This is a genomic window from Rhizobium sp. BK176 (assembly GCF_024808055.1).
Genome location: NZ_JANUBV010000034.1, coordinates 1 through 48,908, shown reverse-complemented (window position 1 = coordinate 48,908; position 48,908 = coordinate 1). Strand labels below are relative to the sequence as shown.

49 protein-coding genes and 2 pseudogenes are annotated in these 48,908 nt (G+C 57.9%); 26 read left to right on the top strand and 25 right to left on the bottom strand.

Annotation, left to right across the window (positions count from 1 at the left end; all coding sequences use genetic code 11):
- The first annotated feature begins 140 nt into the window (after window positions 1-140).
- From FHT76_RS38550 to FHT76_RS38530, 5 genes are all read left to right on the top strand, one after another.
- Window positions 141-869 carry a cation transporting ATPase C-terminal domain-containing protein gene (locus FHT76_RS38550; RefSeq protein WP_310503308.1) on the top strand — a complete coding sequence of 243 codons (729 nt, stop codon included), beginning with the start codon at window positions 141-143 and terminating at the stop codon, window positions 867-869.
- A gap of 7 nt (window positions 870-876) precedes the next feature.
- On the top strand, window positions 877-1,731 hold the full coding sequence (locus tag FHT76_RS38545; protein ID WP_310503157.1) for a CBS domain-containing protein: 855 nt from the start codon (window positions 877-879) through the stop codon (window positions 1,729-1,731).
- Window positions 1,732-2,346: 615 nt separating this feature from the next.
- Window positions 2,347-2,637 (top strand): hypothetical protein, encoded by a 291-nt coding sequence (locus FHT76_RS38540; protein ID WP_183864927.1) that lies wholly within the window; start codon window positions 2,347-2,349, stop codon window positions 2,635-2,637.
- A gap of 24 nt (window positions 2,638-2,661) precedes the next feature.
- Window positions 2,662-3,843, top strand: a complete 1,182-nt coding sequence (locus tag FHT76_RS38535) for an acetate/propionate family kinase (protein WP_183864928.1) — start codon at window positions 2,662-2,664, stop codon at window positions 3,841-3,843.
- An 11-nt stretch (window positions 3,844-3,854) separates the two neighbouring features.
- A complete protein-coding gene (locus FHT76_RS38530; RefSeq protein WP_183864929.1) occupies window positions 3,855-6,236 on the top strand; it encodes a phosphoketolase in 2,382 nt (793 codons plus the stop codon).
- Window positions 6,237-6,679: 443 nt separating this feature from the next.
- Here FHT76_RS38530 and FHT76_RS38525 read toward each other — a convergent pair whose 3' ends face one another.
- The 8 genes from FHT76_RS38525 to FHT76_RS38490 are packed head-to-tail and all read right to left on the bottom strand — an operon-like array spanning window position 6,680 to window position 14,363.
- Complete coding sequence (locus FHT76_RS38525) at window positions 6,680-8,404, bottom strand: dihydroxyacetone kinase family protein (protein ID WP_259131403.1); 1,725 nt, start codon at window positions 8,402-8,404, stop codon at window positions 6,680-6,682.
- 58 nt (window positions 8,405-8,462) lie between these two features.
- Window positions 8,463-9,182: an amino acid ABC transporter permease gene (locus FHT76_RS38520; protein WP_183759211.1), complete on the bottom strand. Its 720-nt coding sequence runs from the start codon at window positions 9,180-9,182 to the stop codon at window positions 8,463-8,465.
- The gene (locus tag FHT76_RS38515) at window positions 9,179-9,829 is read right to left on the bottom strand and encodes an amino acid ABC transporter permease (protein WP_183759210.1); all 651 of its coding nucleotides are present in this window, start codon (window positions 9,827-9,829) and stop codon (window positions 9,179-9,181) included. The genes FHT76_RS38520 and FHT76_RS38515 overlap by 4 nt, the downstream gene beginning before the upstream one ends.
- Complete coding sequence (locus FHT76_RS38510; protein ID WP_259131406.1) at window positions 9,822-10,601, bottom strand: amino acid ABC transporter ATP-binding protein; 780 nt, start codon at window positions 10,599-10,601, stop codon at window positions 9,822-9,824. Before FHT76_RS38510 ends, FHT76_RS38515 begins: the two co-directional genes overlap by 8 nt.
- Before the next feature lie 49 nt (window positions 10,602-10,650).
- A complete protein-coding gene (locus FHT76_RS38505) occupies window positions 10,651-11,532 on the bottom strand; it encodes an ABC transporter substrate-binding protein (protein WP_259131408.1) in 882 nt (293 codons plus the stop codon).
- Window positions 11,533-11,557: 25 nt separating this feature from the next.
- Complete coding sequence (locus FHT76_RS38500; RefSeq protein WP_259131410.1) at window positions 11,558-12,694, bottom strand: FAD-binding oxidoreductase; 1,137 nt, start codon at window positions 12,692-12,694, stop codon at window positions 11,558-11,560.
- Window positions 12,691-14,061, bottom strand: coding sequence for an NAD(P)/FAD-dependent oxidoreductase (locus FHT76_RS38495; protein ID WP_183759207.1), 1,371 nt, complete (start codon window positions 14,059-14,061; stop codon window positions 12,691-12,693). Before FHT76_RS38495 ends, FHT76_RS38500 begins: the two co-directional genes overlap by 4 nt.
- Window positions 14,058-14,363: a (2Fe-2S)-binding protein gene (locus tag FHT76_RS38490; RefSeq protein WP_183759206.1), complete on the bottom strand. Its 306-nt coding sequence runs from the start codon at window positions 14,361-14,363 to the stop codon at window positions 14,058-14,060. Before FHT76_RS38490 ends, FHT76_RS38495 begins: the two co-directional genes overlap by 4 nt.
- A 197-nt stretch (window positions 14,364-14,560) precedes the next feature.
- Between FHT76_RS38490 and FHT76_RS38485 the strand changes: the two genes are divergently transcribed.
- The 3 genes from FHT76_RS38485 (at window position 14,561) to FHT76_RS38475 (ending at window position 17,674) form a co-directional block, all read left to right on the top strand.
- The gene (locus FHT76_RS38485; RefSeq protein WP_259131413.1) at window positions 14,561-15,883 is read left to right on the top strand and encodes an MmgE/PrpD family protein; all 1,323 of its coding nucleotides are present in this window, start codon (window positions 14,561-14,563) and stop codon (window positions 15,881-15,883) included.
- Between the two features lie 239 nt (window positions 15,884-16,122).
- A complete protein-coding gene (locus FHT76_RS38480) occupies window positions 16,123-16,653 on the top strand; it encodes an NUDIX hydrolase (protein WP_259131416.1) in 531 nt (176 codons plus the stop codon).
- A 235-nt stretch (window positions 16,654-16,888) separates the two neighbouring features.
- Window positions 16,889-17,674: an IclR family transcriptional regulator gene (locus FHT76_RS38475; RefSeq protein ID WP_183864937.1), complete on the top strand. Its 786-nt coding sequence runs from the start codon at window positions 16,889-16,891 to the stop codon at window positions 17,672-17,674.
- Window positions 17,675-17,715: 41 nt separating this feature from the next.
- Here FHT76_RS38475 and FHT76_RS38470 read toward each other — a convergent pair whose 3' ends face one another.
- From FHT76_RS38470 to alr, 3 genes are read right to left on the bottom strand one after another with little or no spacing between them, the layout of a single operon-like run.
- Window positions 17,716-18,615: a TIGR01459 family HAD-type hydrolase gene (locus tag FHT76_RS38470; RefSeq protein WP_183864938.1), complete on the bottom strand. Its 900-nt coding sequence runs from the start codon at window positions 18,613-18,615 to the stop codon at window positions 17,716-17,718.
- 9 nt (window positions 18,616-18,624) lie between these two features.
- Window positions 18,625-19,473: a DMT family transporter gene (locus tag FHT76_RS38465; protein WP_183864939.1), complete on the bottom strand. Its 849-nt coding sequence runs from the start codon at window positions 19,471-19,473 to the stop codon at window positions 18,625-18,627.
- Window positions 19,470-20,555, bottom strand: coding sequence for an alanine racemase (gene alr / locus FHT76_RS38460; protein ID WP_259131420.1), 1,086 nt, complete (start codon window positions 20,553-20,555; stop codon window positions 19,470-19,472). Before alr ends, FHT76_RS38465 begins: the two co-directional genes overlap by 4 nt.
- Window positions 20,556-20,683: 128 nt before the next feature.
- Here alr and FHT76_RS38455 point away from each other — a divergent pair, with 128 nt between their 5' ends.
- Window positions 20,684-21,847 carry a hypothetical protein gene (locus FHT76_RS38455; protein WP_246712832.1) on the top strand — a complete coding sequence of 388 codons (1,164 nt, stop codon included), beginning with the start codon at window positions 20,684-20,686 and terminating at the stop codon, window positions 21,845-21,847.
- On the opposite strand, the gene FHT76_RS38450 is transcribed toward FHT76_RS38455, so the two are convergent.
- Entirely contained in the window at window positions 21,844-22,863 is a 1,020-nt protein-coding gene (locus FHT76_RS38450; protein ID WP_259131423.1) for a C45 family peptidase, read from the bottom strand. The two genes, FHT76_RS38455 and FHT76_RS38450, sit on opposite strands and share 4 nt — an antisense overlap.
- 147 nt (window positions 22,864-23,010) lie before the next feature.
- On the opposite strand from FHT76_RS38450, the gene FHT76_RS38445 reads away from it, so the two are divergent.
- On the top strand, window positions 23,011-23,928 hold the full coding sequence (locus FHT76_RS38445; RefSeq protein WP_405049535.1) for a HEPN domain-containing protein: 918 nt from the start codon (window positions 23,011-23,013) through the stop codon (window positions 23,926-23,928).
- Window positions 23,929-24,292: 364 nt separating this feature from the next.
- On the opposite strand, the gene FHT76_RS38440 is transcribed toward FHT76_RS38445, so the two are convergent.
- The 3 genes and pseudogenes from FHT76_RS38440 to FHT76_RS38430 form a co-directional block, all read right to left on the bottom strand.
- Complete coding sequence (locus FHT76_RS38440) at window positions 24,293-24,709, bottom strand: hypothetical protein (protein ID WP_259186688.1); 417 nt, start codon at window positions 24,707-24,709, stop codon at window positions 24,293-24,295.
- A 437-nt stretch (window positions 24,710-25,146) separates the two neighbouring features.
- Window positions 25,147-25,379 (bottom strand): annotated as a pseudogene (locus FHT76_RS38435) (hypothetical protein).
- Between the two features lie 64 nt (window positions 25,380-25,443).
- Window positions 25,444-25,626: a DUF3606 domain-containing protein gene (locus FHT76_RS38430; protein WP_183759196.1), complete on the bottom strand. Its 183-nt coding sequence runs from the start codon at window positions 25,624-25,626 to the stop codon at window positions 25,444-25,446.
- 138 nt (window positions 25,627-25,764) lie between these two features.
- On the opposite strand from FHT76_RS38430, the gene FHT76_RS38425 reads away from it, so the two are divergent.
- From FHT76_RS38425 to FHT76_RS41565, 5 genes are all read left to right on the top strand, one after another.
- The gene (locus FHT76_RS38425; protein WP_259131432.1) at window positions 25,765-25,989 is read left to right on the top strand and encodes a hypothetical protein; all 225 of its coding nucleotides are present in this window, start codon (window positions 25,765-25,767) and stop codon (window positions 25,987-25,989) included.
- 148 nt (window positions 25,990-26,137) lie between these two features.
- Complete coding sequence (locus FHT76_RS38420; RefSeq protein ID WP_183864963.1) at window positions 26,138-26,425, top strand: hypothetical protein; 288 nt, start codon at window positions 26,138-26,140, stop codon at window positions 26,423-26,425.
- Window positions 26,426-26,712: 287 nt separating this feature from the next.
- On the top strand, window positions 26,713-27,108 hold the full coding sequence (locus tag FHT76_RS38415) for a DUF2382 domain-containing protein (protein ID WP_183758707.1): 396 nt from the start codon (window positions 26,713-26,715) through the stop codon (window positions 27,106-27,108).
- Window positions 27,101-28,108 carry a YsnF/AvaK domain-containing protein gene (locus FHT76_RS38410; protein WP_259186687.1) on the top strand — a complete coding sequence of 336 codons (1,008 nt, stop codon included), beginning with the start codon at window positions 27,101-27,103 and terminating at the stop codon, window positions 28,106-28,108. Before FHT76_RS38415 ends, FHT76_RS38410 begins: the two co-directional genes overlap by 8 nt.
- Window positions 28,109-28,414: 306 nt before the next feature.
- A complete protein-coding gene (locus FHT76_RS41565) occupies window positions 28,415-28,717 on the top strand; it encodes a metalloregulator ArsR/SmtB family transcription factor (protein ID WP_210296803.1) in 303 nt (100 codons plus the stop codon).
- A 131-nt stretch (window positions 28,718-28,848) separates the two neighbouring features.
- Here the strand turns inward: FHT76_RS41565 and FHT76_RS38405 are convergent, their stop codons facing one another.
- The 3 genes and pseudogenes from FHT76_RS38405 to FHT76_RS38400 all read right to left on the bottom strand — a co-directional run.
- A complete protein-coding gene (locus tag FHT76_RS38405) occupies window positions 28,849-29,127 on the bottom strand; it encodes a hypothetical protein (RefSeq protein ID WP_183864946.1) in 279 nt (92 codons plus the stop codon).
- Between the two features lie 567 nt (window positions 29,128-29,694).
- A complete protein-coding gene (locus FHT76_RS41560; protein WP_348649655.1) occupies window positions 29,695-29,865 on the bottom strand; it encodes an NUDIX domain-containing protein in 171 nt (56 codons plus the stop codon).
- 63 nt (window positions 29,866-29,928) lie between these two features.
- Window positions 29,929-30,138 (bottom strand): annotated as a pseudogene (locus FHT76_RS38400) (DUF1236 domain-containing protein); the annotation flags it as partial.
- A gap of 313 nt (window positions 30,139-30,451) precedes the next feature.
- On the opposite strand from FHT76_RS38400, the gene FHT76_RS38395 reads away from it, so the two are divergent.
- The 6 genes from FHT76_RS38395 (at window position 30,452) to FHT76_RS38370 (ending at window position 33,991) form a co-directional block, all read left to right on the top strand.
- Window positions 30,452-30,739 (top strand): BON domain-containing protein, encoded by a 288-nt coding sequence (locus FHT76_RS38395; RefSeq protein ID WP_259186685.1) that lies wholly within the window; start codon window positions 30,452-30,454, stop codon window positions 30,737-30,739.
- A gap of 56 nt (window positions 30,740-30,795) precedes the next feature.
- Complete coding sequence (locus FHT76_RS38390) at window positions 30,796-31,065, top strand: hypothetical protein (RefSeq protein WP_183864949.1); 270 nt, start codon at window positions 30,796-30,798, stop codon at window positions 31,063-31,065.
- A 569-nt stretch (window positions 31,066-31,634) separates the two neighbouring features.
- On the top strand, window positions 31,635-32,363 hold the full coding sequence (locus FHT76_RS38385; protein ID WP_183864950.1) for a LuxR family transcriptional regulator: 729 nt from the start codon (window positions 31,635-31,637) through the stop codon (window positions 32,361-32,363).
- 74 nt (window positions 32,364-32,437) lie between these two features.
- The gene (locus FHT76_RS38380) at window positions 32,438-33,055 is read left to right on the top strand and encodes an acyl-homoserine-lactone synthase (RefSeq protein ID WP_183864951.1); all 618 of its coding nucleotides are present in this window, start codon (window positions 32,438-32,440) and stop codon (window positions 33,053-33,055) included.
- A gap of 13 nt (window positions 33,056-33,068) precedes the next feature.
- A complete protein-coding gene (locus FHT76_RS38375) occupies window positions 33,069-33,272 on the top strand; it encodes a hypothetical protein (RefSeq protein ID WP_183864952.1) in 204 nt (67 codons plus the stop codon).
- Window positions 33,273-33,544: 272 nt separating this feature from the next.
- On the top strand, window positions 33,545-33,991 hold the full coding sequence (locus FHT76_RS38370; protein ID WP_183864953.1) for a helix-turn-helix domain-containing protein: 447 nt from the start codon (window positions 33,545-33,547) through the stop codon (window positions 33,989-33,991).
- Window positions 33,992-34,154: 163 nt separating this feature from the next.
- Here FHT76_RS38370 and FHT76_RS38365 read toward each other — a convergent pair whose 3' ends face one another.
- Window positions 34,155-34,616, bottom strand: coding sequence for a helix-turn-helix domain-containing protein (locus FHT76_RS38365; protein ID WP_183758726.1), 462 nt, complete (start codon window positions 34,614-34,616; stop codon window positions 34,155-34,157).
- 130 nt (window positions 34,617-34,746) lie between these two features.
- On the opposite strand from FHT76_RS38365, the gene FHT76_RS38360 reads away from it, so the two are divergent.
- The 3 genes from FHT76_RS38360 to FHT76_RS38350 all read left to right on the top strand — a co-directional run bounded on the left by FHT76_RS38360 (window position 34,747) and on the right by FHT76_RS38350 (window position 43,586).
- Window positions 34,747-35,232, top strand: a complete 486-nt coding sequence (locus tag FHT76_RS38360) for a hypothetical protein (protein WP_183864954.1) — start codon at window positions 34,747-34,749, stop codon at window positions 35,230-35,232.
- Window positions 35,233-35,648: 416 nt separating this feature from the next.
- The gene (locus FHT76_RS38355) at window positions 35,649-35,933 is read left to right on the top strand and encodes a hypothetical protein (protein WP_183864955.1); all 285 of its coding nucleotides are present in this window, start codon (window positions 35,649-35,651) and stop codon (window positions 35,931-35,933) included.
- 915 nt (window positions 35,934-36,848) lie between these two features.
- Window positions 36,849-43,586, top strand: coding sequence for a peroxidase family protein (locus FHT76_RS38350; protein ID WP_259186676.1), 6,738 nt, complete (start codon window positions 36,849-36,851; stop codon window positions 43,584-43,586).
- Window positions 43,587-44,421: 835 nt separating this feature from the next.
- Here the strand turns inward: FHT76_RS38350 and FHT76_RS38345 are convergent.
- The gene (locus FHT76_RS38345; RefSeq protein ID WP_183865187.1) at window positions 44,422-44,574 is read right to left on the bottom strand and encodes a hypothetical protein; all 153 of its coding nucleotides are present in this window, start codon (window positions 44,572-44,574) and stop codon (window positions 44,422-44,424) included.
- Between the two features lie 271 nt (window positions 44,575-44,845).
- Between FHT76_RS38345 and FHT76_RS38340 the strand changes: the two genes are divergently transcribed.
- The gene (locus FHT76_RS38340; protein WP_259186674.1) at window positions 44,846-45,031 is read left to right on the top strand and encodes a hypothetical protein; all 186 of its coding nucleotides are present in this window, start codon (window positions 44,846-44,848) and stop codon (window positions 45,029-45,031) included.
- 79 nt (window positions 45,032-45,110) lie between these two features.
- Here the strand turns inward: FHT76_RS38340 and FHT76_RS38335 are convergent, their stop codons facing one another.
- The 5 genes from FHT76_RS38335 to FHT76_RS38315 all read right to left on the bottom strand — a co-directional run bounded on the left by FHT76_RS38335 (window position 45,111) and on the right by FHT76_RS38315 (window position 46,933).
- Window positions 45,111-45,386 carry a hypothetical protein gene (locus tag FHT76_RS38335; protein ID WP_183758734.1) on the bottom strand — a complete coding sequence of 92 codons (276 nt, stop codon included), beginning with the start codon at window positions 45,384-45,386 and terminating at the stop codon, window positions 45,111-45,113.
- Window positions 45,387-45,481: 95 nt separating this feature from the next.
- On the bottom strand, window positions 45,482-45,862 hold the full coding sequence (locus FHT76_RS38330; RefSeq protein ID WP_183865189.1) for a DUF6481 family protein: 381 nt from the start codon (window positions 45,860-45,862) through the stop codon (window positions 45,482-45,484).
- Window positions 45,863-45,891: 29 nt separating this feature from the next.
- A complete protein-coding gene (locus FHT76_RS38325) occupies window positions 45,892-46,095 on the bottom strand; it encodes a hypothetical protein (protein ID WP_183758737.1) in 204 nt (67 codons plus the stop codon).
- Between the two features lie 123 nt (window positions 46,096-46,218).
- Window positions 46,219-46,428, bottom strand: coding sequence for a cold-shock protein (locus tag FHT76_RS38320; protein WP_183758739.1), 210 nt, complete (start codon window positions 46,426-46,428; stop codon window positions 46,219-46,221).
- Between the two features lie 352 nt (window positions 46,429-46,780).
- Window positions 46,781-46,933 (bottom strand): HWE histidine kinase domain-containing protein, encoded by a 153-nt coding sequence (locus FHT76_RS38315; protein WP_246712866.1) that lies wholly within the window; start codon window positions 46,931-46,933, stop codon window positions 46,781-46,783.
- 667 nt (window positions 46,934-47,600) lie between these two features.
- Between FHT76_RS38315 and FHT76_RS38310 the strand changes: the two genes are divergently transcribed.
- Window positions 47,601-48,575, top strand: coding sequence for a lysylphosphatidylglycerol synthase domain-containing protein (locus FHT76_RS38310; RefSeq protein ID WP_183865191.1), 975 nt, complete (start codon window positions 47,601-47,603; stop codon window positions 48,573-48,575).
- The last annotated feature ends 333 nt before the right edge of the window (window positions 48,576-48,908 follow it).

The window sequence follows — 48,908 nt, the reverse complement described above, 5'->3', positions numbered from 1 at the left end:
ATACTCGACCTCTTTGCACGACCTCCACCCCGACGATGTCCTCACTGTGACATGCTCCTTGCCGATATCGCTCGGTCTAAAGTGCCAAAGTAGTGTTAGGGGATGGAATCAATGATGGACCTGCGCTGAAGCGGGCGGATGTGGGGGTTTCCGTCGATAGCGCCGTCGACATCGCCCGTGAGTCGGCCGACATCATCTTGCTTGAGAAGAGCTTGCTGGTGTTGCGCGACGGCGTACTGGAGGGGCGAAGAGTATTTTCGAACATCACCAAGTACATCAGGATGAGCGCAAGCTCAAACTTCGGTAATATGTTCAGCGTCCTTGGGGCAAGTATTTTTCTGCCATTCATGCCCCTGACGGCAATTCAGGTCCTGACTAACAATCTGCTTTATGACATCTCTCAAACGGCCATACCTACGGACAGGGTGGACGAGGATTATGTATCCTTGCCAAGGCGATGGGACATCACCGGTGTTTTCAGATTCATGATACTGCTCGGACCGGTCAGCTCGATCTTCGACTATCTGACCTTCGCCGTCATGCTGATTTCGTTCGGAGCGTGGACCAATCCGGCACTATTCCAGACGGGGTGGTTCGTAGAATCGTTGCTCACTCAGACCTTGATCATTCATATCATCCGAACCGCGCGCATACCATTCCTTGAGAGCGTTGCCAGTCCAGCCCTTATCGTTACAAGTCTTCTCATAGCAGTGGTGGGTATTGCCTTGCCTTTCACAGGCCTCGGCGCGGCTCTCGGTTTCGTATACCTTCCGCTTCTTTACTGGCCATTGCTCGCAGTTATCCTTCTCCTCTACGCACTCCTTGCCCAATTGGTGAAGGTCTACTTTGTCCGCAGATGGGGCCCTTAAGACAGGAATGATCGTTGAAAACGCAATGACACCGTCGCCGATAACGATAGGCGAGTCCGCCACGGTCTTCGTTGCAGCGAGCCTCATGCTCCCAAATCGGATTAGCGGCCTTCCTATCGTGGACGATGACGGTGTGCTGATCGGTATGATCAGCGGAAGCGACTTCCTGAGGCGCCACGAACTCAAGACCGACCGCAGAAGATCATGGTTGCAGATTTTTCTGACAAGCCCAGGCAAAATGGCCGATGAATACGTTCGCACCCACGGCCGCCTTGTAAAGGAGGTGATGAACCCGCACCTGCTCGTCACAACTCCCACGGCAGCTCTTTCTGACGCTGTGCTCCTAATGGAGCGAAACTGCGTCAAACGGTTGCCAGTTGTTTCGGAGGGCAGACTGGTTGGCATCATTTCGCGATCCGACCTGTTGCGCGCGCTAGCGAGAACGCAAAACCCCTCCGTGCCGTCGGTCGAAGACACGAAGATCCAGGATGCCGTCGAGGCCGAGCTTGCGAAGCAAACCTGGAGCAGAAACGGACTCATCCGCTGTCAGGCGAGAAATGGGATAGCCGAACTTGCCGGTACCATCTTTGACGAACGCGAGAGGCTCGCTGCCAAGGTCGCCGCCGAGAACGTACCAGGCGTGAAATCGACAACAGATCACCTGATCTGGCTCGACCCCACTACGGCGTCGCCCTGCCACCACCGGCAGGCAACGAGGAACGGATTTAATGGTTGCTGTCGAGCGGGGCGCGAGGAGCCACGACTAAAAACGAACCAGGCTCCTCGCAAATGTCTCGGTATCTCATCCCCGCGACAGCGAGACTCTAGCAAAGGCGTGGTAAACAAACTCCTACTGCGCTGAGAAATCGGCGACACGGGCTGGAGCTTGGGAAAATTGCAGGGTCGCTCCGACCAGCAGCTGATTGGGCGAGGCGAGGTCGTCATCTCCACGAAATCAGCGCCCGACACATTCGGATCCGAAGCTGATCCTATGGTTACATTAGCAAAACACGATCTGCGAAATTACAAACGTTTGCTGTAAATGATATCCCAGATTGATCTCCATCAAGGAAGCCTTCGTTCCCTCCCCTAAACTTCCGCAGCTAGTATCGGTGAACCATTCAGGACCTGAGATCGTCTCTCCACGTCGATGCTGGTCCTGCTTTCGAGGCGGATTTTGCGAATGCTCATTGGCTGCAGCATGTTTGAGAGAACAAGGCGCGATAAGGAATTGAGCGATCGGCCTTTCGCGCATGGACTTGCGGCAGTGTTGTCGACCCATGAGCAAGCCGGTCAATCCGGTGTCCTTTTTAAAGCTAGCTACGGGACGCTTTGGATACGCAACCCACGACCCCGACCGTATTCATTGGCTCGAAGTCAAAAAGCTCGACTGCTGCAGCCGGATCGTCTTCCTTCGGAAAGGTGAGACGGTCGCTCGATCAAGAAGAAGAGCGATAAAGAGGGAAGGAGACAGACAATGCTGTCCACTGATCGGGATTCCAAACCGGGCGGCGAGCATTTCGCCGTTCCAACCCAAGGGGAAGTCGAAGGAAAGCTCATGGTGTCAGAATTGGTCGCTGTCGCCTGTCTCCAGGAACTCTTGAGGAAGGAACGTGCGCCAGTCATCGAAAGGGTTCGGCGTCGGATCCTGCGTGATCTGAAGCACCGCTGCCGCACGCTGCAACTCACCGCGGATGACGAAAAGACGACCGGTGACTATGCACTGCAGATTCTGGCTGCAGCTGTGGATGAAGCGAGATCCAGATAGAGTTACGGACAAGCGGGGATCCCCATGAGCAAGGACGTGGGCGTTGCTTTCAATGTCGGTTCATCGAGCGTGAAGATTGGCATGTTCGACATTGGCTCCGGGTGCGCGGAGCGTATTGGTCGCGCGACGTTACTCTTGGGTCAGCATCCACGGCTTAGATACCAGGTAGCCGACGAGGTCGAAGATATCGCACTACCTGCGGCGGAAAGCAGCTTCGGCACCAGGGCAACTTCAACCGTTCTTGATCGATTGTTGAACGGTGATTTTCACATTGGATTTGTCGGCCACCGTGTCGTGCACGGCGGGTTGGCCTTCAAAGGACCTGTGCTTCTGAACGGCAGCGTCATATCGCAAATCCAAAACTTGGCCCCCATGGCACCCCTTCACCAGAAACAGGCGCTGGATCTCATCGACGCTGTCTTTTCCCTATACCCCCGTGTGGTGCAGACAGCCTCGTTCGACACGGCCTTCCATGCCTCTCAATGCAGCCTCGCGAGCCGGTTGGCCATTCCCAACGCTATGCACGAAGCTGGCATACGGCGATACGGATTTCATGGTCTCTCGTATAAATATGTCGCAGGGTTCCTCAAGAAATTTGCGCCTTACGCCGGCGGCGGCAGAGTTGTGTGCGCCCATCTCGGATACGGCGCCAGTCTTTGCGGCATGGTCGATGGGGTCAGTATTGATACCAGCATGGGCTTTTCCGCTCTCGACGGCATCCCGATGGCAACGCGCCCAGGAGCGCTCGATCCAGGCGTGTTGATCCATCTGCTCAGATCGCAATTTCCCGATGCCGACAAACTCGAAGATTTTCTTTATCACCGGTGCGGCCTTCTTGGCGTCTCGGGAATAAGCGGTGATACCCAGGTCCTGCTAGAGGACTTCCGGCCGAGCGCCAGGGAAGCACTTGATCTGTTTTGTTTCAGAATTGCCGGAGAGATCGGTCGGCTTGCCGTATCGATCGGGGGCATTGACGCGCTGGTCTTTACAGGCGGCATCGGCGAACACCAGCCCGAGATCCGCAAAGGCATCGAAAGACACCTGTCATGGATGGGGCTTACGCTGAACGAAGCGGCCAACAGAACAAACGCACCCGTCCTTAACGCCAGGGACAGTGCTGTTGCAGCGTTCGTCGTCCACACAGACGAGGAGCAGGTCATCGCCGACGAAGCACTTGCTGTCATCAATCAACACCGACTTCGTTGAAGGAGTTCGAAATGGGAGACAACATCGCAATGCTCGACCAGGAGCTCGGGCTCATTGACCGCTATTGGCGCGCCGCAAACTATCTTTCGGTCGGTCAGATCTATCTCATGGACAACCCGCTTCTTAACGAACCACTGAGGCCCGAGCAGATCAAGCCACGGCTCCTTGGGCATTGGGGAACGACGCCGGGCCTGAACTTCATTTACGCTCACCTTAACCGCATCATCAAACACCGCGGCGCAGATATCCTTTACATATGCGGCCCGGGTCACGGCGGACCGGGAATGGTCGCAAATACCTATCTGGAAGGGACCTACAGCGAGGTGTATCCGGAGGTAACGGAAGATGCCGACGGCCTACGCAGGCTCTTCAAGCAATTCTCGTTTCCTGGCGGGATTCCGAGCCATGTGGCGCCAGAAACGCCCGGTTCGATCCACGAAGGCGGCGAGCTTGGCTATGCTCTCGTTCATGCTTTTGGGGCCGTCTTTGACAATCCGGGCCTGGTCGTAGCCTGCGTCGTTGGCGACGGAGAAGCCGAAACCGGCCCTCTGGCTGCCGCCTGGCATTCCACCAAGTTTCTCAATCCAGTCCGCGACGGGGCGGTCCTACCGATCCTGCATCTCAACGGTTACAAAATAGCCAATCCGACAGTCCTCGCCCGCACACGCGATGGCGACCTCGAAAGCCTGTTCTGGGGCTATGGCTACCAGCCGATATTTGTCGAGGGACATGACCCGGCAGAGATGCATCGGAAAATGGCAAAGGCCCTCGATGAAGTTTTTGATCTCATCGAAGCCCTCCAAAGGGATGCCCGCTCGGCCAGTGAGTATGAAGGCGTCCCACGATGGCCAATGATCGTCTTACGCAGCCCAAAAGGCTGGACCGGTCCGAAAGAGGTCGATGGCAAGAAGGTGGAGGATTTCTGGAGAGCCCATCAGGTTCCCGTTTCAAACTGCCGCGCCGACGAAGGCCATCGCAAGATCCTCGAAGACTGGATGCGAAGCTATAAGCCAGAGGAATTGTTTGACTCCCGCGGCCGCCTGAAGGAGGAGCTGCGCGAGCTAGCACCCAAAGGCGAAAAGAGAATGGGTGCGATAACATTTGCAAATGGCGGGCGACTGCGAACGGAACTCATCCTCCCGGAAATTGCGCAACACGCAGTCGAGCTCGGCGATCGCGGGTCGAACCTGATGCAGTCGACGGAGGTTCTGGGACGGTATTTGCGTGACGTCCTTCGCCTCAACGCCGCCCACAGCAACTTTCGTATCTTCGGACCTGACGAAACCGAGTCCAATCGTCTCGGGAGCGTTTTTGAGGAAACGGACCGGGTCTGGATGCAAAAGATCGAGGACTACGACGTTCATCTTGGCCGCGATGGAAGGGTCATGGAGGTCCTCAGCGAGCATCTCTGCCAGGGTTGGCTCGAGGGCTACCTTCTCACCGGACGCCACGGATTCTTTTCGTGCTACGAAGCGTTCATCCATATCGTTGACTCGATGTTCAACCAGCATGCAAAATGGCTAAAGGTATCTCGCGAACTGCCGTGGCGAAAACCGATCTCATCACTGAACTACCTTCTTACGTCGCATGTCTGGCGGCAGGACCACAATGGCTTCTCCCACCAGGACCCCGGCTTCGTGGATCTCGTCGCAAACAAGAAATCTGACATCGTTCGAATTTACCTTCCTCCTGACGCCAACACCCTCTTATGGACCGGTGATCACTGCCTTCGCACCTTTAATCGCATCAATGTGATCGTGGCTGGAAAACAACTGCAAGCACAGTACTTGTCGATGGATGAAGCCATCTTGCACTGCGAGGCTGGCCTTGGCGTCTGGGACTGGGCGAGCTTCGAAAACGATACCCTGACCCCTGACGTCGTGATGGCATGCGCCGGCGACGTGCCAACGATGGAAACGCTTGCGGCGGTCATGCTTCTCCATGAAGCGATTCCTGAACTGAAGATCAGGACCGTCAATGTCGTGGACCTTTTGAGCCTGCAAGATCCGGATCAACATCCCCATGGGATGGACCATCAGAGGTTCGATGAAATTTTCACGGCCGACAAGCCCGTCATCTTCGCTTATCACGGCTATCCGAGTCTCATTCATCGCTTGACCTATAGACGGACGAACCACGAGAACATCCATGTGAGAGGCTTTATAGAGGAAGGAACGACGACCACGCCGTTCGATATGGCTGTTATGAACGAAATCGATCGGTATCATTTGGCACTGGAGGCGATCAGACGGATTCCAGGTCTCGCCGTTAAGGTGCCGGACGAGGTGCAGGCGCTGAATGCCAAGCTTGTCGAACATGCTGCTTTCATCAGGCAATACGGCGAGGACATGCCAGAGATTGCTGGCTGGAGATGGCGGCGTGTGGAGCACTGAGGCTATACGCCGCGGTTACCGTCACTGATCTGAACCGTTCAAACTGTATCGCTTTGGTAGAGGTTTCCGCTGCCTTTTCCTGGCTAGAAAAGGCACGGAAGAGGCTGAAACGAAGTCGGCTCAGTACGACTGACAAATGTGACAGTCATCGGATTGTAGATGCCCACAAGTTCGTAGAGTTCGCGGGTGATGTCGTCCGCCTCGCCGGCGCGTATGGCAATCACCCCCTTCCTCGTGGCCAGTCATCGCGGCTAGGATGACGCTCCGCCGTGTTTCGATATGCCGCCGCCTCCCTCCGCCCGACCTCTGTTTGCAGTCGCGGCTGTAGCAACTGGAAGCTCGACGACGGACAAGCCGCCAAGCCGACAGGCAACCTTAGTGTGGTGCAAAGCCGATTCTTGGAAAATGATCACGAGGAGGTTTTTCCCGTCCCAGCTTCAATTCTATGTCTTAGCGTGTGAAGCATCTTCCACTGCCCCACTCGCAGCAAGCCAGATGGTCACTGCCGCTGCCCCTGCGTCAGGACTGCCGACTACGCGCCCACCGATATAGCTGGCCCGCCCAAGCTTTGGCCGCATGTCAATCGTTCGTCGCATGCCCCCCTCTGCCGCCGTCACGGCTCGTTCCCATGCTTCCTTCAGAGGAAGTCCCGCGGCGATTTGCTCCTCGAACGTTGAGGCCGCGGGTTGCAATGCGTCTACCATTGTGCGGTCGCCGGGCCTTGCTCCGCCCAGTTCGGATATCGCCTGGACGGCGGCCGCAAACGCAGCGGCGACATCGCTCGCAGACGGCTCGTCGATCGTAGCCAGATGCCTGGACGCCCGCATCAGTCCGGCAGCGTAGAAGGGACCTGAACTCCCAGCGATTGCTCTTCTGACACGATCGGCGGCTGTAGATAACCCTTTTGAGACGGAAGAGAATGCGCCCTCCGGTAGGTCCAGGATGGCCTCAGCCCCGCGACGCATGCTCGCCCCGAGATCGCCGTCACCCGAAATTCCGTCCAGCGTGGCAAGGTGATCTTCCGCTGCAATCAATGCGCGTGCGGCGGAGGCAAATATCTCCTGCAGACGCCGGCCGGCGGGTGAGACGTTTGCTTGATCTTCCTGCGCCACAATCGGGAGATCGTGCGGACTGGGCACTGCCACCAAGGGCTCCGCGTTCACAAGGCCGCCGCCCGGCCAGGCTTGCGCTTCGACCGGCATATCGAAAAACGGCAAGTCTCGAGATGTCACAGGCATGACCGACAGTGAAAATCCTTGCATATCGAGCGCTGATAGGAACGTGCCAGCCCAGGCCCGTACAACCGTCACCCCACCCTTGGCGAGGCTTCGTAGTGCGCTTCTGGCGAGGATTGCAAGCTCTAGCGGCGGCGTTGAACCGAGCCCGTTCACGAGCAGAACGGCCTCGTCTCCTCTCCGGACCTTGCCGTCAACCAGGATCGTCTTCAAAGTCAGTTCGACCAATTCATCGGCGCTCGCAATCTCCATGCGGAAAACTCCCGGCTCGCCGTGAATGCCGAGCCCAACCTCGACTTCCTTCTCTCCAAGGACAAAACCAGGTTTCCCGACGGAGGGGAGGATGCAGGTTCCGAGCGAGATTCCCATCGAGGAAACCCGCTGTGCTGCATCTCTCGCGATTGCGGCCACAGCCGCAAGGCAATGTCCTTGAGCCGCTGCGGCTCCTGTTATCTTGTGAACGAGAACCGTGCCGGCGAGGCCGCGCCGTCTGTCTGGAGCTACCGTATCGCGCAAAGCGGCATCGTCAGCGACAACAACAATCTCGACCGGAATCCCCTCTGCCCTCGCGATTTCGGCTGCAAGTCCAAAGTTCAGCCTGTCGCCGGTATAGTTCTTGACGATGAGCACAGCACCGGCCGGCCCACTGACGGCCCTGATGGCAGACAGTACGGCGTCGGAACTCGGCGACGTGAAGACGTCACCCGCAACCGCAGCCGTCAACATGGATCGGCCCACGTAACCTGCATGTGCCGGTTCATGTCCGCTTCCACCACCAGAGATCACGGCAACGGGACGAGCCGCTGCGTCTGGCAGGCCGGATTGTATGACGATGTTCTCGTCGGAAAGAAGGGCAGTGCCAGGCGATAGCGCAACGGCACCCTCCAGCGCTTGCCGGACGACCTCTTCCGGGCGATTTATCAGTTTCTTCATCTGCACTCCTGATTGACTCGACTTTTGATTTCCGTGGTGATTGGGACCTGGCTAGTACCTACGGACAGGTTCTGGCAAGAAGACTTGGCAGGGCACTGCGGTGGGCTCGAAGCCGCGCGCGTCCCTGTAACCGGTGCTCGATAATTCGGGCGGCAATAGAAGCCGGCCATGCAAGGCTGAAATAGAGCAATGCCGTAAGCGCGAAGACGTGCAACGGAAGGAAACTCTCAGACATCAGTTCGCGTGACACCAAAGTCAGCTCAGGAACAGATATTAGGGCGCAGATCGAACTGTCCTTCATAAGAGACACGAGATTGATCAACAAAGGTGCTACCGTCTGCCGGATGGCCTGCGGCAATAGAATAAGCCTGAAGGCTGCCAGTGGCGTCAGACCGGCAGCAAGAGCAGCCTCGCGCTGACCAGCGGAAATTGCACAGAAACCGGCACGAAAAACCTCCGCCAGGTAGGCCGCATAGACCGCGGAAAGCCCGAGCGTACCGGCCATGAATGCCGACAAGGTAACGCCCGCTCCCGGAAGAGCGAAATAGAGCAGATAGAGGATCACAAGAATGGGCACGCCGCGAGCAACCGTAATGTAGACGCGCGAGACCAGTTGCGGAACAAGTGCACGCCGCGAGCGCAGGTACTCGATCAACATGGCCAGCATGACAGCCAGACAGAATCCTGACGCGGTTAAAGAGAGGGTCAGGTGAAGTCCGTGAAGGAGACGCGGACCCCAGTCAGCGATGTTGTTGGAAATGATTTCAATGAACATCATCCAATCCCCAGTTTCTGCTCGATCAGGGCGACGGACCGCGCAACGACGCTGGTCAGGATCAAATAGACAGCGGCAGCACCGGCGTAGATCAGTGTCGTCTCGAAGGTTTCGTTGACGAGCTGTCTTGCATTGAAGAGGATCTCGGGCGCGGCGATGGCCGCGACCAGGGACGTATCTTTGACAAGCGAGACCGCGTAGTTTCCGATGGAAGGGAGCGCCAGTCTCAACCCCTGCGGGACCACGATCAGCCGGAATGCAGCGAACGGCGTGAGGCCGATTGACGCCGCTGCCTCGCTTTGCCCGACCGGGACGGATTGAAATCCCGAGCGGAAGATATCGACGCAGATAGCACCGCCGATCATGCCTAATCCGGCGACGCCCGCTGCGATTGAGGACAGCCTGAGCCCGAGCGACGCCAGACCGAAGTAGAGAAGAAAGAGGAAGGTCAGGCTCGGAATGTTGCGCAGGCTCTCGACATAGAAACGGATGGCGATCCGCAGCAGGCTGTTGTCTGACAGAAATTCACTGGTTGCCAGAGCGACGCCGATAATGAGAGCCACGATGAGCGATCCAGCGGTCACCTCGATAGTTACTGCCGCTCCTGAAACGAGTGCTCCTGCAAGCGTGCCAGCAAAAGTGTCATCCATGATCCCGTCCCCCAAGCTGCAGGCTCGCAAGAAACTGCTTCAGGCGGGGCGTTTGCGGGTCATCCAGAACCGTCTTGGCCGGACCTTCCTCAATGATACGGCCGCCATCCATGAAGATGATGCGATCGGCAACCTCGCGCGCAAAGGCAATTTCATGCGTGACGAGCACCATCGCCCGACCTTCTTGCGCGAGTTCCTTTATGACTGTCAGGACCTCCCCGACCAGTTCCGGGTCGAGCGCGGACGTCGGCTCGTCGAAAAGCAGCAACTTCGGCTGCTGGGCAAGCGCGCGGGCGATCGCAACACGCTGCTGCTGTCCGCCAGAGAGCCGATGCGGCATATCATCGGCCTTCTGCGAAAGATGGACCTTTGCGAGCAGTTCGCCAGCAAGCTTGTCCGCCTCTCGATGCTTCAGCCCCCTAACTTTTATCGGCTGCAGTGCCACGTTGGCGCGAACTGACAAATGTGGCCAGAGATGGAAGTGCTGGAAAACCATGCCTATGTCGGCTCGTTGCGGCGCCATCTCACGTTCACTCATCAAACGCCCGTTCCTGCGACGACCGATCAGTGTCCCTTCCAGGCGAATTTCGCCTTCGCTTGGCGGCTCGAGGAAATTGATCGCTCTTAAACAGGTCGATTTGCCCGATCCACTGGGGCCAATCAGCACAACGCGCTCTCCCCGACGCAAATTAAAGGAGATGCTGTTGAGAACCCTCAACGGTCCAAATGACTTTCCGAGGTCTTTAACCTCAAGAAGCACGTCGGCGGCCATCGTGACCTCCTTTTCTGTGAAGAGCGGCCGTTTTACCGGCCGCTGATGTTCAATGGTTACAAACCGGTGGTTTCCAATCGGCAGGTCGGTCGACGCCTGCCCTGAAATTCTCTGCAGACGGTGTGTAGTTTGCCTCGCTGATATTGCCGTAGAGCTTGCCGATCGACTTGATCTGGCACGAGGCCCATAGGCCACGGATCTCCTTGCTCAGTGCCGCCGCCAGGTCTGCATTTTCCTTGGATAGACCGAACACATATTGACGCCCGAGGCCGGTCAGGAGTGGGAAGTCAGGGTTGTTATCGGTGAAGGCCAGGTTGACGAGACCCCAATCAGGGTTCTTCGACAGCGCATAGTCGATGACCGGTGGGTCTCCGACCAGCGCTTCGACACGACCAGCCAGCAGGTCGCGCAGCGCAGCATCAGTGCTGTCGTAAAGCGATAGCTCCAGGCCCGGGATCTTCCTGAGCTCCGGCAGGAAGGAGAATCCCGTCATCGATCCGACCTTGCGGTTTTCCAGATCCTTGAGGCTATGCCACCCAGCGTCCTTCCTGGAGGTGATACCATTCTGGAAATAGCCGGTCGGGTCGCTCATCGACAGGGTTTCGGCCCGTTGCTTTGTCCAGGCGACATTGCCTCCGATGACATCCACACGACCTGTCTGCACCGCCGCAATTGCGCCTGACCACTCCATCGGAACCGGCCTTATTGTCAAACCCAGCTTTTCGGCAGCAATCTGCAGGATGTCGCCGTCATAGCCGGCAAGTTTTCCACCGCGCGCCACCAGCCCCGGCATATCACCAGTGATGGCGACAGAAAGAACGCCCGGTTCGGCAAGGTGATAAGCCGGCTCGGCGGCAAACGCAGAGCTCCATTGAAGGCTTGCCGTCAACGCAAGCGCTCCTCCAAGCAGTTGAACGAAGGAATATCGCACGTCTGTTCCCCTTTCTTTTCCTCTTTCAGGGTTGGCCCGCCGGCGTGAGTGCCGGCTGGAATCGTGTCATGGACAGGCCGGCAATCGAAGTCGGCGAGTGACCATCAAGACAAAGTTCGCTAAGGACTGCGCCCACGGCTGGCCCCAGCTGGAAACCATGACCGGAAAAGCCAAAGGCATGAAAAAGACCGCTCACGTTCGGACTTTCCCCTACAATCGGAAGGCCGTCTGGCATGCGCCCCTCGATGCCGGTCCAGCTGCGGACGAGGAGAACATTGGCAAGCTGAGGCACCATGGCGATCGCCTCGGCAGCAGCTTCCATTGTCACGTCAGCCAGAGGTCGGGCTCGTTGCAAGTCCCGATCGGCAGAGCCGAGACCTGCCCCGAAAATGACGCTGCCATGGGCTGCCTGGCGGATGTAAATACCGCCTCCGCAAATTCCGAGATTCGGTCCGATAAAAGGTGCGATGGGTTCTGTCACGCACATGTTCGGCGCCATGACTCCCTCTTCGACATGATCGTCGAATTGCGCAGCGAATGCCGAACCCCAGGCCCCCGCCGTATTAACGAGGCGCCGCGCCTTGACAGGAACCGGATCGTTTTCGAGATGTAAGACAAATCCTTCCGCACAAGTGGCCGCGGTTCTGACGGCTACACCCTCGCGAATGTGAGCGCCCCAGGCCCGGGCGGCGCGCGCGAAGGCAGGCGCCACAAGACGTGGATTTGCCTGCCCGTCCTCGCCGCAAAACGAACCACCCGGATAGTGCCCGGAAAGATAGGGGAAGCGGCGCTTCAGATCGCTGGCATCGAGGATTGCAGCATAGATGTCGTGCTCGGCAAGCAACCGCTGATGCGCGATCAGCTCCATCATATCCACGTCATTGCGGGCGAGTTTCAAATGGCCGGTCACCGCGAACTCACAGCTGGTGCCAACCAGTTGCTTCAGATTACCCCAGATGGCGCGGCTGCGCCTCGACAGTGGGAGCTCCGCCGGATGGCGTCCTTGTTGACGCACGCCACCATAGTTCACGCCGCTAGCCTGGGCGCCGCACCGCCCTCGCTCCAGCAGGACCACGGATGCGCCTTTCAAAGCCGCGTGCAGTGCCGTGGAGCACCCCGCAAGGCCGCCCCCGATAATGGCGAGGTCATAGAGACTGGTCATGACAGTCCCTTTGCAAGCTCGCAAAGTGGAACCGGCTTGATCGGAGCCTGAGCGCGGATGCGACCAACAGACTCGATCGGGACGCCACCGGTTGCCGCAATAAGCTCAGCCGTGGCTTGTCCGCAGATACGGCCCTGGCACCTGCCCATGCCCACGCGACAAAACGCCTTTATCCGATTGATCTCGGTCTCGCCTGACGCAAGCACTGCCTGCCGGATTGTGCCGGCCGTCAACTCTTCGCAACGGCATACCGTAACCTCGTCGGGAATTTCCGAAGCCTTCGCGTGCGGATACGCAAAGACCTTGTCCAGTGCCCTCCTGAATCGCGCCGATCTCTCCACAAGTCGACGATCGCGGCGCAAACGCGCGTGGGCACCATATCCAGCGTCGACGAGCAATGCAGAGGCAGCAATTCTTCCTGTTAACTCCGCAAGCCCGCTGCCTCGAACTGACATCCCATCGCCGGCAAGATAGACGTTCGATATCGTCGAGCGCCCGTCGAGATCTGCGCGTGGCAGCCATTGCCGTTGTCCCGTGTCGAAATCGAATTCAGCGCCGAGCAGATCCGCGATTTGAGACTCGGCTTTTAAACCATGCCCGATCGCTAGCGCATCGCAGGCCAGGATCCTCTCGCGCCGGCGGTGCCTGAAAACCAATGCGGCGACTTTTTCATCAGCGCCACAGATCACTTCGATGGGTTCGGCGCCCTGATGAATGGCAACGCCTCGTGCCCGCAGTGCAGCCATGTAGTAGAGACCTCTGACGAAGATGGCCTTGCCGCTCGCCAGTGCTGGAACATGGCGCCAGGCACGATGCGGTCTGCCCGTCTCGAGAACGGCAACTACGCACGCGCCTGCCAAGGCATATTGGTAGGCGACGAGATAAAGTAACGGACCAGTACCCGCAAACAGGACGCGGCGGCCAACGAGGGAAGCATCTGCCTTTAGGGCGACCTGAGCGCCGCCGAGACTGTAAACTCCGGGAGCAGTCCAGCCCTTAACCGGAAACAGGCGATCCATCGCCCCCGATGCGATGACGAGGCTCGACCATGGTTGCACGGAAGCCCTGCCGGCATTGACGACGTGGAGCATCCCAACGGCCGCGCCCCAGATCTGGGTGTTCGGCCGGTAGTCAATGTCGCTCCTCAATGACGCGACTGCGTTGAAATTTGCGAGAGCTCTTGCGGTATCGAACCCATAGAGCTGCCTTGTCGGTCGCATCAGCTCCGGTTGCGGTTGCCGAAAGACCTGCCCGCCAAATTCAGGTGCCTCATCAATGAGGACTGGTTTCACACCGGCCTCAACGAGTACGCCAGCTGCCGCAATGCCCGCGGGACCGGCGCCTATGATCACGATCGGCGCAGTCATGGCAGGTCCTCCCGTGTTGTCATCAGCTGCATTCCCTCCTCGACGCGGGTCGTACAGGCCCGCAATCGACGACCGTCCGCCTGCCAGATCCAGCAGTCCTGGCAGGCGCCCATCATGCAGAAACCGCCGCGCCTTTCTTTCGAGAACTCGGAGTTGCGCACGTAGCCAATCTCGGAGCGGAGAGCGGTCAGGACGCTCTCGCCCCGCCTTGCTGATACCGGGCGCCTGTCAACGGTGATGTTGACTGGCGCAGCCACGGCTACGACCAGCCGTGGCGGCCCGGAATCCTGCTTTCTGGCCATTTCGAACCTCACTTCCGCATTTGTTGTTGACAGGCTATGCATCCACATTATGGATGTCAACGCGTGTAACTATCCACTTTCAACTTGTTCTTACTGGGGATGTTCGAAACTTGAGTACTACCTTGAAGAGTATTGGAGCTTTTGGGGATTCCTACGCCCTGATGGCGTTGGCAAATTCCTGCAGAGCGGCAACGAATGTGCCCGAACCTGCTCTTGACGCCGCCCGCAGAACCCTCCTGGACACCTTGGGTGTTTCGGCAGCGGGTTCCGCGACTGCCGGCGGCAATGCCTCCCATGCTGCCGCCCCGACCATCTGGGGCAGCGGAGGCTCTTCCGTCTGGTTTTCCGCGACGAAACTGCCGCCAGCGGGAGCGGCGTTCGTGAATGCGACCTATGCTGCTGCCCTGGATCTCGATGATGGTCATCGAGGGGCATCCGGACATCCGGCGGCTGCAATTATCCCGGCCGTCCTTGCGGTCGGCCAAACGACAAATGCCAGTCCGGCACAGCTGTTGACTGCCATCGTGCTCGGCTACGAGGTCGCCGTCAGGGCCTCGGCCGCGCGTGACATCGCAAGCCTGCGCACGACCGACAGCGGGCTATGGTGTGGTCTTGGCGTCGCAGCGGCTGCAGGGTGGCTAGCCGGCCATTCCACGCCAGTCATTGCGCATGCGATGGCGATCGCCGGGCAGACGTCGACATCTCAGGCCGCGACCGGCTGGACACAGCTTGGCCACACCGTCAAGGAAGGGATCCCCTGGGCTACGGCAAATGGTCTCCAGGCCCTTGCTCTGGCGGCTAGCGGCCACAGAGGACCATTGGATCTTCTCGACGATCCTGTTGCTTACGATCGTGCCGCGCTCATTGAAAACTTTGGACGCGACTGGGCGATCGAGCAGGCCTATTTCAAGATCTACAGCTGCTGTCGGTGGGCTCATGCCGCAATTGATGGTGCGCTCATCCTCAAGAGTCTGATGCAGGTCTGCGACAGTGAGATTGAAAGCATCGTCGTCGAAACCTTCGATCGGGCGTTGACACTTCCCAACCAGAGCGAACCGCAATCGAGCGAGGCCGCGCAATACAGCATCCCCTTTTGCGTTGCTCTTGCCTTGATCCATGGTCCCGAGGCACTGCTGCCGCTCAAGGACGATCACCTCAAGGATCGGTCCGTGACCAATCTTGCTGGGCGAATTCGATTGACGAGCGCAGATGACTATATCGGCGTCTTTCCCGCCGCCACGCCAGCACGTGTCACCATGATCGCCAACGGCCGCCGCCACAAGACAGTCGAGATTTGTTTGCCCAAGGGTGAACCTAAAAATCCGCTATCGGATGCAGATCTGAAGCGAAAGTTTGAAAGGCTCGCTTCCATGGGGGCTCTGACCGCGGACGTCGCGCAAGAGATCTTCGATGTTGTGAACCGTCTCCGCTTTCATGACGCGACCGATCTTTTCGCCGCGCTTGGACCGCGCGAGAGCAGCAAACTGGACGCGCTACGGACGTCGGTGGTCGGCGACTGACGCGGAACGGACAAACGAATCTACATCTGCGACCGAGCGGCTCGAACAGGCTGCACAACAGCCTGACTGTTGCACAGCTCCGTTCTGCTCGGGCATGGTTGCCCGGCCGATCGGAGTTTGGAGCGAAACGGAAGCGCTGGCAAATCTTTCGGGTCATCCGGTCTGCATAAGAACTTACTTGGAAGTCGGGCCGGCGCGGCCTTGCGACCAACAACGCTTTCTGCCATTCATCGAAGGACATGACGCGGAAAAAGCAATCCAAAAATGGGCGCACGGCCAGACCAAAATCGCTCTTGAAACAGCTGGCAGCCGTCCCGGAGAAGCTCTTCACGGGAAAGTTTAGGCAGCAATTCGCGGCCATATGCTTTCGATACAAGGCCGATCGGCAAACGATCGAGATTCTGATGGTCACATCCCGCGACAGTGGACGCTGGATCATCCCCAAGGGTTGGCCGATAGAAGGCAAGGAGCCTTACAAGACGGCTGCAATCGAGGCATTTGAAGAAGCTGGTGTGCGTGGGAAAGTCAGGAAGAAACCGATCGGCAGATACACCTACCTGAAGCTGCTGGGAGATGGCGACGTTGTGCCTTGTATCGTCGATGTCTTTCAAATCGAGATCAAAGAGTCGCACGGAAACTTCAAGGAGCGTGGCGAGCGAACGATTGTCTGGGTAAGTCCGGACGAGGCAGCTCGACGCGTTCGCGAGGTAGAGTTGAAGTCACTGCTAGTGGAATTCAAGCCGCAACGGCGTCGACCCACGCCCAAGTGACGAGCGAACGAGCGAGCTGCCGCCGATTTGAGCCCAGGCTCGCCTGGCTTTCGATCAGCCAGCATCATAAGGAGCGGCGAGCGCCTTCTGGTGTAAGGAGACGGCCCATCGCGCAACTCCGGCAAGAGTCGTCTCTTTGAATCCAACTTCAGAAATCCTCCTCAGGCGCGGCCATGCCGTTTACATTGTCGTCGCGATGTATATGGAATCGCACCAAAGAAAATGCGGAAACGACATGGCCAAGGAAGAGATCGCGGGAACCGGCACGCAATTACTCGATCGAGCGGTCGCAATCCTGAAATATCTGGGAGAAGTTGGGCAGAGCGGCGCCTCGATGGCGAGGATCGTCGAGGCTATGGAACTCAAGCAGCCGACTGTCCATCGCATTGTGACCGCGCTCGAACGGCACGGATTGGTTGATCGCGAACGTCAGACCAAGAGATATAGGTTGGGGCTGGCCCTCTTTGCCATGGGCGCTGCAGCAGCTGACGGAACCGGGCTGCGGCAGCTCGCCCGCCCGGCGCTGATGCGTCTTGCTGCAACGACCGGCGATTCCGTGTTCCTCATGGCGCGCGCGGGCTTTAACACCGTGTGCGTCGACAGACAGCAGGGTACATATGTGATCGACAGCCTCACCGGCCATATAGGCGGACAAATCCCGATGGGGATCGGGCCGGCGAGCCAGGCGATCCTGGCCTTTCTGCCACAGGCCGAAGCAGACGTCATCCTCGACCAGAATGCTGCGCTCTATAAACAGTATGGTACGTTCACAGCCCGCAAGATCAAGGACGCGATTAAGAAGATAAGGACCGACGGCTATGCGCTCGATAACGGCGAACTGGTCGCCGGCATATCGTCTATCGCGGTTCCTGTCTTGCCGCCCGGTAGAGACGCGATCGCCTCGCTCGCCATCAACCTGACGAGCCCACGACTAACCGAGGGCCGCCTGCCAGAGCTCGTTGCGTTGCTGACGACTGAGGTGCGAAAGATCGAGGCGCAGCTCAACCCGCTGGCGGAGTAAGCCGTGCAAGGCCAGGGCGGGACTGGATCTGTTATCCAGCGCTAGGCCAAGTTCTCGAAGCCGGCATCGAGGGCCACCTCCTTCAGGCCAAGAGATGAAAGAATGAGGCTCGGGCGGGAGCCGTGCTTCTGGCAGAGCTGTTCAAAGGCTGCCCTGTCGAAGCCATGTCGGGACCTGAAATAGTGATGGTGAATTCCGCTCAGCACCAGAGCGGACGAGATATTTGCCTGATTGGCGCCAGTTATATCCGTTGCGAGGCTGTCTCCGATCGCAAGCACCCGATTGGGCGGCAGCTGTAGCATTCCCAGCGCCTTTTGATAGGTCGGCAAAGCCGGCTTCCCAAACCGATAAACTCTACCTCCGAAAGACTCATACTCCGCCGCCACCACTCCAGCGCAGGCAACCTCCCGGTCGCCGATCAATACGCTCAGATCCGGATTTGCGCAGATGAGCGGCAAGTTGCGCGCTGCCGCCTCTTTCAATGCCGCAAAGCCCGCAGTTTGCCCCGATGTCCCCGTAGCGAGAACAAAGTCCGCATCCGATACATCTGCCACTCTCGCGAAAGCCAGACCGGTCAGAAGCCCTGATAGCTCGTCGGGTCCAATGTGGAAGAACCTCGACCCCAAGGTTGGCATGAAGGAAGGTTCCCGCTCCGATAAAGATTCGAATACGAGCTCACCCGAGGTAATCAATGCGTCGTAATATCCCACGTCGATTTTCATCGACTGAAGCCGAGTTGCCACCTGCTGTGTCCGTCGCGGTGAATTCGACAGCAGGCAGATCCTTTTGTTAATCGATCTAAGGTGGCGAAGCACGTCAAGCGCCGGCGGAAATGAGCGGACGCCGTCATGGAGGACACCGAAGAGATCGATGATAAAACCTTCAAAGCTCTCCGCAATGTTCCGGAATGTCGGCTGGTCGCCGTTAAAATTCCGCATCATCTTTCCCTTTCACCGAATGGCACTGCGTGGTGTGGCGAGGTGGGCAACGACCGCGCAAAGCACAAGGCTTCCGCCGCAGGCAGTTTGCCAGGACGGACGCATGCCATATGCAAGCCAGACGGATATGATCGAAAGCGGCATTTCAGCCAGGGAAAGCAACGCTGTCTCTGCTGGCGGGAGCTGGCGTGCGCCTTTGGCATAGAAGACCAGGCCAAGCGTCATCTGAAACAAAGCAAACGCCGCAAGAAGACAGGCCTCGCGACCTGTCACGGCAAGGTGATCGCCAATGGATGCTGCCACCACCATCGAAATGGCGTTGGAGAGCGCTACCATCCCCAGAACCGTTGGCGTCTTCGACATCCTAAAGGCAATGGTCATTACTGCCATGCAGCTTGTCATTGCCAGCGCCAGTGCGTCTCCCAAAATGCGCAAGCCTGACGACACCGAACCTGAGAAGATGAATATGGCACCCGCGGCAGCAAGAACGCCGAACGCCGTCGTTCGGCTCGATGCGGTTTCATTCGAGACCACAACAGCAATCATGGTTGTCAACAATGGAAGAGACGCATGAATGACCGCGACATTGGCTACCGATGTGAGGCGCAGAGCAGCGATGAAAAACAGTGTTGCCAATGCTGACATTGTGCTTGCCAGCAACGCATGGCTGTCAAAGCCAATCAAAGCGCGGAGATCACGTTGATGGACGAGAAGCAAAACGGTAAAAATTAGGGCAAAGGCGCTGCGCCAGAAGACAACCGCTAAAAGCGGCGCCTTCAAAAGACCCATGAACAATCCCGCCGTGCTGAACATGGCGGCTGATACCAAGACGAAGAGCGAAGCAAGGTGACGAGGTTTCAAGTCTGCTCTCCCGCGCTATTTGTGCGATAACGGCGCTGGCTGGACTGACCGAGCCTTGTAAGCAATTCCTGCGGTATCGTTGCTGCAGGGCCAGCTAACTTTTCCACCGGCTGACTTGTGCTTATGAGTTCCACCCAGAGACCCGGTCGCCTGAGTGCGGCAGGAATATCCGTCACGTCGATGGCAGCGTATTCCATTGACACCCTGCCAACCACGGGTGCGCGATAGGAGCCAACCTCGACCGACATCCGGTTGGCAAGCGACCATGGGAAGCCATGCGCATAACCTGCAGCAATGACTGCGATCCAGGTCGGACGCGACGTGCGAAACGTCGCCATGTAACCGACTGTTGCTCCAGCCTGAAACAAACGCGTATCAACAATCCGGGCGCGTAGCCTTATGACGGGCAGGAAGGGATCGGTCTTGAAGTCGGCATTGCCGATCCCGAAAATGGCCGAACCGATACGCACCTGATCAAAACGATAGGCCGCGCCGAGCAACAATCCGGAGGATGCTGCAAGACTGCGCCGTACATTTCCAAGCAGGCCGGCAATCCCGATGAACCGGTCTCGCTGCAGAGCGTTCAGCGGATGTCGTGGATCATCTGCGCAGGCAAGGTGGCTCATCACCAGGACTGGGGAGCGTTGATTCAGATGGATGAAGCGGCAGACATCAGACTGGTTCAGCCCCAACCTCGAGAACCCCGTTTCGAGATTCATCGCATATGAGTAGCCCATAGATGTGATCGCTCTGGCCTCACCAAGCGTATTGCAGACCGGAACAAGGCGATCGTGCCGGTATTGTGCTTTGCGTCGCGCGCGATATCCCGAGAGCACGAAAATATCGGCATCCGGAAGCCGACGTCTGATCCGCACTGCTTCGTCCACATCGGCTGCAAAAAAGCTCTTGCATCCGGCGCTTGCAAGGGACGAGACAACGGGGTCGACCCCCAACCCGTAGGCGTCGCTCTTGACCACCGCGCTCACATCGACCTTCTCGCCAACCAGACGCTTCACTGCCTGGAAGTTATGTTCGATAGCCTGGAGATCGACGAGAAGTCGGGGCTTTGATGCGTTCGACATGCGGCGCTCGCATTAGCTGTGTCATTATGCGTTCCAATTTTCGGTTGCAGTTTAGATCAAGCTAATGCACAATGCAATCTATTGATGTCTTGAGAGAGCAATAACCGCATCACGAGCAATGGAGGGATATGATGACACCCAATCGTCAAACGAAGATTCTCGTTATCGGACAGGGCGTGCTTGGCGGCGACGTTCTGGATCTGCTGTTGCAGAGTGGCGCGCCGCTTGCGCTTACGGTTGGCGCACGCAACCAGGAAAAAGCGTTGCAGCGGATCAACCTTGCGCGCTACACGGCTCTCAACCTTGGTCAATCGCAACCCGTCGATCTGGTGACCGTCGACCTCATGGAGGTGGAGCAGACGGCTGATCTCATCGAAAGGTTAAAGCCCGACATCATCTTCAATGCCACAACACTGCACAGCTGGTGGGTAATAACCAAGCTTCCGCCGGCAGCCTTCGCACGTCTTGATGCTGGTCGCGGCGGTATATGGACGCCAATGCACCAGGTGCTGATCCGCAAGCTCATGAAGGCAGTTCGCCTGGTCGACAGCAAGGCCGTTGTTGTCAATGCATCCTATCCTGATGTCGTCAACGCTTCGCTTGCCGGCGAAGGGCTGGCGCCGTCGGTCGGCATCGGCAACATTGCCAATGCCGTTCCTGGCATCAGACTTGCCGCGTCGCACATGCTTAACCTGCCACCTGCAGAAGTCGACGTGCGCTTCTTCGCCCACCATTATTTGAGCTACCGGATGCCAAGCACCGGGGGGACCGATGGTGCGCCTTATCATCTGAGCATCTATGCCAACGGGATGGAGGTTCCAGCCGGAGAGATCGACCACGACGCGCTGTTCAAATCCGTGGCCAGCCGGTTTCGTCGCGTCAAGGGCCTGGCGGGCCAGTCTGTTACCGCCTCGTCGGCGACAGCCATGCTGCTGGCCCTCGCAAACCCGGCCGGACATGTCGTCCACGCGCCGGGGCCGCTGGGCCTTGTTGGTGGATATCCGGTGCGCATAGCCAAGGCAGGCCTTCTTGTCGATCTTCCCGGCAAGCTGACACTAGACGAGGCAATCGACATCAATTGCCGATGCCAGCACTACGATGGCATCGAAAGTGTTGATGATGACGGTACCGTTCGTTTCACGGATGCCTCATCGGAGGTTCTTCACGAAGTCCTCGGCTTTGATCTCAAATCGTACAGCCCCGAAGAGTGTGAAGAGCGCGCAGCGGAACTGGCCGCTCACTTTGCGCACTTCGCACGTATCAATGGGATGCCTTCTGCTGTGGCCAGCTAGGCCAGCAAACCAACACGTTGGGGAGAGGATCCGTCTGGCTGCCCAGGCCATATCGCTGCCTCGCGCTGACCACAGTCGAAGATGACTGAAAACGCAGTCGCGGTCGGCTCGCGTGGTGAAAACGACTTGCAGATCGCATCCGGGGCTCCCGTTCGATCGCGCAATAACGCCGCCAGGCTTGCCGCATCCGTCAAAGCGAACCGGCGCGCAGCCCTTAGCCTTTCGCGGCTCGACGGATAGTGGCGCGCTTCAGCCTCGATATTTTCCCATACCGAGGCATCGGGAAAGAGAGGATGGTTCGTATGCACGATGGAATCAACAATGCGGCGAGAAAGACCGATCGATGGGCCAACCTCGGCGAGTTGCAATCGACCGGCGGCGTCGCCAAGAATGAAAGAGCGGCCGGACATGTGGTTCTGAGACATCAAAACGTCGAGAGCGGCTTCGACGCTTGGCCGCGCAAGCATCAGTCGGCGAATAACAAGGCTTGGCAGGCTGTCCTGCTTCTCATCAAGCATGAGGTCGTTGTTAACAAATGCGAACCCGCTCTCGTTCAGCCCGACCCAACCCAGAGTCCCGGCGGTTGCGATCGTGATCAGGCGCTTGCCCGGAACCTCGTGCACCAGAACGGCAAGATGCCGGTCCGCGCCTTCAGGTCCATCCCAATTCTGCGCAACAAGCGCACCGGCTGGCGTGGAAACCGCCGCAGACGTGCATCCTGTGCGCCTGTCCGAAAAGTACTCGAAACAGGAAAGCAGATAGATATCGATGGCAGAGATTCCCGTCTCCGCGGCCATTCCTTCAAGTTCCGAGTGAAGATCAGAATCGAGCGCAGAAACCTTTTCCAGAGAGGCTGCCGCTTTCGCGCATGCGCGGTTCCAGTCGGTGGTCTCAGCCGAGCGCCGCAAACGATCGTAGTCAGCGACAACGAGACCGCGCAAATGAGAACCATGTTGTTGGCCGCGCTCGAATGCTGTCCCGCGCAGGACGATGACTGGGATTTGCAATTTCGCCATGAATCACCTGAGCCTCCTTAGATCAGTCATCCATAATGTGGATAGCTTGGGTTCTCCAGCTACTGCTCGTGTGGATTGTGTGAAACTTCCATACACCGCGACCTAAGCAATGGTGTAAGGTTCCCTGGGAATGCCGCATCCAGCTGTATGGATCGGGCTGATGGAAAGGTAGACATGCAAGGTTTGGATCATCTGCCACCGCGCAAGCAGGACGAACTTGCAGAGGTCGCGCGCATCCTGTTTGAGGAATTCGAGGCTGCGCGCAGAACCAAGTTGAAGGACGACGCAAACAACGCTCGCATCCTGAAGATTATTTTGTTTGGTTCATACGCGCGCGGTGGCTGGGTCGAGGACCGAAAAAGCGGCTATCGCTCCGACTACGATTTGCTGATTGTCGTCAATTCGCACAGAGCGACGGAAGCCTCCGATTACTGGGAGAATGCCTCCGAGCGACTCGTTCGCGAACTGACCGTTACCAAGCAGCTTGAAACTCCGGTCAATTTCATCGTTCATTCCCTTCATGAGGTGAACGATAAGCTTGCTAGAGGGCGACCATTCTTTATCGATATAGCCCGCGACGGCATTGCCCTATATGAGGCCCCCGGTCACCCTCTCGCCTCGCCCCGGCAGCTTTCTACAACGGAAGCGCGGGACGAGGCACAGGGTTATTTCGATCAATGGTATCCGAGCGCTCAACGGTTTGCAAAACTTGCTGACGTGGCAATCGTCGATGGTTTTCGGAATGAGGCAGCTTTTCTCCTCCATCAAACCATCGAACGCCTGTATCACTGCGTGTTGCAAGTTCTGACGCTCTACAGTCCGAAATCACATCGGCTGTCAGTCCTGCGGTCGCACGCCGAGCGGGCCGACAACCGCCTGATCGCCGCCTGGCCGCGTGACACGAAGTTTGCGCGGCGTTGTTTTACCAGCATCGATCGAGCTTACGTCGAAGCAAGGTATTCGGCGAACTATTCTATTGCGGATGACGAACTCGCCTGGGTGGTGAACCACGTCACCGGTTTGCAGAAGATTGTCGGCGACATCTGCCGCGAGCGTCTCTCCTGAAAAAGATTGCCTTGCCTGATTATCGGTATTCGCCACTGCTAGCCTGCAGCCGCGGTAGCCTCTATCCAGCCTGCCTTTCGCGGCGGCGGTACCTTCTTCGAACGCCGCTAGCAGGTCCTCCTCCTTGAGGGCAGAATCTGGCGTTCGCGTTTCGTCGCCGTAGAATTCCTTGAAACGGCCTCGACATCTATTTGCAAGCACTGCTCCAAACCTTCTGTCGTCGCGGCTAATTGCTCAAGATTTTCGATAAAGAAGCTGAAACCGCTGAACAGGCTATCCGTTCCGATTTGGTCAAAGCTGCCCTAACAAACGTGAATTGGGCGACCATCGAGGGCTGCAGACCTGCCGACGCTGATCTGTTTGCCTACCTGAAGGACAGCTCTAAAACCTCATCGGCAAAGGCGTTGGTGTCCATCGGCCTTTGATAGAAGGGGATAGAGGAATACTCGTGGGGGATAACGCAGTGGTCGTAGCCCGTCACGAAAGCGAATGGTATGCCGCGTTCGACTAAAAGTCGGGGCACCTCGAAAGACTTTCCCTTACCGAGATTGATATCGATCACAGCCAACGTCGGCGAGCACGCGCCCAACTGCAGGGTGGCGTCCTCCGTTGTGGCACAAGGTCCAATGACAATCGCCCCTCGATCCTCGAAGGCGGCGGCCAATTCCCGCGCGATCAGGAATTCGTCCTCGACTACGAGAACGCGCGGCACTGTCTGGCCAACCTCGTCTTCACCGCCAGCTTCCACAGTGTTGGCCAATATTCCCCAGAGGTCGTCCACAGACCCCGTCGCCTCAATGATTGATCGCGATAACCATTGCGCGACGGCCGCGAGGGCCGTCGATGTCGATACTATGAACTGCACACCATCCACGAACCGCATCAACGATGGCGTCGAGATCGCGATCATCGAGGCAAGTTAGTGATAAGAACAATTGTGTGCCCTCCGTTCAACGGCAAGAGCACGAAAAATCTCTCAAGCGGTCCCGCCGAAAGCAGTGTGGGCCGACCTCCGGATTCTACTCGCGTTGCAGCCCACGGCAAGTGGGCGAGAATGCCGTCAAGTCGACAGCGAGGAAGCACACGCGACATGGGCTCGAGTGCCATCCGAATGAGGTCCAGACGGCTTCGGGCAGGAGAGTACGTGTGCTTCCCGGCCTCAAACTTCCCGTGGGTTCAGAAGTTCCAGCGTTTCCTGATTGTATACCGGCGGACGCGTCAGTGCACGGAGACGGAAGACGATGCGTTGACGCGAGTATCAGCCAACCCGACGTAGGTCTCGATCAACGTCGTCGCCATATCCTCAACCGATCGGCAGCCGTGGTCGTAAAGATCGATAGCTGCATCGCAGAGAAACGACGATGCCTGATCGTCCCATCGACCTTATAATATCGATACTATTCCCGGACAGCCTGTGACATGATCCGGTGGTCGGTCCTGGCCTTTGTCATGAGCTCCCCCGGAAAGCCAGCCTGCTCCGATAGAAAAGGGTGATCCGAGAACTGCTGAAAAGGATCAGCGACGCCCGATTTCGGCTTCAACTTTCTTCCGGGAATTGCCAGCACTTTTGACCGCTTTCTTGACGGTATCCTTGGAAACACCTTCCTTCTTCGCTTCGTATGTCACCTCATGATCCTGGCCGCCAGCGACGCGCGCACGATCCTGCGCGCGGCCTCTTGGTGTCTGTGTCTTTGCCATACAGTTTCTCCTTTATCGGATTTCCAGGGAAGAAACTCGGGACGATTCCAGTTGTTCCTTGGAAAGGGTGAAGCACTTCGTGCTGCGCTTGAAGCGACAGCCGAATCCGCTATGCAGGGCCAAACGAACGGAATCAGGATGACCATGCAGCACCTCTGGACTCTGGAGCGCGACGGGCGGGAACCACGCGGTGGTCTTGATGCCGTCGATGTATTGATCGAAGTCCTGCGTACCGAGGAACTGCCTGGGGTCACGCCGCCGGACTGGATCGTCGCCACCCTCCAGATGGATGAAGACGACGACGGCGTGGCCGTTCATACCTCGCCTCATGGCTGGAGGCTCCGTGTGAAGCGGATGGCGTAGCCCCTGCTCAATCGTCGAGACAGGGTCTCATGCGGAATCAATCTCTGAACGCGATTCCGTAAGTTATTGAAAAATGATTCGTTTCGTGTCGGAACGAATCACCCTGAGACGTCTTTGATTCGCGACGAAGTGATTCGGAGTAGGCGTCATGGCAACAGGGCATCGCGCGCAGTGGAAGGGCTTCATAAAGTTCGGTGAGGTCGCCACGGCGCTCGGAACGCGCGGCGGCGGACGGAGCCTGAATTCTTACAACGCGGCCAGCAACGGCAATTTCGACGACGACCAGCCGCTGATCGACACCCGCCATTACGGCTCGCATGCTTTTTCGGCGGGGACGCCGCCTCGGCTTTTGCGTAGGCAACTCTTACCGTCGCTTGGCACGTTCAGGAGACTGCTGCGTCGGCCTAACGAGATACTCTGCGGCGGCTTCTCATAGCTTCTCGCCGCCGCCGTTCGGGCTTCAGAGATCCTCTGCCTGCGTTTTCCCACCTCATTCCGAAAAGTTGCTTCCGCTTGGCGATGATCCCCCGAGACCGAGTTCACATGCGGCCAAGAACAAGTTGTGGCCGTTGCCGTACCGACCGGCGTGTGCTGCTCAATAGTCTCCATCGTCTGAGCATATAATTCAGCACCGAATGTACGATCAAAGACCATCCTGAACCTCGGTGATCAAATACGGAACCATCCTGAATCGTCTTCGTTTGGCTCCCGGAAGGTGAACAGATGCACGGAAACAAACGCAACCTGCAGGTCATCGAGGAGAAGCTCTCGGTCGACAAGGAGCTCATCATTGACGGTAGCGTCGAGGTTCGGACGAGGACATGCAAGGTTCACGAGGACCTGCTACTCGATCTTCGCCGAGACGACGTAGAGGTCGAGCGCGTCCGGATCGATCGTTTCGTGGACGACCTTCCCGAAGTCCGGACGGAAGGCGACACCACCATAGTCCCGGTCTTCGAGGAACGCATCGTCAAGCGGCTGTTCCTCGTCGAGGAAATTCACCTCCGTCGCACGACCGCCTTCCAATCCCAACGCGTAGAGGCTGACCTGCGGAAGCAGCAAGCGACGGTCGAGCGCACATCGAAAGACAAGCACACCAAGGAGAAATATCGTGGCTAACCTGTACAACGAGAACGCCCCTGCATCCGTACCGGGCTCTTCCTACAGCACACTGTCGGCATTCTTCGACACACGGTCGGAAGCGGAGGACGCTATTTCGCGCCTGAAAGACGCTGGAATTGGTGACGATTCCATTCGTTTCCTTTCCGGATACGAAAGCGATAACGACCGCGCAAACGTGGCAAGCGACGACCGATCCGGCTTCTGGGCAAAACTTGAGGACTGGTTCTTTCCAGATGAAGATCGCGCTACTTATGCCGAAGGCCTTCGCCGCGGCGGATTTCTGGTTTCGGTTCAGGTAGACGATGCAAACTACGAAACGGCCCACGATATTCTTGATGACGAGGGTTCAATCGACATCGACGAGAGAGCTGACCAATGGCGTAGCGAAGGCTGGCAGGCTCGATCAAGCGAGGCCTATGGCACTTCCACCTACGACCGGAACGCAGCCAATGAACGCGGGACTAGTGCGGGCTCCGGCCTTTCTGAACAGCGAAAGTTCAATGACGATCTCGACCGCGTCGTGCCACAAGCGAACGCATCCCGCGAGGATGCCTTTGATGCCGGTGACCGCGACCAGAGCATTCCAGTCGTTGAGGAAAATCTTCGCGTCGGCAAGCGTGACGTGAACCACGGTTCCGTTCGTGTTCGAGCCTATACGGTCGAGGAGCCTGTGCAGGAAGACGTCCGCCTCCATGAGGAAAACGTCGAGATCGAGCGCCGAATCGTTGATCGTCCGGTGAGTGACGCTGACGACGCCTTCCGGGACCGGACAATTTCCGCCGAGGAACATCACGAAGAAGCTGTCGTGCAGAAGGAAGCTCGCGTGGTCGAGGAGATCGGCATTCGCAAGACCGCGTCCGAGCAGACACAGACGATCGATGACACCGTACGCAAGACGGAAGTCGAGATCGATGACGGACGCAGCCGTCAATCACAGTCCCAGAATAGTGTTGGACAGTCTCAGACCGGACAGAACAACTCGTTCCGTCAGGACTGACACGACGAAGCGTGCACGAGAGCCCGGCCCAAGCGCCGGGCTTCTCTTTTCACGTCTAAGGGACACTTCAGACATCGCTATTGTCTCCGCCATCGGAAGGCTACGACCGAAAATTACCTGACCATCACTCGCAATCGCTTGGGGCGCTTGCCGCCCAGAGCACAAGTATCAGCCGATGCCACAAAATGAATCTGAACAAAGCCCCGATTCGTTATGGCAAAAATAATAATTACACTATTGATTTCTAGCGAATGATCTTATCTGCGGGGGACCGTACATAAAAATCTGGAATTTCGAGCCGCAGCAATGAATGATCTTGGGCGAACTTCAACTCAAACCGCGAGAGAGATAACACATCTACTCAAACTGATAGCGCATCCCACACGAGTCTTGATCTTGGTGTGTCTGTTGGATGGAGCGAGGACCGTTGGTGATATCCAGGAAACTCTTGGCATCCCGCAGGCGATGGTCTCCCAGCATTTGGCTCAGCTTCGAACTGCGAATGTCCTGTCTCGTCGAAAGGTTGGGCGCTTGGCATACTATGAGGTAGTCGATCCGAGGATAGAGCCCCTCCTACGACTCCTGCAGGGTCACCCGGGCGTCTATTGAGTTTTGGATTTCGCGGCCCTTCGTGCTCGGGACACGGCAGACTGCCAAGGCCTGTCAAATCGCAGAGAAAAGTTGGGTCGCAGTTGTTGGCGTTGGTGAAAGCCTGCGCCCAATAACATCAGGTGGAAAATTCAGTGAAGGGTACTATTGGTGGCGGAGCTATCGACCTTTGCGTTGGCGAAGATGAGCTTAATTGCCTGCTTCATCACATCCGCAGCTAGATTTCCATCACCCTCTAGGAGCAACGGCAACGCACCGCGAACCGCGTGGAGCATTTCGTCCAACGCCCTGACCAGGTGTTCGCTTCCTTGATCTGCCGCATCTTGGCGCATCCTGTGAAGGAGACAAATCAGACGGCCAAACGCCTCTTGTCTCTCGATGACCGTCATTTCGTCAAAAGACTTACTCAACGCACGCCCCGATTATCAGGCCTTTTGCCAGTCTCACGTTCCGGCAGCCAGCATTGGAGCACCGACAGATCAGCACGTCGTCGCCGCCGCCAGCGCCCGTATCCGAACGCTCGGATTAAGGGCAATTGTAGGTCGATGAACCATACCTGCCAACGGACCAAGGTCCTAAGCGTCACAATCGTTGCAATCGAAGCCGGAATTTTTGCAAACGCCAATCATCCCACAAAGTCCAGGTCACTATGTCCACAACGCTGGTCGTGTCGCCGCGAAGGTCAAGGCGATCGGCCGATCGGCCGGTCATTCCAACCGAATACGCTGACGTCCCCTTTCATCAAAAGCCTCTGGACGTTGCGAGCTTCGTCGACGGTCTTTTGTTCGACACCCCAAAAAGGCCTAGCCTTGGCATCGAACCGGCGAGCTTGGACGGAAACCTATGCTCTCGCCTTTCGCCCCACCCTGGTGATCAAGCTCTCCAGTTCCGGCTCTTTCACCAGGACCGCCGCCTCTCTCGGGTGCCGCCACGCCCGTTCCCGCTCGCCTCGTTCGGGAAACCGCGGGCGCTCGCGTCTAACCTCGAGCAGATAGACGCCGACGACTGGGTAACGCTCTCGCTACCCTTGAGAAACTTCGCATAAGCGTAATGCCCGAAAACCTTCTCGTTGATCTTCCCTTGATGCCAGCCTCTTCCCAGGCCTCGCGTTCGGCGGCCTGGTACGGCTTCAGACCTGCATCGGCCAACCTTTCGGAATAGTCCAGCGCTTCGAATGATGGTGAGCGCCCCCCAAGTTCGACGGTTGGTTGTTACTGGATGACCTGGATCACCTTGCGGGTGGAGGGTTCCACGATCACGCGCTCGTCGTTGACGATAGCGTAGGCGTAGCCTGCCTCGTCAGGGATAGGCGTCACGACGACGGTGTCGGGAAGCGGCTGGCCGACGACGACCTTCTCCTTGACCACAATGCGTTCCTTGGGGGCCGGAGCCTTCTGCACAAAGGTGATCACCTTCTCGGGTGCCATCGCCGATTGTGCGAACGCTACGCCCGATGCCATGACGACCGCGGTTGCGATACCTACTGTTCGAAGTTTCATGATGTTTTCCTCCTTTTGAGCGGACTATTCCGCCGGCGGTGCAAACATTCATGAACCGAGTAATGTTCCAGACCACGGACCTCAGTCCGGGGTCCGCAGGACTTTAGTCGCAATGCCCGAGCGGCCCTCATTCGCGCAGCCGAGCGATTGGGATCGTCCGCATCTAGGACCTAAGTCCCGCCCTGTGAACCAAATCAGCTTTGCGCTGTTCTCTTGGCATCACAAGGAGCTTGACATGAACGTCGAACTGGAATTCCTCGCCCACGATCAGCTCGCCCGTGTACGGACAGCCATGTCTGTGGAACCAGAGCTGGAAGCCTCGTCCATCGCGGTAAGTATGGTTGGTCGAAACGTTTTTCTCCAGGGCTATGTCTCGGATTACGGCCATCGCGTAAAGGCGACTGCCATCGCAGCGATGATTGCCGGCCCCGAGAACGTACATGACAGACTGCGAGACGTCGAAGAGGTGGCGTTCACCTCACTGGTGCTGGAACTATCGTTGCCGGAAGGCCGAGCTCATTGATGCGATGCCTTTTCCGGTCATTCGTTCAGCTGTCGAGCACAATCAAGGAATCAAGCATGTCCGATAAAACCCCGCCTCTCGTTGTCGTCGGAAGCGCTGGACCACAAGTAAAACAGTCCCAAGATGGCCACGCAAAGCCGGCACAGCAAACAGATGATGCCGACCTGGAGGCCGAGCTGACAATTGCCTCAACAGACACCGAGAAGGCGTTCAGCGATCTTGTGACAATCATCGGCCTCTCGACGGCCGTTTGGTCTGCCGGAATGTCGGTCGCCTGGGCGACTTGGCTCGATCCCCTGACTTTCGCAGGTCAACGGCGTGAGTGATCACCGCACATTTAAAGCGACCTCGACAAAAACCGTTTTTTAGCGGTACCCGAGACCAGTCGCCACGCTTGCGATCGTGCAACCAAAAAAATACCCCTCGCATGCATCCTCGAACGTCAAAGAACTGGTTTCCAGTGCGCTCGATGAGCTTATCTGTGGGCGCGCAGACGTCGATCTGGTGTCGCTTGAACACTGCATGCATGGTGCTTCGAGGGCTCATTCTGACGGAGCTTTTCGCACCAAACCCGGATTAGTCCCATTGGCAAGGTACCCTCGAATGCTATCGCAGTTGCCTTGAAAACGTACGGACTGTCGCGAAGACATGCTTGCGCAGCGACAATCAGCTGTCGGTGAGAGCCATTCGCGATCGCCGGTCCAAAGGCAGCCCCACGAGGTTCGGAATGCCTCCGCCTTCGTTGCGCAGGAAGCTGATACCTTGCACGGCCGTACTCGATGCCCTGCGCGGACCAGCCGCTTTTCAACGTGAAGATTTTGTGACAATACAAACAGAGGATGCATCCTGATGAAGTGCAGCCTGGCGGATATGCTGCCCTTGTTGGAGGACCCCGATGAGCGCGTTAGTTTCCGATGTATTGTATGAGTTCCTGGTCGGTTGCGAAGAGCCGGCTGACCTGCAGCAAATCTTTGGCACGATGGAGAAGGTGAGCCATCAGCTCGAGATCGATTATTTCGCAATGGCCTTTCTTCCACTAGCCCATGAGCGACTGGACTCTCTCGTCTGGCAACGTTGGCCCGACGGCTGGCTCAACCGTTATCTTCAGAACAATTATTTTCACGCCGATCCCGTCGTCAGCCTCGTCCGAGCAACAGCACGGCCGTCTGTCTGGTCCCAGTCGGTGCGGGCCAGCCATCTTTCAGGGCGCCCGAAGCGTATTATGGATGAAGCCCGTGATTTCGGGATGCACGATGGCCTGACCATTCCGCTTCATTCTCGCTCCGGGCTCGCTGGCCTTTTCTCGGTCGCGGGAAGGCGTGTCCCGGTGGCGGCATCGGAAGTGGCCCTTCTACAGTTTGTCGCCGAGACTACCCACCGGCGTATCATGGATCTCAACACCCCGCCGGAGCCTTGTCTGCGAGATGATCTGCAGATCACCCGAAGCGAGAGTGAGTGCCTGACCCTGTGCGCAGCAGGCAAGACCGACAGGGAAATTGGCAGCATTACCTATCGCTCGCAGCGCACCGTTCAGCAACACATCCGAAACCTGCAGCAGAAGCTCGGGGTATCCAACCGGGCACAGTTGATCGCGGAATCCTTTCGCCGCGGTTTGCAGCGTTAAAAAATACGACATTTTACGGATAGATTTTCGGAGTCCCCGGTTGCATGCTCAAAATATGCACGCGGGGTTCAAACATGCTCACCATCCTCGATGAAGATGACGATCCATTGCTGATGGAAAAGGTGTGGTCGTTCCGGCACCGCCGCTTCGTTGAACAGATGGAATGGAACGAACTGCGGCGTCGAGACCGGCGAGAGAGGGACCAGTACGACAGGCCGGATATTGTGCACGCTGTGCTCGTGCACAAGAAGGAAGTGATCGGCTATTCGCGCCTCCTTCCAACCACGGCACCCCACTTTGCCCGAGATTACAGTCAGCTGGCACCCGGGAGCCTTCCTTCCGGACCTGATATATTCGAGTGGAGCAGGTGCGCCACCGCACTCAATGCTCCCTTCATCAACGGAATAGCTGCCTCCGATCTCTTGATGACGGGTGTCCTTGAATGCCTCGTCCGTATGGGGGCGAAGGCAATTCTTTTTCTGACCTACCCCGCTCTCGTCATGATGATGCGCCAACGAGGCTATCCTGTTCAGGTGCTTGCCGATGTCACGCTCCAGGGACACCGGGTAGAGGTTGCCTACTCGATCCTTCCCGAAGACCTTCTCTCACGTCACTACAAAGACTACGGCATCGTCGGAGAAGTCCTCTGCTTGAGAACAAGAAGCCGGAGCGGTCTGGTGCACAGCGGATAGACGGGGGTGTCTTGTGGCTCGGCGCGATAAATCGCTCATCGATGCTCCGACTGCGCGCCGCCTGGCCTTCGCGACAGTCCGCACGGATGCCGCCAAGCTTTTGGGCCTGACGGAGGAAATTTGCCAGACCTATCCTGGAAACGAAGACATGCTCTTCCTTCGCTATCTGCTGAGGATGGTCATGCTGGCGGCTGAGAAGGATCCGGAGGAGCATTAGCTTGAGTTCGGAAATGTTAAGACGTTGTCTTAAAGTTCTTTGCAAACGTGAAATATCTTGCTAGTCTGCAACCTAGGCGGTTATCGCCTTGAGGCGTGGAATCCTCATTTGGTAAAACGCAGAAAGCGTAATCTTCGCGATCTAGTGAGTCGGGGAGCTCGTGGAATATACAAGAGGCGCTTGCGCTAAAATCCATGAGGGCTGGTACCAACAGCATTTCCAACTCCCCGGCTTCTCAAGCCAGCATCATGCTGGCCAGCGGGAGCGTTTTCATGCAGCAGAATGTCTCGACCAGTTCCACCTTCAAAGATCCGGCATCGGTGACGATCACCGACGGGCTTCATCTCGTTGACGTTGAGGTCGGCAAAAGAATCAAGAAGCGCCGGCAGCAATTGCGCATTTCACAAACGGCCCTCGGTGCCGCTGTCGGCGTCTCCTTCCAGCAAATCCAAAAATATGAGCGAGGTTCAAACCGTGTCAGCTCCTCGGCACTCTACTCCCTGGCCCAGGCCCTGGATGTTCCTGTCGCCTACTTCTTCGAGACCCTCAGCAGGCCGATCAGGATAGACTGCGCCGAACTGGAAAGAAAAGCGGCGTTGCGGGAAGACTTCGTCGCGACCGAAGAGGGACAGCGGCTTGTCGACGCCTTCATGACGATACCGAAAAAGATGCGACCGAAGTTCATCTCGCTGCTTGCCACCTTTTCGAACGAGCCCTGATGCCGGTTTTCGTTCGAATGGCTCCGCGCCCGATCAGTCTATCCCCCGAAAGCGGAAGGTGGACCGATCGGCAGGCAGTTTCTGACGCGCCCTGCTATAGGCGGCGAACCGCACCGCTACTCGCTCGTCCGACCCTCCTTACGACGTGAAAGCTGAAATTCGGCTACTTCTGCTGCAGGGCAAAGATCGAGTCGAGGATTGTGGCCACCGTTCGCAAGGTGTCTGGCGGGAGGGACTGTATCATCTTCGTGATGCGACGGCGCTCGTCAGCTTCCTCTTTGGTTCGCCCCCAAAGATGCGGAGCCGCGTCGTACAATAAATCGTCGGGAAAAATTTCGAGCACTTCGCAAAGATGCAGAACCTGCGTTGCATGGAGCTTGGTGATGGCCCGTTCGTACCTGCCGTAGACCGCTTCGATTGATCCGAGAAGGAGCGCCAGCTCCGCCCTCGATAGGTCCTTTTCGATGCGGAATGCCCGCAACGATTTGGCAATGCTTTCGTCCATCTCCTTTGAACTTGGGATCCCCTCAAAGCCAGGGCGCCGGTACACGGGGCGTTCGACCTTGGCATCAGTTGTCGCCTCAAGTCCCGTTTCGGCAATGTACGCGTCAGTCCTTGTCGTCATGCATCCATCCACGTTCACGCGCTGATTTATACCACCGGCAACGTCGTTGGCTATCCCGTTTTAAGTAACGTCAGCCGGACGCTCCTTTCGCACCGCGCTTGGGGCCGTTCTTTGCGTCAAGGAGACAGTCATGGAAGACGAAAACATGGAGACCGAGATGGTCCGACGCGTTATGGCACATGCGCGATCGACAATTCAGGTGATCGACTCCAAAAAGCGCTTGTCCCGATGCGACGGGGCCCCGCTCTCCTTTCCGGCTGCCCTCGCAGATGAACAGACGACAAGGAAAGAATTGATCAGCTGGCAAGCCCCAACCGCTCCGCTCGCTGTCAGAAAACTCCTGCATTTGCTTGCCCATGTCCTGGCAGCAGAGCTTAGCTTCGATGAACAGTCTTTGGCCGAGATAGCGGCTGAAACCAGACGGCTTGAATCCGACAGCCGCGCTTCATCCCCTGATCTTCCGGATGATCAAGTGCTTGCTTCAAATGGAGATCGTGTAACGGGCTCGACGAGAGGCAAATCGACCTCGTTACAAAACCTTGATGATGGCAAAGAGTTTAAGAGTGGTGCGCTGCGTGTCTTCGTCCAAGTGCCTCATGTCAGGGAAGGCGACTAGACGGGCGGCATTGCCACCGTATGGCCGAGCATGGAAATTGTCACAAGCAACACGCAGGCAAGCCCGACAAACCCGGCAACAGCTATGAAGTACTTTTTGCTCACGCTTTGGAGATAGGAGACCCCTTGCCTTGCTGAAAGTGCGGCTTCTGGTCGCGCCCGACCATGATTGGGCCGAGCGTGGCAAAGTAAGATTTGCAGTCTTGGAGCGCGTTAGCTATTCTCCAGCTGCGCTCTGGCCTTTGGGCGCATTTCGATGTTCACCTCCAGACCCCGCAAGCTCGCGGGGTTCTTTTTTTTACTGGCCTTCACAAATGATATCGCGCGCAACTGAAGAGAGCCTCCGTTCGAGGAGTTCCGCGCAGGGCCCGGTTCGAAGACCGACGACCCAGCCTGCGCACCGAAGGCAGCGCTCGTATGGACCGGGTTGCACCAAAACTCGCCGATGAACAAGGCGCGTTGCATTTACGCGGCTTATTTGCACGGAAAGGCTTCGATCAGGGCCATCGTCATTACAATGCCGATCAGGGCCGGTTCAAGATTGCCGCGCTCCGGGTGCCGTTCAATGTGAGTTCCGATAATCCGAAGGTACTGATCTCCGGTGATCGCAATATTTGGCTGACAATAGAGCGTCAGCTCCCGCTGCTTGAAACCTATTGTCATGTTCGCCCCCTCGACGCCGCGACCGACCCCCGTAAGTAGCGCCACAAACTCCTGGTTGCCATCCCTGGCCCACCCGACTACATCTTTCACAGTCGCCTGGTCTGCCCCGTGAGCACCGCTGGATAGGCAGCAAAACGTAACGATCATCAACTTACGCATTAGATCATCCCAGTCCGCCCGCCTTGGCCCTAATTGCGATGCCAAGGAGGGATCAATGGCATGACAATATATTTAGACGCGCTTTCTTGAGGGGCCGAAAGCCTGCCTGCTGCTTCACCCTCTCATGTCAGCATCGCAGCCATTCGAAAAGACGACAACCTACATTGTAGGCCTGGCGAACCAGCCCAGAGATTGACCTGATGCCGTTACCTTCCATGTGAGCGCTTGCTGGAGACCGTTGGCTGTCCAAAGGCCCCTCACGTCCACTGATAAGAAAATGCAGCACGTGAGGCTGCGGCCACTTTGGGGATGGGCCGCAGCCTCTTCCCGCTCCTGTGTTAAGCCAGGAGCGAAAGCGTGAAGGAGACGACGCATATACATACTGTCTCCACAAACGGGTGATCTAGCTAAGGACGTGCCCCATGTTGTCTTTGTGCGCAGCTTGCCCCGCCAAGGGGCATTGCGAGATCAGTCAGTAGATCAGGCCAAGCTGACAAAAAACTGAACGCGGTGACGAAACTCACGATAAAATCGCAATATTTTCAGGTAAATGGGCGATATCTCAGCTCATGGACTTTAGTCCGACAGCGTTCCTGACTTTCGTCGAAACGCCTTGCGACTTAGGTGGCGGAAAGTAAGTGTCCTATTGGTCGTATTAATCCTCAGACCTTGTTCTCTAGAACAGTTCTACAAGACGGGTACAACTTCCGACAGTCAACTATGCCAGCCCATATACAGCGGAAAGGACAGGTGTCCCTTCCGGCGGGGCGGCGTTTTTCTTCGGGAGGTAACGACATGGCTACGCAGAACCCGAATTTCACGGTCAACCAGGACGACCTCGCTTATATCCTGAAGCAGATCATCATCGCCGAGCGCGAAGTTGGCGGGGAGAGCCTTCAATCGATCATCGGGCCCAATGCGGCAATCCTTCCGTGGGGTCTGCGCCATGTCGATGGCAGCAACAACAACCTGTTGCCGGGTGGCCAGTTCGTCGGCGCTGCCGACCAGATACTGCCGCGTTTGCTGGATCCGAATTTCCTCAATGATCAGGATGGGGACAGCCTGCCGCTCGGGCCACCGCCTGCGCCGGTATTGACCAACACCGACTATGGTTCGACCGGAAGCGTCGTCGACGCCGATCCGCGCACGATCAGCAACCTGATCGTCGATATGACGGTAACGAACCCGGCGGCAATCGCTGCCTGGTTTGCCAACCCGTTGTCAGTCGCTGCCTGGGAAGAGGCCCACCCCGGCATGAACCCGGTCGCACCCGGCGAGGCGGTTAATCCCAACGATGTCGAGTTGACGAATGCAGACCTGTCGAACATTCCAAACCAGTCGCCGGACGTTGGGCTCTCGCCGCAGTTCAACGGCTGGATGACCTTCTTTGGCCAGTTCTTCGACCATGGCCTCGACCTGATCACAAAGGGTAGCAACGGTACCGTTTTCGTGCCGCTGCAGCCGGACGATCCGCTTTATGACCCAACGCCCGGTGCGCCCAACTTCATGGCGCTCACCCGCAGCACCCAGGTCGATGGCCCCGGCGCCGACGGCATCATGGGCACGGCCGACGACACGCATCACGAAACGATTAACACCACGACACCTTGGGTGGATCAGAACCAGACATACACCTCCCATCCATCGCACCAGGTTTTCCTGCGCCAGTATGCCTTCTCGGTTGACTCGGACGGCGACGGAACTCTCGACTCGCACGCTGTCTCTACCGGGAAACTCCTGGACGGTGCGCATGGCGGCATTGCCACCTGGGGGGATACCAAGGCTCAGGCGAAAGCCATGCTTGGCCTCATTCTCGATGACTACGACGTCCTTGACGTGCCGCTGCTTGCAACCGACCCCTATGGCGAATTCATCCGCGGACCGAACGGGTTTGCCCAATTGGTGATGCCGCCAGATGCGACGCACCCGACAAACTGGCTCCTGGAGGGCACCGCGGCAGGGCTTACCATCCCGCCGACCGCACTGCGCACGGGTCATGCGTTCCTGAACGATATCGCTCACCATGCCGAACCAGTCTTCGTTGATGCCGATCACAACCCTGCGACCCCGCCGGTCCGCCAGACGGCAGACCTCGACAACCTGACCGTTGACGACAATGATCCGCTAACCTACGACAACGAGATGCTCGATGCGCATTTCGTCACCGGCGACGGTCGCGGCAACGAGAACATCGGCCTGACTGCCGTTCACAACATCTTCCACTCCGAACACAATCGACTGGTCGATGCCAACAAGCAGACGATCCTCGCATCCGGCGACCTCGCCTTCATCAACCAGTGGCTGGACAAGGACCATCAAATCTCGAGCCTGCCAACACCTGCGAGCGCCGCATCGCTCGTCTGGGATGGCGAACGCCTCTTCCAATCGGCGAAATTCGTCACCGAGATGGAGTACCAGCATCTCGTCTTCGAAGAGTTTGCGCGCAAGGTTCAGCCAGCGGTCAATCCGTTCGTCTTCACGAACACCCCGGATATCAATCCTGCGATCGTCGCCGAGTTCGCGCACGTCGTCTATCGCTTCGGCCACTCGATGCTGACCGACACGATCGATCGGCTCGATATCAATATGAATGCCGATGACATCGCGCTCTTCGACGGGTTCCTTAACCCGCAGGCGTTCGAAGCCAGCGGCATCACGGCCTTTGAAGCCAGCGGTGCGATCATTCGCGGCATGACACGCCAGGCAGGCAACGAGATCGACGAGTTTGTTGTCGATACCCTGCGCAATCGGCTACTCGGCTTGCCGCTTGATCTTGCCGCGCTGAACCTTGCCCGCGGCCGGGATACGGGGGTACCGGCATTCAATGTGGCCCGTGCAGGCTTCTATCACGACAGCGGCAACGTCGATCTCAAGCCTTACGACAACTGGTTGGCCTATGCCCAGAATCTCAAGAACCCGCTGTCGATCGTCAACTTCATCGCTGCATATGGCACGCATCCGCTTCTGCTTGCAGAGACGACCCTGGAAGGCAAGCGGGCCGTCGCAATGGCGCTGGTGCTTGGCTCGACCGAAACCATTCAGGGCGATCCGACCACGACCGCCGACGATCGAACCGTCGTCGGTGCCAACATTGCCGATCGCATCGCCTTCCTCAACAGTACCGGTGCATGGGCAGGCGTGGAGTCTGGTCTCAACCTCGTCGATCTCTGGATCGGTGGCTTGGCCGAGCGCAAGACCGAGTTCGGCGGCATGCTTGGCTCGACCTTCAACTATGTCTTCGAAAACCAGATGGAGAAGCTGCAGAATGGCGACCGGCTTTACTACCTCAGCCGTCTGCAGGGTCTGAACCTGCTGAACGAACTGGAGCCCAATACCTTCGCGGCGCTCGTCATGCGCAACACCGATCTCGGCGACACGCATTCTTCGCACCTGCCGGGCACATTGTTCGATACCCCGGACCTCATTCTCGAACTCGATCCAACGATCAAGCAGATAACCAATCTTGTTCTGGATCCGTCTGGGCACGCGATCTTCCAGGCGGGAGGTTCTGCCGACCCGATGCAGGACAGTGACATCCTTCAGGCGATCGACCCCAAGGTTACGCGCATCAATCCCGGGGCAGACGTGGATGGCGACGGGCAAGGTGACGGTGGCTATCTGCGCTTCAGCGGCGGCGAGCACGTCGTCCTCGGTGGCACGGAAGGCAACGACACGCTGATCGGCGACCGCGGCATCGACACACTTTGGGGTGACGGCGGTGACGACTACCTGAATGCGCAGACGGAATCCGACCAGGTCTTCGGTGGGGACGGCGACGATATCATTGTCGACCCCTTCGGCGACAACTTCCTGCGCGGCGACGCCGGCAATGACGTTATCAGCGCTGGTGCCGGCCTCAATATCATGTTCGGTGGCGAGGGCCAGGATTTCATCCTGGCCGGGACCGACGGCGGCGAGGTGTTTGCCGGTCGTGACAACGACTTCGTTCTCGGTGGCATCGGCAACGAAGGTCTGATGGGCAACGAAGGCGATGACTGGATCGAAGGCGGCGATGGTTTCGACACGCTTTCGGGCGAAAATTCGCAGTTGTTCTTCAACTCGACGATCATCGGCCACGACATCCTGAACGGCCAGAACAACGATACCGACTACGACGGTGAATCCGGCGACGACATCATGTTCGAAGGTGCCGGCATCCAGCGCAACAATGGTATGCTGGGCTTCGACTGGGGTGTCCACAAGTTCGATCCCAATCCCGCTCACTCCGATCTGGCGCTTGGGATTGTCGCGAACGGCATCCCGGCCGTTAACGGCTTCGACATCCAGCAAGACCTGACGCTTCGCGACCGGTTCGACTCCACCGAAGGTCTTTCCGGCTGGAAGTTCGATGACCAGCTCTGGGGCAGCGACGAGCCTCTCGGTGCCGTCGGTGCCGGTGGGGCGGAAATCATAGGTGGCACGATCTTCGACAGCGCGCTGACCCAGGAAGGGGTCGATCGCATTCGCGGCCTTTCTGCTCTGCTGAACGGCATCGATGATGGCGATGTCGACGAGTTCGGCGTTACCCATCCGGGCATTCGCCTCAACACGAGCACCGGCGCAAACATCATTCTCGGCGGCGGCGGCAGCGACCGGATCACTGGCCGTGCCGGCAATGACATCATCGATGGCGACTCCTGGCTGAATGTTCGCATCCTGGTCCACGCCAACAAGGACGGCACCGGCGCGGTGATCGGCACGTCGGATGGCATGGCGATGAAGATCAATGCTGTCGATGCAGCAGGAAATCTTCTGTTCAATCCGGACGGCAGCCCAATCTTCATTGCAGGCGGAAAGACAATGTCGCAGGCAATGCTGGACCGCACGCTCAACCCGGGCCAGCTCGAGGCGATCAGGGAAATCCTTGATGGCGACACCGACAATACCGCCAATGACGTCTCCATCTACTTTGGCGCATCGTCGGGCTATACCTGGCAGCACAATCTGGACGGAAGCTGGACGGTCACGGACACCGATGTCACAAACGGCGATGACGGCATCGACAAGCTGTGGAACATCGAGACGCTGCGCTTCACCGACCGCGATGTCCTGATCGTCAATCGTCCGCCGACCGGCGCGCCGACGATTACAGGCGCCGAGAACGTCCTGACCGCCGACACCACCGGCATTGCCGACCCGAACGGCCTTGGCGCTTTCAGCTTCCGGTGGCAGGCGTCGACCGACGACGGCCTGACATGGTCTGCGACGCTGGCGACGACGCAGAGCTTCACCGTTCCTGCTGCGCGGGCCGGACAGTTGGTACGCGTCACTGTCGACTACACCGATCAGGGTGGTACGGCAGAGACCGTTACTTCGGTGATGACGGCGCGAGTCGGCAACAACGCCAACGTCGCGGTTGAAACGCTCAACGGCACTGCGGGTCCAAACCTGCTGAACGGTCGCGGAGGTCCGGACATCCTGAATGGCAATGATGGCAACGATGTCCTCAACGGCAGCGGCGGCAACGATACGCTGAACGGCGGCAACGGCAACGACACGCTGAATGGCGGCGCCGGCGCGGACACGCTCGACGGTGGCAATGACAACGATGCCCTCAACGGTGGTGCCGGCAACGATACCATAACAGGCGGCGCTGGCGACGACACGATTAGCTGGAGCGCCACGAGCCTGTTGGGCTTCGATATTGCGACCGACGGCCGCGATGTCATCAACGGCGGAACGGAAGGAACCGTAGGCGATACGTTCGTCATCAACGGCTCGGCATCGACCGAGACCTTCCGGATCTATACCCACGATGCAGCGGTGACCGCCGGTGTCGTTGCTGCTGCCAACGCAGCGGAGATCATTATCACACGTACCGTTCAACCACTCATTGGAGGCCCGCAGACGAGCGTAATCGCCGAACTCACCGAGATCGAGGAGATCCGTATCAATACGACGACGGTGACGACGACGCCGACACCCGGAACCGCCAATGGCGATATCGTACAATTGATCGGCAATTTCGTTGGGACGAGCCTGAACCTCAACACGGTTCACATCAACGGCTCGACCGGTGACGATACGGTCGACATCAGTGGGCTGACATCGGCACACCGCATCGTCTTCACCTCGAATGGCGGTCACGACACGATCGTCGGAACGTTGCGCCCACAGGACATCATCCGACTCGCAGCCGGATCGACCCTCGCCGACTACCAGTCGACGACAGCGAACGGCATGACCACCATGTCGAACGGCACGCATTCGATCACTTTCCCGAGTGCTGGCGTGCCCACGTTCGAGGTAACCCCGGCCAACGGTAGCGGCGGTGCGGATGGAGGCATTGGCGGCCAGACGGGCGGTGGCGGCGATGGTCAGAACCAAGGCGGCGATGACGGCGGAAACGACGATGGCCAGAACCAGGGTGGAGGGGGCGACGACGGCCAGAATGGCGGTGGCGGCGACGATGGCCAGGATGGTGGCGATGACGACGGTCAGGACCAGGGCGGCGATGATGGCGGCAATGGTGGCCAGACCGGCGGTGGCGACGATGGCCAGACCGGTGGGGGCGATGATGGCCAGACCGGTGGTGGCGACGGTGGCGGCAACGGCGGCGGTGACGATGATGGCCAAAACCAGGGCGGCGGCGATGACGATGGCTCCGGTGACGGCGGTTCCGATCCGCTTCCTGTTGCGGCTCGGACATTGATCGGGACTGTTGCTGGGGATGTTCTGATTGGGGCGGCTGGTGCCGATACGATCCTTGGCGGTGGTGGTGGGGATATCGTTGCCGGCGATGCGGGCAATGACATCCTGCGCGGCGAGGACGGCGACGATGTGGTGACGGCCGGCGACGGCAACGACAGTGTCACTGGTGGAGCCGGCGATGACGAGCTGCATGGCGGGGCCGGCGACGACATGCTGTTCGGCAATGCCGGCAAGGACATGATCCATGGCGAAGCGGGCAACGACTTCATCGAGGGCGGGGCCGGCGAGGATCAGGTCTGGGCTGGTGACGGCGACGACACGGTGATCGCCTCTGCCGGTGACGGCGACGACCAGTACTGGGGCGGCTACGGCAACGACACGCTGGACTATGCGGTGGCGACGGCGAACCTGACGGTCGACCTCGGCAACGGCTTCATGCAGCGTGGCCAGGTGTCGGGCGGCAGCACCGGGACGGATGTGGTCTACGGCTTCGAGAACGTCATCACCGGTTCCGGCCACGACACGATCACGGCCACGGCTGCGGTCAACGTCATGGACGGCGGGCTCGGCAACGACACCTTCCGCTTCCTGTCGGCAGGGGCGGCCGACGGCGACGTGATCCACGGCTTCCAGCCCGGCGACAAGATCGACTTCTCTGCGATCGACGCCAACAGCGGGATGGATGGGGTGCAGCACTTCACGCTGGCCTCTGGTGGTGCGCTGACGGCGGCCGGCCAGGTGGTGGTGACCCATGAAGTGCTGAACGGCGACGAGTTCACGGTGATCCACGGCAATGTCGACAGCAACACCGATGCCGACTTCACGCTGATGCTGAAGGGCAACCACAACCTGACGGCCAGCGACTTCAACGGCGTCTCCTGAGGGGTCGAGCGCGCCTCCCCGACCGGGCTTCCCGGTCGGGGATTATCTGTTTTGGGGGGATGCGGTGACGAAGAAGACGTGCGAGCCCCAATGCAAGATCACCGGATTGCACGGCATCCTGTCCTATCGTTAGGGACTGTGGGGATCCCCAGATTCTTGGCGACCACGACCGAGCTACGCAGCGCCAGTATGTTTCGTGCTCGTCCGTTTCTGGCGCGACGCCGTCACGAATCGCTGCTCCTGCTAGTGGTCGCTTCGGGGTTCTCAAAGGCAGTCTTATTGCACGTGTCGGGCGACGCCAGATTGCAATTTGGGCCTGCTATGCAGTCCCTGCTCAAGTTACGGTCTCCTTGGCGTCGCACTGGCGGCCCCTTGAAAATTGACCTCTACAAGACAGCACTGCGGCTTAGCCGTACGCCTTCGACAATGAGAGAAAAATCCGAAGCAGTGTTTTGCAGCCCACAAAATATTACAAAGCAAGAAGCGGGTTACCGTCTGCGAAAGTCTTTTTGATCCAAACGTCGCTACCTCCGTACAACTCGTGTCAGCTTCAGCAACAGCTGACAGCGCCGGCAATACCCCTCCGTCGGCTGGCCCGCGTTTCGACACCGAGACGCGGGCTCCTCGCAGTAGCGCGTTCGCCACGACACAGAATTTTCGCCCTCGGCTCGCAGGAAAACCCGAGCAATCGTGCGGCTCAGCCCGGACGCGGTGATCAAGGAAGAGACCCGCCTCGGGGAATGAGGCTTTCTGGAACCGCCGTTAGCTCCTGGAACCACGGCACCTTACGGAATCCGACGGTTCAACGACGCAAAACTTTCGGCATGTGACATTATCACGCGTCAGGCAGCCGGTCCTGTGCGGCGGCTATCGTCTGGGCCGGCGCGTTCCCCCTATCGAAGATCTGATAGAGGCACAGCTTGATCGACGAAATTTCGATATCCGTGGTGGCAGCGATGACCGGGTCCTCAGCGGCCCAGCGTCGCATCGTGTAGACCGAATGCCCGATCGCACCCGACGCGGCAGATCAAACGTCCCACAATTCATAAGGACCCAATCCGCCCGGAGATGTTAGCGAGCGCAAGCATAAACGGACGTAAACCTGCGTACTGTTCTCGTGGTCGAAGACGAACCGCTCATTCGGCTCACGCTGATCGAAGAGCTTGAAGATGCAGGTTTTCAGGTGCTGGAGGGGGAACGGCAGAGGATGTTATGGAGGTCATCACGGACCAGACAATTCATCTCCGGTTCACCTCCAGATGCCAGGCAAGCTTTCAGGTATCGACCATGCTCATATGGTCGCGGATCGTTTTCCGCAGGGCGGCACCATCGTTCCTTCAGACAGGCTGATACTCGAGGACGGCAACCTACCAGCTTCTTTCGAATTTTTTCAAAAGCCGTATAGTTTCGTGGCGATCATCCACCGACTCCATACCCTGTCGTGATTACGGACAGTTGTCGGTTTGAGGAACGCTCGTGGATTCTCCTGGAGATAGGGTTTGTTGATGCCTCAGACGAACCTGATCAGGCTCGGTCGTAGGTAAAGGACGTCAGAAGTGTCGTAACGAAGTTGCTGGCCCGTTCTTTGACCAGCGTCTCAGTCCATTCGTCCGTGCCGCGAAGCCTCAAGTCCGTGTGGATACTATCAACGGCTGCTTCTTCAATTCGCTTAATGTGCGTATTGAATGCTTCTTCCCCGCTCCCATGGTACATGTCGCGTATGACCATGCGCAGGATTTCCTGGATCGCAATTTGCCAGGCCGTATTGATCGCCTGCAGCTCGTGTGTATCCGGTGGCATGGAAATGCTCCTTGGGGCATGAGTTATTTCGACAAGGTTGCCGGAATCCTTTGGGTTGAAAATGCAAGCCCCACGGGTGATCACCTCCCAGGGATTTAAGCTTGCCTCGCCTTGCGGTTCGCATAGCGGCGATCGCGCTCGGCCTTTCGAGCGGCCTCGTCTTCGACAACCCTCGCGATCCGTTCGTTCTCGGCGGTCTTGCGTGCCTCCGTCTCAGCCGCCGCTGCAGCCTCTGTGGCCGCTTGCTCTTCAGCCGCTTCGGCCTCGCGTCGCGTGCGCTCTTCAAGCTTCAGACGATCCCGTTCAGCGCGGCGCGCATCGCGCGCTTCAGCAAGCGTGACGCGCTCGGCTTGCCTGGCAAGGCGGGAAGGATCGGGCTCGGTTATAGCGGTTCGGTAAGCATTCAGAAGAGCTGCCTTTGCGTCGGCGGCAGCAGAGCGTCGGTCAGCAAGTTCATTGTTTCTGGAGTATCTCAAATAGGTATCCTCATCGTGGCAATGGCGGTTCAGTACGCCTTGGCGCATTTGGCAACGAGCTCGGCTTGCTCTTTCGCAAGTCGGGCCTCACGAAGCCGCAACGTTTTTTCCTCTCGCGCCTGCTCGGCCGACTGAAGCTCTTCCCGCACGCTATTCTTGGAGAAGAATTCGGCCTTTATCTTGCCGAACCCGATCTCGGCCTGTTGGCGAGATTTACTGTATGTCTCTGTCATGGATTCCCCGATGTTTCGAGATGGCCCGAAAAGGAAAAGGCCAGGCGAACCGCCTGGCCTCAAACTGATAACGTACTTCCAGCGATGCCAGTACATCCGTGGTCAAAGGGAAGCAGATATCGATTATGCGGACTGCAGATTTGTAGCAGACATCTTGCCTGACTTCATGTCGCGCTCGAGCTCGAAGCCGACCTTTTGGCCTTCGACGAGTTCGCGCATTCCTGCACGCTCGACAGCAGAGATGTGAACGAACGCGTCAGCGCCGCCGTTGTCGGGTTGGATGAAGCCGAAGCCTTTGGTGGAATTGAACCATTTAACTGTGCCGGTGGTCATGATGAACCCTTTCAAAGCATAGAATGAAAAACCGCGAAGCCGATGCCGCGCGGGTGTGAACCGACTATTTTTGAAACGGAAGTTCGCTTAAAGCGCGGTGCCAATCGCGCGGTGAACAAAGCTCGGCAAGCAAAAGATCGATGGCCTACATATACGAGATCGCGTAAACTGCGTCAACGTTTAGTTTTTAAAAACTACGAATAACATCCATAGGTTGATCGGCATTCGAGCCGGGGGTGGTCGTAAACCTCGATAAAATTGCGGCAAACCATCGATCCCCAGGTCGTCGAAATACCGAACAAATTTCGCGGCGCCAGAAGCAAGGTAAAACAGATCACCGAGCAAGGCCGCGCTACCCTGCCGTCCGAAAGAGACGGACCAGTTCATGGGCGCGACCAAGAGTGGTCATGCGCTGCGTCAGCTGCATTATCATCTCTTCCTTGGTGTCGGTTGACCGCGATGTGATCTGGGTGAGGACGGAAACCAGACCAAGCAGGTTTTGCATGCGATGGCTCATTTCGCGAGCAGCTCATGACCTTCCTCCGCCAGCTTGCGCCCGGTGACATCCAGGAAAATGCCAATCATTGTTTTGATCGCGGTATCGCCCTCGTTGCCCTTGCCTCGTGCAGCCGGGCTTGGCGTCACTTTCTAGAGGGCTGCGTTGGTTTCCCCGATGCCCTGACTAGCCGAATTGTACTTTTTGTAAGTCCAGCCTACGCTTGGCAGCCTAAGTTGAGTATCGGGCCTCGACCTCAGATCAAAAGCGACGCCATTCTTCATTCAAAGGTTTGCGTGAGTTTCAGGGCAATGCAGCTGTCGATCCGCTACGGACTCCGCATTCTTGGTTTAGTCGGGCCTAGGCGTAATCGGACCGCGGCGCTCTCCACATCCGAGGTTGCTTCCAGCTCTCGAGCTGTGATGCGGGGTTCGAGTCCCTGCCCCGGCTACGAAGTCTCGATCCTGCGACGAGGATGCTTTCGAGTTCACTCAAAGTGAACCGAAACCTTTTCCGCGCGTTTGTGCGCGCGAAGGAGATCTCGCCATGGTGGAAGCATTGTCAATTGCGCTCTTGCACTATCCAGCAGCCTGCCGTCCGGCTGCGCGAGACGCTGCACATTCCCCGTGTCCACCGATGTGCAGGACGCGATCGTTGCGTTTTGAGGTTGCTGATCATGACCGATCGAGCTCCTGACCAACCAGAGGACAATCTACCCGGTGGGAATCGGCAATCCCTGGCGGATTACCTTTGGAAAATCGTAGGCATTGCTGCTTTGGTGGTCAGCGTCTGGCTACTTTCACGTGAACTACGGAGTTTGTCATTTGCCGAGATTGGCACCAAGCTCGCCTTGCTACCGACCGGGACCTGGATCGGTAGCGGACTCTCCGCGCTCGTCGCCTACGCTCTGCTGGGCTTCTACGACAGACTCGCCCTGACCTATCTTGATCGCAAAGTCAGTCCGCTATTCGCACATGCCTGCGCTGCCGCGACATACGCCTTCGCTCACGTGGTTGGTGCCTCGGTCTTCTCAGGCGCGGTCATAAGGTATCGCGCCTATTCATCGAAGGGCTTGACAGGAAGAGAGATCGCGGCCCTCGTCGCTTTCTGCGCGTTCACTTTCGCGCTCGGAGTTGTAACCGTCATGGGTACCGTACTTGTCGCGCAGCCATCGATCGTTGATCGTTTTCTCGGTAGGTTGCCAATTGAGGTTAGCAGCGGGGCCGGAATTATCCTGCTTGGGTTCGTCGCGCTATTCCTGCTGATTTCCCTGCTACCAAAGACGTCCCTCGGGGCCCGCTTAACGGTTATCAATTATCCTTCGTTTCCCATTGCCGCAGGACAGATCGTCGTGTCGTCCGCGGAAATCATCGCAGCTACCCTGATCATATACCTGGCGCTGCCTACGACTTCAAATCCTGGACTTTCCATCGTCGCGGGTGTCTTCGTGTTTTCCTTCGCTGCGGCCATCGCCTCGCACTCGCCTGGTGGGCTCGGCGTATTCGAATTAGGTTTCATCACCGGCTTGCCAGAGCTTCCCGAAGCAGACGTTCTGGCAGCCTTGCTGGTCTTCAGGCTTTTCTATTTTGTTCTGCCATTCGTTTTTTCGCTGGGCGCCATTTCCGTTTTCGAACTGCGGCGCAAGAGGTGAAGCCATTAGGGTAAAGCTTTGCATCGTCGCAACCCATGAAGGTCAGCCGACATGAGGAAGCCACGCTTCGGCAATCGCGTAGGCCGCGATAGCGGCCATGCGCTGCTCCCCAGGAACCGCCCGTGATGACCTGAGCCCGTGCCCGTCGAATGCGGGATAGTGGTGCGGCCGCTGAAAGCGGCGACCGGATGTGATGAGGTGGAACGGCCCGCTCCGACAGCATCTAGTGCTAAAAACGTGGTCGTTGCTTGAACGCCAGAAAGGAGAGACCGTTCCATGAACCAAGCTAGCACAATCGGGTTGGATTTAGCCAAACACGTCTTCCAAGTTCAC

Bases quoted from the DNA above. Each gene is read 5' to 3' on its own strand.
- FHT76_RS38500 (WP_259131410.1), bottom strand. From the start codon at position 12,694: ATGACCAGTCTCTATGACCTCGCCATTATCGGGGGCGGCCTTGCGGGG.
- FHT76_RS38510 (WP_259131406.1), bottom strand. From the start codon at position 10,601: ATGGCCGCCGACGTGCTTCTTGAGGTTAAAGACCTCGGAAAGTCATTT.
- FHT76_RS38540 (WP_183864927.1), top strand. From the start codon at position 2,347: ATGCTGTCCACTGATCGGGATTCCAAACCGGGCGGCGAGCATTTCGCC.
- FHT76_RS38545 (WP_310503157.1), top strand. From the start codon at position 877: ATGATCGTTGAAAACGCAATGACACCGTCGCCGATAACGATAGGCGAG.
- FHT76_RS38325 (WP_183758737.1), bottom strand. From the start codon at position 46,095: ATGACAGAGACATACAGTAAATCTCGCCAACAGGCCGAGATCGGGTTC.
- FHT76_RS41565 (WP_210296803.1), top strand. From the start codon at position 28,415: ATGAATGATCTTGGGCGAACTTCAACTCAAACCGCGAGAGAGATAACA.
- FHT76_RS38390 (WP_183864949.1), top strand. From the start codon at position 30,796: ATGTCCGATAAAACCCCGCCTCTCGTTGTCGTCGGAAGCGCTGGACCA.
- FHT76_RS38535 (WP_183864928.1), top strand. From the start codon at position 2,662: ATGAGCAAGGACGTGGGCGTTGCTTTCAATGTCGGTTCATCGAGCGTG.
- FHT76_RS38525 (WP_259131403.1), bottom strand. From the start codon at position 8,404: ATGAAGAAACTGATAAATCGCCCGGAAGAGGTCGTCCGGCAAGCGCTG.
- FHT76_RS38370 (WP_183864953.1), top strand. From the start codon at position 33,545: ATGCAGCAGAATGTCTCGACCAGTTCCACCTTCAAAGATCCGGCATCG.
- FHT76_RS38530 (WP_183864929.1), top strand. From the start codon at position 3,855: ATGGGAGACAACATCGCAATGCTCGACCAGGAGCTCGGGCTCATTGAC.
- FHT76_RS38320 (WP_183758739.1), bottom strand. From the start codon at position 46,428: ATGACCACCGGCACAGTTAAATGGTTCAATTCCACCAAAGGCTTCGGC.
- FHT76_RS38450 (WP_259131423.1), bottom strand. From the start codon at position 22,863: ATGGCGAAATTGCAAATCCCAGTCATCGTCCTGCGCGGGACAGCATTC.
- FHT76_RS38360 (WP_183864954.1), top strand. From the start codon at position 34,747: ATGGAAGACGAAAACATGGAGACCGAGATGGTCCGACGCGTTATGGCA.
- FHT76_RS38385 (WP_183864950.1), top strand. From the start codon at position 31,635: ATGAGCGCGTTAGTTTCCGATGTATTGTATGAGTTCCTGGTCGGTTGC.
- FHT76_RS38395 (WP_259186685.1), top strand. From the start codon at position 30,452: ATGAACGTCGAACTGGAATTCCTCGCCCACGATCAGCTCGCCCGTGTA.
- FHT76_RS38475 (WP_183864937.1), top strand. From the start codon at position 16,889: ATGGCCAAGGAAGAGATCGCGGGAACCGGCACGCAATTACTCGATCGA.
- FHT76_RS38355 (WP_183864955.1), top strand. From the start codon at position 35,649: ATGGACCGGGTTGCACCAAAACTCGCCGATGAACAAGGCGCGTTGCAT.
- FHT76_RS38415 (WP_183758707.1), top strand. From the start codon at position 26,713: ATGCACGGAAACAAACGCAACCTGCAGGTCATCGAGGAGAAGCTCTCG.
- FHT76_RS38310 (WP_183865191.1), top strand. From the start codon at position 47,601: ATGACCGATCGAGCTCCTGACCAACCAGAGGACAATCTACCCGGTGGG.
- FHT76_RS38420 (WP_183864963.1), top strand. From the start codon at position 26,138: ATGGCAACAGGGCATCGCGCGCAGTGGAAGGGCTTCATAAAGTTCGGT.
- FHT76_RS38430 (WP_183759196.1), bottom strand. From the start codon at position 25,626: ATGGCAAAGACACAGACACCAAGAGGCCGCGCGCAGGATCGTGCGCGC.
- FHT76_RS38345 (WP_183865187.1), bottom strand. From the start codon at position 44,574: ATGCGACGCTGGGCCGCTGAGGACCCGGTCATCGCTGCCACCACGGAT.
- alr (WP_259131420.1), bottom strand. From the start codon at position 20,555: ATGTCGAACGCATCAAAGCCCCGACTTCTCGTCGATCTCCAGGCTATC.
- FHT76_RS38315 (WP_246712866.1), bottom strand. From the start codon at position 46,933: ATGCAAAACCTGCTTGGTCTGGTTTCCGTCCTCACCCAGATCACATCG.
- FHT76_RS38470 (WP_183864938.1), bottom strand. From the start codon at position 18,615: ATGATGCGGAATTTTAACGGCGACCAGCCGACATTCCGGAACATTGCG.
- FHT76_RS38425 (WP_259131432.1), top strand. From the start codon at position 25,765: ATGACCATGCAGCACCTCTGGACTCTGGAGCGCGACGGGCGGGAACCA.
- FHT76_RS38490 (WP_183759206.1), bottom strand. From the start codon at position 14,363: ATGGCCAGAAAGCAGGATTCCGGGCCGCCACGGCTGGTCGTAGCCGTG.
- FHT76_RS38520 (WP_183759211.1), bottom strand. From the start codon at position 9,182: ATGATGTTCATTGAAATCATTTCCAACAACATCGCTGACTGGGGTCCG.
- FHT76_RS38480 (WP_259131416.1), top strand. From the start codon at position 16,123: ATGACGCGGAAAAAGCAATCCAAAAATGGGCGCACGGCCAGACCAAAA.
- FHT76_RS38365 (WP_183758726.1), bottom strand. From the start codon at position 34,616: ATGACGACAAGGACTGACGCGTACATTGCCGAAACGGGACTTGAGGCG.
- FHT76_RS38515 (WP_183759210.1), bottom strand. From the start codon at position 9,829: ATGGATGACACTTTTGCTGGCACGCTTGCAGGAGCACTCGTTTCAGGA.
- FHT76_RS38495 (WP_183759207.1), bottom strand. From the start codon at position 14,061: ATGACTGCGCCGATCGTGATCATAGGCGCCGGTCCCGCGGGCATTGCG.
- FHT76_RS38350 (WP_259186676.1), top strand. From the start codon at position 36,849: ATGGCTACGCAGAACCCGAATTTCACGGTCAACCAGGACGACCTCGCT.
- FHT76_RS38455 (WP_246712832.1), top strand. From the start codon at position 20,684: ATGATGACACCCAATCGTCAAACGAAGATTCTCGTTATCGGACAGGGC.
- FHT76_RS38380 (WP_183864951.1), top strand. From the start codon at position 32,438: ATGCTCACCATCCTCGATGAAGATGACGATCCATTGCTGATGGAAAAG.
- FHT76_RS38335 (WP_183758734.1), bottom strand. From the start codon at position 45,386: ATGCCACCGGATACACACGAGCTGCAGGCGATCAATACGGCCTGGCAA.
- FHT76_RS38445 (WP_405049535.1), top strand. From the start codon at position 23,011: ATGGATCGGGCTGATGGAAAGGTAGACATGCAAGGTTTGGATCATCTG.
- FHT76_RS38340 (WP_259186674.1), top strand. From the start codon at position 44,846: ATGCCAGGCAAGCTTTCAGGTATCGACCATGCTCATATGGTCGCGGAT.